Source organism: Martinezella dioscoreae (assembly GCF_009176305.1).
Lineage (GTDB): Bacteria > Pseudomonadota > Alphaproteobacteria > Rhizobiales > Rhizobiaceae > Rhizobium > Rhizobium dioscoreae.
The window spans coordinates 1-57671 of sequence record NZ_BLAJ01000002.1; the positions used below are offsets into that span (position 1 = coordinate 1).

The window sequence follows — 57671 nt, forward strand, 5'->3', positions numbered from 1 at the left end:
TTCTTCACTCTCTCTATGCGGCAAGCTGGTCAGAATTATAGCGGTGAGGGGTGAGCCGTCTGGGTTCGATTTAATCGCGGTTTGTGACAGTCCCGGAAATGGTCCGCCAAAATTCTCGACGGGAATTGAGGTATTGGTGACATTATATCCTGCTGGCCAGGTAATAGGCATATTGCTGGCATTTGCTGCCTCCGAATTCGCAGCGGTAGACGTCTTCGTCAATTGGCCGATTTGCGCTGCCAATACAAGCAAGGCCAGCCCCCACAAGCTCAAAAGGAAAGCAGTTCGCGATCGCCGAGCCAAACGTCCAATAAGATAGGCGAGGCCGTAGGGGATTATGATCGCGCCAATAAGGGTACCTAGCAAAGCGCCGCCTTGTTGCGCGGCGAGCTCCGGCGACGTGGCGTCCACAACCGATAGGCTGTGCAACACCGTGCTGACGATGGCCATGAGAGCCAGTAGAAGCCACTGCCACCAACTCAATTTCTTAAAGCCTGGTCGCTCCTTGTCGACGGTATCCATATTTCGGCAAGCCCAAATGCGTAAGGTGGAAGTCTGGCATATAAAACGATTCACATGCGGCTACCATTGAGTCCGTAATGAATCAACAAGGCCACGATGTCATGAACCACTTAAGCTCCTTCGGATGACAGGATCTGGCAGTAATGATCGCTGCGTGCCATGTAATTTTGGCCATCGACTGCTTTACCAAGCGATGCTAAGAGCTGCCACTTGTGATCGTTCGTACCATTCCAGTGGTTGGATATTACCGATGCGAAGTCCTTTCGCACAGGCGTTCGTTTGTGCCGGCATAGCATTCACGCTCTTCTTGGCAGGCCTCCTGGCTGTTTTCGGGTTAGCCGGACCTTACGCCGGTGAAGCACTTGGCCGACTGCTTTTTACGGTCGCTGTACCTGCACTTTGCACCGGCTTTTGGGCAAGCAAGTCTGCGACAACCTGGCCATTTTTACGCATTGCAATCACGTTCACGATGATCTTTTTGGCTGTACTTGCCTTGCAGGCTATCGGCGCGAGATCCCAGATCGGTCCCGCGGAGCGAAACATGCAGAGCGATCAATTAGCTTTCGGGCCAATGACGGGTACTAAGGAGGCTGAGAAACAGCAAAGATCGCCTGCTTCACCCGACATCCAGACCATCATCCGGAAAAATCTGATGGCCAATATCGCGAGTTGCTGGATTCGGCCCGACGCCGTTCCCTCCGAAAAGCCGAGGTTGAAACTCGTCCTCGGCCGCGACGGTTCGCTCCTATTGAATCCCGTTGTCATCAATTCTTCCGACGATCCCCGTTTCGCCCCCTTTGCAACAAGTGCTGTCAAGGCAGTTCAACGCTGTGCGCCGTTCAAGGATTTAGCCCCCTATCAGGATCTTTACGATCAGTGGCGCGAAGTATTGATCGATTTTCAGGCCGGGTGAGGCAAACATAAGAAACTGTGTCTCTTCAGAAATATCTGTGACCGGTCTCATGAGTCGGTTCTATGCCAGGAACGCCATCCACAATGGCTTCCAAACATTGGTGAAGCCTCGAAGGTAACGTCCTTGAGCGAGCTTTACGGACAGGCGTCGACGAAATGTGCATCGGCCCGACAATAACCGTTGCCTGAGCAAGGCTGCGCGCTCGTCGTCGATCCCTAATCCAGCGGCAAGACCACGATACGATATCGAGCGGAATCACCTTAGGCGATCCCACCCGTTTTTTGGAGGCTGATGACATTTGAGAGGCAGCTAGCTGCCAAGAGGCGCGAGGCAGCCAACGCTCGATACACACTCGGTTTCAGCCTTCAGACCAAAGCCGTTCTTAACGGGCGTTGTACTTCGCATCGACCTCGTTGATGGCCTTGACGTTGCCGGCAGAGCGGCCGTTCTCATCGAAGGTCTGGGCGAGGAAGGCGTCTGCAATTGCCTTGGCGAGTTCGGTACCGATGACCCGGGCGCCCATGGTGATGATCTGGGCGTTGTTCGACAGAGCGGCGCGCTCCGCCGAATAGGTGTCATGCGTTAGTGCCGCACGGATGCCCGGCACCTTGTTGGCCGAGATGCAGACGCCGATGCCGGTGCCGCAAACAAGGATCGCCTTGTCATAGGTGCCGTCGATGACGCCGGAGGCGACGCGGTCGGCGAGATTGGCGTAAAACGCATCGGGGCCTTCATCGGTGCGCGAGACTTCGCTCACCTCGAAACGGTCCTTCAGATGGTCGGCAAGAACCTTGGCGAGGCCTTCGCCGGCGCTGTCTCCAGCAATAGCAAGCTTCATTGTATGCTCCTCAGAGTTTGGCGGCGCACTTGGCGAGGATGTCGAGATAGCCTTCGACGTTCCAGGCCGAGCGGCCAATGAAAAGCCCGTCTACGTTCGGGCAGGATATGAGTTCTTCACAGTTTTGCGGATTGACCGATCCGCCGTAGAGGCACGGAATCTTTCGGCCGAGCACGTCTTGCGCGACCGCAATGATCTCGGCCTGGCGTGCATCGGCATAGGAGGGCTCGGCGGGAATCCCCTTTTCGCCGATCGCCCAGACCGGCTCGTAGGCCAGCAGGATTTCAGCCTGCTTCTGGGCGTCGGAGAGCTTCGATAGCGCACCGATGACCTGCTCGCTCAGAATCTCGGTTGCACGCCCGCTCTCGCGATCTTGCAGCGTTTCGCCGATGCAGATAAGCGGGATCAAGCCATGACGGACGGCTGCCGCGGTCTTCAATCCGACGGTTTCGTTGGTCTCGCCAAAGTGTTCGCGACGCTCCGAATGGCCAAGCTCGACGATGTCGAGATTGCAATCCTTCAGCATCAACGGGGAGATTTCCCCTGTCCAGGCACCCTGGTCGGCCCAATGCATGTTCTGGGCACCGACCCTGACGGAGCTTTCCGACAGGATCGACTTGACCTCGCGCACGGCCGTGAACGGCGGAATGATGAAACGCTGAATACGGTCGTCACGCAGGGTATCGGCGGCGCGCAGGGCCTCGGCGAAAGCGCGCGCCTCCGCGAGCGTCTTGTTCATCTTCCAGCTCGTGCCGATCCAATAGCGAGGCTTTTCAGTCATGTCATATCCTGGTTCGAGGCGATGGTAAGGGCGATGCCGTCGCGACGAAATTGCGCGACAATGGCGGCATCAGGCGCGTGATCGGTAATCACGGCATCAAAATCGGTAAGATCGGCCATCACATGCAGAGCCGTATGGCCGATGCGCTGATGGCTGACGAGCAGGCAGCTCCTGGCCGCCGACGCAATCATCGCCCGCTTCGTGCGCACGACGTTATCGTCCATATGATAGGCGAGCCTGCCGGAAACAGCCGGCGTCGACAGGAAGGCAATATCAGCCCGCAGGCGCGATAGTGCTTCCTCGGTAACGACGCCCAGAAAGGCGTTGAACTTGGCGGAATAGACGCCACCGAGCGCGATCAGTGTAATGCCGCTTTCGTTCCTCATGCGGTCTATGATTGCGGCATTGTTGGTGATCAGCGTCAGCGGCCGCTTCTGCAGCAGCATCTCGCCTAAAACGGCGGCCATGGACCCGTCATTGATCATGACGGTCATGCCGGGCTCGACCAGATCGAGTGCTGCGCGCGCCATCGCCAGCTTCTCGTCATGGCCCTGACGCTCGCGGAAACGAAAATCGCTTTCAAACTGGGTGCCGGCATCGATGGTCGCGCCGCCGCGAACCTTGCGCAGCACGCCGGCCTGCTCGAGATCATCGAGATCGCGGTGGATCGTCATCTTGGACACAACGAAACGATCCGCCAGATCGTCGAGATCGACGGTTTTATGCTCGATGAGCAGATTGATGATCGATTGCTGGCGCTCTTCCCGTTTCACCTTTTACTCCGGCCATCGGCCCGAAATGGAACTTCGAGAAATATAACACCAAAATCTCACAATTCAACATTACTGTTGTTACATTGAGATAAATTCGTGTTTCGCCGCCAGCATCATTCCTAGCTCTTCAACAGTGCCTGCGCTGTTTTCTCATCCGTGATCAGCCCATAGAGACAGCGGCTCTTGAGGACCGCGCGGATGGCTTCGACCTTCGGCAATCCGCCTGACAGTGCCACCAGCCGCTCGCCCTTCATGCGCGGCAGGGAGGCAGACAATGTGCGAGAGGTCAGCGTGGTCTCAAGGATATTGCCGTCGGCATCGAAGAAATGGCCGAGAATTTCGCCGACGCCACCGGCTGCGGTGATTTCCTTGATCTCTTTAGGCTCCACCATCCCCGACAAGACAAGCTGCGCGTCGGTATCGACCGTGCCGAGACCGACCAGCTTGAGATCGGCGCCGTTTGCAAGATCGAAGACTTCTTTCACGCCGCGCTGGGCAAGCAGCACGTCGCGATCTTCGCGCGTATTGGCGAAGAACGGCACCGGCATCACATGCGATTGCATGCCGGTCTTTTCGGCAATGCGATGCATGACGTCATAGGGATTGGCAGCATAATTTCTCGTCAGGCCACCGAGCAGCGAAACGAAGCGCAAATCCTTGGCGCTGACGCGCGACAGGTGATGGACGGCGGAAGAAAGCGTTCGCCCGTGGCCGAGACCGATGACCTTATTGTTGCCGCTCTCGATTTCTCGCCTCAGGAAACCCGCGCCCGCCTGGCCGAGCGCGCGAAACTCGAAGCCGTCTTCGCCGAGATCGGGCGCGACCTCACAATATTGCAGGCCGAAGCGTGCCGAAAGCTGCATCTCAAGCTCGACGCATTCGACGATATCGCCGTCGATCGTCACCTTGACGACGCCTTCGGCGACCGCGCGCGCAATCAGGCGATGCGCCTTCACCGAGGGAACGCCAAGACGTTTTGCCACTTCGGATTGCGTAAACCCGCCGGCATAGTGCAACCAGGCCGCCCGCACGGCGAGCGAAGCATCTGCATCCGTCATCGTCCGTTCCCTTTCATTTTGCTCTGCATCGTCCTCGCCTGTTCTCTCCGGCCATAACGTCCCGATCCGGCTACCTCCTCGAAAGGATTTGGCGTTCAGGGAATCGGGACTCGTCCGCCCCACCGGCTAGATATGCAAGTCGCCAGCGCCCGTGTCGATATGGGGCGCCCAGAAGGCGATGCTTTCGGCAATCTGCGCGATGACCTGACGATCGTTCGGTTCGCGCTCCTTGAACGACAGTTCCAGGCAGATTTCGTTGTCCTTGGCGCCTCCTTCGGCAAAAGCCTTGAGCAAAGGTTCGGGCTGGATACGGCCCTTGGCATTGAACTCCGCCGTGAAGGGGCGATGCCCACCCTTATCCATCAGGCTCTGCTTGATGTGAATGATCGGAGACACCCTCGGCACGGCACGCGCCCACGCATATGGATCATAATCGTCGGGATTGGACGAGGTGACATCGCCATGATCGATATCGGCCATCATCCACATCGGAATGGCGAAGGGCGCCTTCGTCAGTCTGTCCTGCAGGGAAAGGCAGGCATCGATCGTCTCGCCGAATTCGCGGCCGATGCTCATCGGCTCCCAGAAGATGTAGGAGAGGCCGGCAGCCCGAGCATGTTCGGCCACCTCGCCCCAGCACTCGATCGCAATCTCAATCAATTCCTCGCGCCGGGCCGGATCGTCATAATCCTTGTAAGTGAAGATCGCAAACTGCGTTCCGACGGAATGACCACCGAGATCCGCGGTGATATCGGCAAAGGTCTTGAACCAGTCAACGTAATAGCGGCGGACATCCTTGTCGGGATGTCCGAAATGGTTGAGACGGCCATAGGGACCGGTCATTCCTGAGGTTACGCGAACGCCGGTGCGCTTCAATGCCTCCTGCATGTCGCGCGTCAGGCGGCGAATGACCGGCGCCTGCCAGCTCGGATTGATGAATTCGTGCGTCAGCTGCAGATCGCGGATACGCAGATCGCGCGCCACCGTTTCGATCAGGTCGGCCGGCTCGGCAAAGCGATTGACAAGCGGATTGGTGTTGAGTGAAAGCGTCAAGGGCATTTTAGGTCTCCCGGCAAGGTCTGTTGGTTCAGGCGGCGAGCGCCAGCTCGGCGTCGAACCAGGCCGCGAAATCCGCCTTCTCTTCAGCGGTCATACGCAGACCTTCCTTGGTGCGTCGCATCAGCACGTCTTCGGCCGCCTGCGCCCATTCGGAAGCCACGAGATAGCGAACCTCGGCCTCATAGAGATTGCCGCCGAAATGGCGGCCGAGTTCAGCAAGCGACATCGCATTGCCGACGATCTGTCTGGTGCGGGCGCCATAGAGATGGCCGTAGTGATTGACGAGCGCACGCGGCATCCAGGGATAGGCCGCTCGCAGGGTATCGGCAAAGGCAACGTAGTCGGCATTCGGAATCTCGCCGCCCGGAAGCGTGGCGCCCCGCGTCCAGTCGCCGCCCATCTTCGGGAAGAATTTTGCAAGCCGCTGCATGGCGTGTTCGGAAAGCTTGCGGAAGGTCGTGATCTTGCCACCGAAGACGCTCAGGAGCGGCACACCACCGGTCTCGTCGAGATCGAAGACATAGTCGCGCGTGACGGCCGAGGGATTGCCCTTGCCGTCGTCGAACAGCGGGCGGACGCCGGAGAAACTCTCGAGCACGTCGGATCTGCGCAGCTTCTCCTTGAAGTAGCGATTGACCGCCGTGATCAGATAATCGATTTCCTTCTCGTCGGCCTTCACCTCCTCCGGCTTGCCCTCGTAGGGAATGTCGGTCGTGCCGATCAGCGCCTTGTCGCCTTCATAAGGGTTGATGAAGATCACGCGCTTGTCGTGGTTCTGGACGAGATAGGCCTGCTGGCCTGCCCAGAATTTCGGAACGATGATATGGCTACCTTTGACGAGCCGGACGCTGCGCTGGCTGTTCGAGCCGACGACACGGCCGATAATGTCGTTGACCCAGGGGCCGGCGGCATTGACCAGCACGCGGGCGCGCACGGTCCGCACCTCGCCGGAACGCTCGTCGCGCATCTGGACAACCCAGCTCCCCTGATCGCGGCGCGCGCTGACACAGGCCGTGCGCGTCAGGATCTGCGCGCCCTTGGCGGAAGCATCGAGAGCGTTGAGGACAACGAGCCGGGCGTCGTCAACCCAACAGTCGGAATATTCGAAACCTTTCGAATATTGGTCGAGGATCGGCGCCCCTTCCGGATCGCGATGAAGATCAAGCGAGCGCGTGCCCGGCAGCTTCTTGCGGCCACCGAGATGATCGTAGAGGAAGAGGCCGAGACGCACCAACCATGCGGGACGATCGGTCGGACTGTGCGGCAGTACGAAGCGCATAGGCCAGATGATGTGGCTTGCCGAATTCAGCAGCACTTCACGCTCGATCAGGGCTTCACGTACCAGGCGGAACTCGTAGTATTCAAGATAGCGCAGGCCGCCATGCACCAGCTTGCCGGAGCGCGAGGACGTACCCTCCGCGAGATCGCCCTTCTCGCACATGATAACCGAAAGGCCGCGGCCGGCTGCATCGCGCGCAATGCCGGCACCATTGATGCCTCCGCCGATCACGAAAAGATCATAGATTTCCGGTTCCATCATGTCATGCTCCTAAGGATGCCCGTGGCATCATCAATTCAATCTTCTAAGGCCAAGCTCCTCGCCGGCTTCGTCATTGGCTAGTGCTGGGCCAATTTGTCCCAAGCCGGCGCAATCGCCTGACGCACGTCCTTGTAGGCATCGAACAGACGATCATAGCGCTCGATATTTGCCGGATCGGGCGCCTCGGCCTCGCCAAGCAAGGGCGTCACCCAGTCGGCAATGCAGCTGTCCATGTCCTGATAGGCGCCGATCGCGACGGCAGCCATCATCGCGACACCGGCAGCCCCCGCCTCTTCGCGATCCGAAATCCGCACCGGCGCCTTGACGGCGGCAGATAGCGAACCTCGTAGAGCGCGCGAACGGGCGGCCCCTCCGGTGATGCGCAGCTCCGAAGGCATGTCGCCCATGGCCGCGTAGCAATCCCGCGTTGCCATGCCCAGCCCTTCGACCACGGCCCTCAGCATGTCGGCAAAGCCATGCCGCGTCGAAAGTCCGGTAAAGCCGGCACGCGCATGTGCGTTGACGAAGGGACCGCGCTCGCCGGCCTCGGAAATATAGGGGTGATAGAGAAGGTTCGTCGGACGCGCTTCGGCAAACCACGCATCGATGCGCGGAATAAGGTCGGAATAGGAAATCTCGCTACCGCCAGCTGACATCAGATCCGCCGCAACCTTGAGAATCCAATCGATATTGATGGTCGCGCCCATATTGGTCTGGACCTGCGTGACGATACCGGGGATCGGCAGTGCGATAACATATCCCGTCCCCTCTTCGTTGAGCTGGACATCGGGCACGGCCTTGGCTCGCATATGCACGCCCGTCGATCCGATCGTCGAGCAGGCGGCGTTCCGACCGCCAGTGCGGACGCCTGCACCAAGCGCGGTCATGACCATATCGACGTAACCCAGGCAGACTGGCGTTCCCGCACGTAAGCCGGCGGCCTTGGCGGCGGCCTCCGTCAGGGGATGGCTGATCTCCGTTCCGTCGACAATCTCGGGCAGAAGCGAGCGCCGGCGGGCAAGGCCGAGCGCATCGATGACAACCGGATCATATTGGCGGTTGCGGAAATTGCCGAAGGTGAAGCTCGCCTCCGATGGATCGGTCGCCCGTATGCCGGTGAGGTTCAGGTAGAGCCAGTCCTTGCAATGCAGCGCTGTCTCCGCCCGATCGAGAATCTCGGGCATGAAGCGGTCCATATGGGCGAGCTGAGCACCCTGCTGGCAGGTGTTGAGCCCTGTACCCGTCGCCTCGAACCGGGCGCGGTTGTCGGCCGAGGCGCTCAGGCGCGTGACGGTGGATGCCGCGCGGGCGTCAAGCCACAGCCAGGCATCACCGACCGGAGCATTGCCGGAGCCGACAAGCCAGGTGCCGTCGCCTTGTCCGGTAACCGCGATCGCCGCCGTTCGGGCGGCAAGGTTGCCCACCCTCTCCCCAAGGCCGCGCAATGCACTGAGGCAATCCGACCACGTCTGGCCGAGCGATTGAGTGACCGACCCATCCTCTCCCGTCTCATAGCGATTGCGCGCTGAAGCCGAAGCGATCTGCCGTCCGGATAGCTCGAAGGCAACTGCCTTCAAAACCGAGGTACCCGCATCGATCCCGATGATGATCCCGTCGCTTTTAGACATTGCAAGCCAGCTCCACCACGCGACACTCTCCGGCAAGAGCATCGGCAACCATCACAAACATTTTCATTCCTCCCCACACGGCCAAGGGCATAATCTACGCCAGGTCGCATCTATCGTCGCCATCGTACTCTCCACTCCAAAGGGAGGATCGCGAACGAAGCACCAGCGCACACCCGATACCAGCCACGCAATGGATCCGACGCACAGCCGCGACCCATCAAGCAGCTCGCGGCTTTATAACATAATCATATCGTTGTTACAGTAATATTTTTCTGGCGTTGTAATTTTTTTCATATAAAATGGATGTAGTTAATAGGCAAGCCGCAGCAGGGAAAGACTGCAGCAACGCTTTGGAGGAACACGGATCAACGACCTGAATCTCTTGGATCAAATCAGGGAGGCCGGTGAAAAGCGCCAGGCGACCATCTTATAATTTTGAGTTATATCAAATTATTATCGAGAAACTTTTATATCAGGTCGGCCAAAACGACGCCGATCGGCGAACCTCGGAAGAAGGCCGACAAAGCGAGAGCTTCGAATGTGAAAAGGCGGGAAGCACTGAGAACCAAAGATACCGGCCGGATACCGGATCTGTTAAATCTCGGTTGACACGCCCAAAGATTTATAACATATGAAATGCAGAACTTAACATACTTATATCACAATTGTCGCATAGATGCGGCGATTGCGAACCCAAGGTGGGCGACTGGAGGAGACAGCCGTCCGCACGCTGAGGAGGCTTCCTGATGTTGAATTTCCTTTCCGGTGACGGCGCCGCCCGAAGCCAAGCGGAGCGCTCCACGGTGCGAACGCGCGAGCCGTGCTTCCGTTAAGCCGGAACCATCGGACTTTTCTCCCTTTCTCCATCAGGTAATCCGGCTGACATGCCCAAGGTCGTTCGAACATGAATACGCAAGCTCAATATGCAACTGCCAAGCCGACTGGCTCCAAGCTCAAGATCGTCGCCGGCATCGCCGCGGTGGTGATCGTAATCGGCGCCATCGCTGCCGATACCAAGGTGGTCAAGATCGGCTCGGAACACGACGTGCGCGAGCAGGGCTTCCAGCCGGAGACCTTTGGCGCTACCGAATTCCCGAAAGTCCAAGCCGATGTCGAAAAGCGCGCCGTCGATGCAGTAACGCTCGCCAGTGCGGTTATGGCCGACAAGAAGGCGGCCGGCGAGAAATATGGCGTCGCCACCACAACCGGCCCAGTCCTCCCTGTCTCTTTGGCGGGCACGTTCGGCGAGCGCAAGGCCAACCTCAACGAATTCAAGGTCGACGGCATACCTGAAGGCATCACCATCCGCGTCCAAACAGGTCCAGCAATCAACGGTACAGATCTTCGCGATGCCACGGGTAAGATCGAATTCGGCCAGTTCACCAACCAGATCGAATATCAGGACGCGGGCTCCGCCATCAACAATGAGATGAAGAAGGCGACGCTTGGCAGTCTGGATCCGGAGAAGCTGACGGGCAAGACGGCGACGGTCGTCGGCGTTTTCAAGCTCATTAATCCGAAGAACTGGCTCGTCACCCCGGTAAAGGTCGATGTGAAATGAGCCAGGTTCAGCACAATGGCGCCACCACGGGCGAAGTTGTTCTCGCCGCGCGCAATGTTGCCAAATCCTATGGCAGCGTCCATGCGCTGAAGGGCGTCAATTTCGATATTCGTCGCGGCGAAGTCACCACCCTCTTCGGCGAGAACGGTGCCGGCAAATCGACGCTGATGAAGATCCTCTCCGGCGTCATCCAGCCGACATCGGGTGAGATCATTCTCGATGGCGCTCCGATCTCCTTTGCCTCCTCCACGCATGCGCGCGCCTGCGGCATTTCCATCATCCACCAGGAATTGAGCCTGGCACCGAATCTCAGCGTCCGCGACAACATCTTCATGGGTCGCGAGATCATGAAGGGTGGCGTAGTCGATTTTGCCGAGGAAGAGCGCCAGACCCGTGCGCTGATGGAAGAGCTCGAGGAAAATATCGATCCGCTCACACCCGTCGAAGATCTTCGCCTCGGCCAGCAGCAGATCGTCGAGATCGCTCGCGCGCTTTCCGTTAATTCCCGCATCCTGATCATGGACGAGCCGACTTCGGCGCTCAGCGCCAGCGAAGTCGAAGTTCTCTTCAAGGTCATTCGCGATCTGACGAACCGCGGCGTGTCGATCGTCTATATCTCGCATCATCTGGAAGAGGCGCTGCAAATCACCCATCACGCCGTCGTTCTGCGCGACGGCAACATGACCGCCTATGCCGAACGCAAGGACATCGATCTCGAATGGATCGTGCGCAACATGGTCGGCGACAATTTCGACCTCGGCAGCCCGCCGGCAGGCCATAAAATGGGCGATGTGGCGCTGACGATCGATAATCTCACCGTCCCCGGCCCGTCGGGCGCCGCCTATAACGCGGTCGACCGCCTGTCGCTTCAAGTCCGCGCCGGCGAGATCGTCTGCATCTACGGCCTGATGGGCGCCGGTCGTACTGAGCTGCTCGAATGTGTGGCGGGGCGGCTTCGGTCGAGCGGCGGCCGCGTGCTCCTAGGCAACACCGAGGTCGGCGGTCTTTCCATTGCCGGCCGGATCGCGCAGGGGCTGGTGCTGGTGCCGGAAGATCGTCAGCGCGACGGTCTCGTTCAGACGATGACCGTCGGCTCGAACCTGTCGCTTGCGAGCATCGGTGCCTTTACCAAGGGTCTTTTCACATCGAGCGGCCGTGAGCGGTCGTTGGTGAACGACTCGATCCGCAAAGTTCACATCAAGACCGATGGCGGCGAGGCCGCAATCGGCTCTCTGTCCGGCGGCAATCAGCAGAAGGTCGTTATCGGCAAAATGCTGGCAACGGCGCCTCGCGTGATCCTGCTCGACGAACCAAGCCGCGGTATCGACATCGGCGCGAAGGCTGAAGTCTTCAAGCTGCTCGCCGAGCGCGCCAAAGAGGGTCTGGCGGTGATCTATTCGACCTCGGAAGTCGCCGAATGCCTGAGCATCGCCCATCGCATCATCGTCATGCACCGCGGCAAGATTTCTGCCGAATTCGGTCCTGATGTCACCAAGGAAAAGATCATGGCCGCCTCGGGCGAAGCAGTGGTCGCGCACTAGCCGCATTCATGGAGCACTGATTATGTCAGTCACGAACATTACAGATAAGAAACCAGTATCCAACGGACAGCGGCGGAATTTCAGTCTCGTGCGGCTGATCCTGGAAGGACGCGCCTTCTTTGCGCTGATCGTCATCATCGCGGTCTTCTCCTTCCTGTCGCCCTACTACTTCTCGCTCAGCAACTTCCTGACTATGGCCTCGCATGTTGCGATCTTCGGCATCCTCGCCATCGGCATGTTGCTCGTCATCTTGAATGGCGGCATTGACCTGTCGGTCGGTTCGACGCTTGGCCTCGCCGGCTGCATTGCCGGCTTCCTGATGCAGGGCGTCACGCTGTCGAGCTTCGGCGTCATCCTCTATCCGCCGGTCTGGGCTGTCGTCGTGCTGACCTGCATCCTCGGTGGCGTGGTCGGTGCGGTCAACGGCGTGCTCATTGCCTATCTGCGCGTTCCGGCCTTCGTCGCTTCGTTGGGCGTCCTCTATGTTGCCCGCGGTATTGCCTTGCTGATGACGAACGGCCTGACCTACAACAATCTCGGTGGCCGCCCCGAACTCGGCAATACCGGCTTCAACTGGCTGGGCTTCAACCGCCTCGCCGGCGTCCCGATCGGCGTCATCGTCCTTGCGGTGCTTGCGATCATCTGCGGTATCGTTCTCAGCCGCACCGCCTTCGGCCGCTGGCTCTACGCCTCGGGCGGCAACGAGCGCGCTGCCGATCTTTCCGGCGTTCCGGTCAAGCAGGTCAAGATCGCTGTCTACGTGCTTTCAGGCATTTGCGCCGCCATTGCCGGCCTCGTCCTGTCCTCGCAGCTGACCTCGGCCGGTCCGAATGCCGGCACCAGCTATGAGCTGACCGCAATTGCCGCCGTCGTCATCGGCGGCGCCGCGTTGACGGGCGGCCGCGGTACGGTGCGCGGCACCATGCTGGGCGCCTTCGTCATCGGCTTCCTGGCGGACGGCCTCGTCATCATCGGCGTCTCGGCTTATTGGCAGACGGTTTTTACCGGCGCGGTCATCGTGCTCGCCGTGCTCATGAACAGCATCCAGTACGGGCGCCGGACCAAATCCGGCTGACACTGCATCAAGACTTGTCCCCGGTCGGTGAGATGCCGATCGGAGAAAGGACCGCCGGTTCGCCGGCATTACCAGAGCTCATCAAAGGGAGAGAGACTAATGTTCAAAAAAGGTTTGCGCATCGTCATGGCAGCAGTTGCTGTGGCACCGCTTCTAACGGGGGCCGCCTGGGCCGCCGGTCAGATCACCGTCATTGTCAACGATCCGTCCAACCCCTATTGGCTGACGGAAGGCAATATCGCCAAGGCAACCGCCGAGAAGCTCGGCTATACCGCCACAGTCGGTGCGCATAAGGGCGATACCAACACCGAAAGCAACCTGATCGATACGGCGATCACCAACAAGTCGGTCGCAATTATCCTCGATCCGGCCAATGCTGACGGCTCGGTCGGTGCAGTCAAGAAAGCCGTTGCAGCCGGAATCCCGGTTTTCCTCGTCAACGCTGAAATCAACCAGGAAGGCCTTGCCAAGGCTCAGCTCGTTTCCAACAACGCCCAGGGTGCGGCGATCGGCGCTCAGCAGTGGGTCGAAGCCGTTGGCGACAAGGGCAATTATGCCGAACTCTTCGGCTCGCCTTCGGACAACAATGCCGCTACGCGCTCGAACGGCTACGAAACCGTGCTGACGCAATATCCCGACCTGAAGAAGGTTGCCAAGGAAGTTGCCAACTGGGACCGCACCCAGGGCCACAACAAGATGCAGTCGATCCTGCAGGCGCATCCGGACATCACTGGCGTGATCTCCGGCAATGACGAAATGGCGCTTGGCGCGATTGCCGCTCTCAAGGAAGCCGGCAAGCTCGCCAACGTCAAGGTCGGCGGCTTCGACGGTTCGCCGGACGCTGTTGCTGCCATCAAGGCCGGTGAGCTTCAGTACACCGTCCTGCAGCCGGTTGCCGTCTTCTCCGAAGAAGCCGTCAAGCAGGCCGACAGCTTCATCAAGACCGGCAAGACCGGTGCCAAGAGCGAAAAGCAGCTTTTCGATTGCATCCTGATCACAAAGGATAATGTCGACAAGTACACGGCACCTTTCGTTCTGTCCGAGTAATGATATCGGGGGCGCCGGAACTCGGCGCCCCTATCCCTAGACCGCGGCGGGCGGCACCCTGGCTCAACATTAGACAGAACTTGCAGAAACTCTGATAGCGAACTGTTCTTTATATCTTTTTCTATAACGTGAAGTTCGCTGCGGCAAGTTAATCTCCGCAAGGTTCAGCGTCAGAGGCCAAAGTGACAGACAAGACAAGCCCCGTATCATTCCTGCAAGACGAGCTGCCGAGCGACAGCCGGCATTCGCGCCAGATTGCCAGGCGCCAGATGATCGCCGAAGCCGTCATGGCGGAAGGCTCGATGCGCATCGAGGATCTGACTGAGCGCTTCGGCATCAGCCTGATGACGGCTCATCGCGATGTCGACGAACTGGTCAGCCGAGGCCTGTTCCGCAAGACGCGCGGCATCGTATCGGCCGCAGCGACCAGCCTGATCGAATCGAGCGACGTCTATCGCGCCAACCGGCAGGCAAGCGAAAAGAAGATGATCGCCGCGGCTGCCATGCAGTTCATCGAGCCTGGCCAGGCAATTTTCCTCGACGATTCCACCACTGTCCTGCAGATGGCTTCGCAGCTGCCGGCCAAGGTTCCTCTGACGGCGATCACCAATTCGCTGACGCTGATGAATGCGCTGAAGGATATGCATGACGTGACGCTTCTGGCGCTCGGCGGGCAATATTATAACTGGTGCAACGCCTTCATGGGGCGGATGACGATCAACGAAATCAATCGTTTACGCGCAGATGTAACCTTCATCTCGATGTCGGCCATCATCGACGACGTCGTTTTCCATCAGTCGCCCGAGATCGTCGATATCAAGCGCGCGATGTTCGATAGTGCCGCCAAGCGCATCTTGCTGATGGATCATACGAAGTTCGAACGGCGGGCGCTGCATAGTTTCGCGCATCTCAGTGAATTCGATGTCGTCATCGTCGACGAGAAGACACCCGCCGCCCATCTGGAGCGTATGCGCAACAAGAATATCAACGTGGTCGTCGCCAAAGGCGACAAGGAGCGATCGTGAGGCTGAAGCCCGCAACGGCCACCTCTTTTCGTTCATGATCAGGAGTCACGGGAATGCCGAGTCTGCTCGGAATTGACAGCGGTTTGACCGTCACCAAAGCCGTCATCTTCGACATTGACGGAACGCCGCTTGCCGTTACGCGCCGTCGGGTGACCCAGTTCATGCCGAAGGCACGCCATGTCGAGCGGGACATGGACGAACTCTGGAACCAGACGGCCGACGCCATTGCCGAGGCGATCAGGCTCAGCAACCGCCCGGCAAGCGATATCCAGGCGATTGCCGCAACCGCGCACGGCGACGGCATCTATCTGCTCGACAAGGCAAAGAAGCCGCTCGGACGCGCCATTCTTTCGCTCGACAGCCGCGCCGGATCGATTGTCGAACAATGGTTGAAGACTCCTGTTGCCCAAGCGTCTTTGAAGCTGACCGGTCAATTGCCGCATGTCTCGGCCCCATCGGCGCTCCTTGCCTGGATCAAGGTCAATGAGCCCGAGCGCTTTGCTGAAATCGGCCACATTTTGAGCTGCAAGGACTGGCTGCGGTTCTGCCTGACTGGCGTTGCCGGTACCGACCGTACCGAAGCAAGCACCTCCTTCACCAATGTTTCGACGCAGGATTATTCTGCAGATGCCCTGGAGCTTTTCGGCATTGCCGAGGTGACGGGTGCCTTGCCACCTGTCTCGCGATCCGACGAAATCGTAGGATACGTGACAGAAGCCGTCGCGAAGCGAACCGGCCTTGCCGAAGATACGCCCGTCGTTGCCGGCCTGCACGACGTGACCGCCTCAGCCCTCGGAGCCGGCGGCTATGCGTCCGGCGTCGTCGCCGTTATTGCCGGCACCTATTCGATCAACGAGACGCTCTCCTCGGAACCGCGCGTCGACGGCCGCTGGTTCTGCCGCAATGCCATTGCACCGGGCCAATGGAACAACATGTCAATCTCGCCGGCGTCGTCGGCGAACTACGAATGGTTCCTCGACAAGCTCTGCGCCAGAGAAATTGCAAGCGCGGAAGCAGCGGGCAAGTCGATCCATGCCGTGCTCGGCCCCGAGATCGAGGCGGCGTTCAACCGGCCATCGAGCGCGCTCTTCCACCCCTATCTGTTCGGCTCCCCCTATGGCGCTGAGGCAAGCGCCAGCTTTTTCGGGCTTGGCGGCTGGCATGATCGCGGCGATATGCTGCGCGCCGTCCTCGAAGGCATCGCCTTCAACCATAAGATTCACGTCGATGCCCTAAGCGACGGTTTTTCTTTCGATCAGGCAAGGCTGGCAGGCGGCGTCTCGCGCAGTCCGATCGTCGTGCAGATGTTTGCCGACGTGCTCGGCATGCCGGTCACCGTCACCGAAACCGACGAAGCCGCGGCCTGGGGGGCCGCGCTTTGCGCCGGTGTCGGGATCGGTGTCTATGCCAGCCCGCAAAGCGATCCGCGCGATGTCGGCAAGATCGCCAGAACCTATCATCCGGATTCCGCCCGCAGCGCCGATTATCGCGTCCGCTACGACCTCTTCCGCGACATCGCTGAAGCAATGACGCCGCTCTGGCCGCGGATCGGCAATCTCGCGACCCAGCACTCCCAAGCCTAAACCAAAATTGCGCCGCGCGAGAAGACTCTGTCGCGGCAGTTCACCAGGACAATGATGTTATGACCGATAGGACCACCGATCTGAAACAACGCTTCTCGCAGCTTCAAGACGGAGATGTCGATGTTGTCATCCTCGGCGCAGGCGTCAATGGCGCGGGGCTGTTTCGCGATCTGTCGCTGCAGGGCATCAACTGCCTGATCGTCGATAAATCAGATTTCGGCTCGGGAACGAGTGCTGCGCCATCCAGGCTGATCCATGGTGGCCTGAAATATCTGGAAACAGGCGAATTCGGCCTGGTCGCGCAATCGGCGCTTGAGCGAAACCTTCTGCTCAGGAACGCGCCGCATTGCGTCGAAGCACTGCCGACCTTCGTGCCGATCTTCTCATGGACACGCGGCATCTGGGCAGCCCTACGCACGCTGACGGGTTCGACCACCGCCCCGCGCAGCCGTGGCGCCTTGCTTATCAAGATCGGGCTCGCGCTCTACGACTTCTTCGGTTCGCGCAACCGTGTCATGCCGCGCCACCGGTTCCTTTTGAAGCGCCGGGCGCTGAAGGAAATGCCGCATGTCACGCCTGAGATCGTCGCCGGCGGTATCTATTACGATGCCAAGATCAGCCGGCCGGAGCGACTGGTCTACGAGCTCGTCAATGACGGGCTAGAGGCAAACAAGGGCTCGCTTGCCGCAAATGCGACAAGGCTTGTTTCGTCAGCCGACGGCCTGCTGACCTTCCAGCGCGCGGACGGCTATGCCTTTTCGGCCAAGCCGAAGCTCGTGATCAATGCCGCCGGTCCATGGATCGATCATGTCAACGCGGCTCTTGGAGCACCCGCCCATCTGATCGGCGGCACCAAGGGATCGCATATCTTGCTCGATCATCCCGAACTGGTGCGCAGCCTCAACGGCCACATGATCTATTTCGAAGCCGATGACGGGCGCATCTGCCTGGTCTACGGCTATCTCGGCCAGGCGCTTGTAGGATCGACCGATATCCCTTGCGACGATCCAGACAATGTTCGCTGCGAAGAGCCGGAGATCGACTATTTTCTCGACAGCCTCAGGTCGCTCCTTCCGAGCCTGCGCTTCGACCGCGATCAGGTGACCTACAGCTATAGCGGCATCCGCCCCCTGCCCGCCTCGGACGCCTCGTCACCGGGCCTGATCAGCCGCGATCACTCCGCACCCGTCTTCGAGCCGCAGGTCGGACGTCCCTTTCCGATCATTTCTCTGGTCGGCGGCAAATGGACCACGTTCCGCGGCTTTGCCGAAGAGGTTGCCGATACCGTGCTGGCGCGTCTTCAACGCAGCCGCAAGACGTCCACGGAGCGGCTTGCGATCGGCGGCGGCCGGGATTTCCCGGTCAATTTCGATGAGCGGGCGAGCTGGAGCAAGTCAGTGGCGGCAAAGGCCGGCGTCGAAGCCAGCAGAGCGGACGAGCTGCTCAGCCGATACGGTACGACTGCCGCAGCTATTCTCACTCGCCCTTCGGACTATAAAGACGGCCAACGCATCAGCGGCGCACCCCGCCACAGCGCGCTCGAGATCGATTGGATCGCGCGGCAGGAGATGGTCGTACATCTCTCCGACATCGTCTTCCGGCGTACGACCATGGCGATCGAGGGCCTGCTGACGATCCAGGGATTACGCGAAATCGGTGCAATCGCTGCAGCAGCCCTGCAGTGGGACGCACAGCGACTGGCCAAGGAGATCGACGATGTCGTTGTATCGCTGTCGAAATTTCACGGCCAGACGCTGAGCGAAGAAAGCGTGCGCCAGGCGGCAGGCCCGGCGGCACGCTGATCATCTGGCTCAGGAGAAAACCGGGTCGAGCGAACCGGATTTGTAACGCCTGGCCATTTCGGCAACGGAAAGCGGCTGGAGACGCGAAGCGTGGCCGGCCGTGCCGAACTGTTCGAAGCGCTCCTTGCAGAGCTTCGTCAGTGCAGCCATAGCGGGCTTCATATATTTACGAGGATCGAACTCGCTCGGATCCTCCTGCAGCACGCGGCGGATCTGGCCCGTCATCGCCATCCGGCCATCGGTATCGATGTTGATCTTGCGTACGCCGTTCTTGATGCCGCGCTGGATCTCTTCGACCGGCACGCCCCAAGTCGGCTTCATCTTGCCGCCGTATCTGTTGATGATCTCCTGCAACTCCTCGGGCACCGAGGAGGAGCCATGCATGACAAGGTGGGTATTGGGCAGCTTGCGATGGATCTCCTCGATCACGCTCATCGCCAGCACCGAACCATCCGGTTTGCGCGTGAACTTATAGGCGCCATGCGAGGTGCCCATGGCAATCGCCAGCGCGTCGACCTTGGTCTCGCGCACGAATTTAACCGCCTCGTCCGGATTGGTGAGCAACTGATCATGAGACAGCTTGCCTTCCGCCCCATGACCATCCTCAGCTTCGCCCATGCCGGTTTCCAGCGAGCCGAGCACGCCAAGCTCACCCTCGACGGAAATGCCGCCGAGATGTGCCATGTCGGTCACCGTCTTGGTCACGCCGACATTGTAGTCCCAATCTGCCGGCGTCTTGGCATCCGCCTTCAGAGATCCATCCATCATGACCGAGGTGAAGCCGGCCTGGATCGCCGTCATGCAGCTCGAGGGATCGTTGCCATGATCCAGATGCACGCAGACGGGAATATGCGGGTAGATTTCCACGACTGCGTCCATCATGTGTTTCAGCATGATGTCGTTGGCATAAGCCCTGGCCCCCCTCGACGCCTGCATGATCACGGGCGCGTTGACCGCATCGGCCGCTTCCATGATGGCGAGCGCCTGTTCCATATTGTTGATATTGAAAGCTGGAACGCCGTAGCCGTTTTCAGCGGCGTGATCGAGCAATTGCCTTAAGGTGATACGTGCCATTCAACTCTCCCCTGGGTCATGATGGGCGGCTAAGATCGCGTGGATGTTGCTATTTGCCCGACCTCGTTATGGAGATGTGCGCCGTCAGTATGTGACTACGCTACAATCCGGCAAACAGGGCATGCAGACATCCTCCCGTACAAACATAACAGCAAAATATGACAAAATCACAGTTTTTGTGAGATTTTCTTCGATTTTCACAAGGAGATCAGTCTCGAATGTGGGGAATAGAGGTTACTGTAGCTGCGGGAGAGATCCGATCGCGCCGCGGCTCCATTATTGATCGTCATTTTGCCGGCAACGGCGAGGCATGACGGGTCACTGAATAAACAATCGAAGAATACGCGATCGAGTCCGTGCTCCTCGAGCTGCTGCGGCAGCCCAACCTGCATTCACTTCCATAAAAACATTGACTGCTCATGGTTTCGCTGTTTTCTATAGATAAAAAACAGAAGCCGGCCGGACTGCATGAAAGTTGCATGTTGCCTCAGCCGGACGGTCCTATTCATCAACATCGAATATGGGAGGAAAGTGGCGTGAGCTCGCGGATCATCCAGCTCGGCACCAGCCGGTTCTTGCAGGCGCATGCGGCATTCTTCGTGCACGAGGCACGACAATCCGGCCAGGATGCTGGTCCCATTGCTGTCGTTCAGGTTTCAGGCGCCAGCAGCCGCAGCGGGCGCGTCGCTGCCTTCGGCAATCCGGCTGGCTATCCCGTCATCATACGCGGCATGTCGGATGGGCAACCCGTCGATCGCAGCGTCCAGGTCATGAGCGTCGATCGCGGCCTCTCTGCAGTCGAACACTGGGGGGAGCTGTCAAGGCTCTTTGCCGAGGATGCGGAATTCGTCATCTCCAACACCGGCGAAACCGGCTACCAGACATGGCCGGAGGAAGACCGCTTCGTCACAAACGGCCAGGTTCCGCGATCTTTCCCCGCCAAGCTTGCCGCGCTCCTCGTCAGACGCTGGCAGGCCTCCGGGCGCCCCCTGGTCATCCTTCCTTGCGAACTGATGACGGGCAACGGCCGCGTTCTGAAACAGACGGTCATCGATTGCGCCCGGCTCAACGATGTGCCGGCTGAATTCTATACCTGGCTCGACGGCCACGCTGCCTTCGCCGACACCCTGGTCGATCGCATCGTTTCCGAGCCGATCGAGCCGATCGGCGCTGTTGCCGAACCCTATGCCCTGTGGGCGATCAAACGCGCGCCCGGTGTCCGCGCGCCATGCCACCATCCAAGCATCGTACTGACCGACGATCTCGCCCCTTATGAGCGCCTGAAACTGCATATCCTCAATCTCGGCCACACCTTCCTTGCCGAAATCTGGCAGCGCGAAAGTCGTCCGGCGGACGAAACCGTGCGCGCCATACTGGCCGACAAGGGCGTAAGGGCGAGACTCGATACTCTCTACGAAAACGAAGTGCTGCCCGGCTTTGCCGCAAACGGCATGGGCGACGAGGCGAAGGCCTATGTCGCTACGACACTCGACCGCTTCCTCAATCCTTTTCTAGACCATCGCATCGCCGACATCAGCCAGCACCACCCCGAAAAGGTGGCCCGCCGCATCCATGCTTTTCTGGATTGGGCGGATAAGGCCGGCAGTAAATCGGGAATGCCCGAGCTGCGACAGATCGCGGCGCGCTATTCTTGAGTGCGCCGATGAGAGGTCTGCTTGAGCCTAAACGAAGATCTGGGGGTGAAGTGGTAATAGGGTTGGACAAGTTAAGCCTTCCATCGGCCCTTAAGGCAGCGCAGGCCTGATCTGGGCCGCTTTCCAATTCAATTGCTCAGCCAAAAGTTTCGGAGTTCACTAAAGTGTCAGCGGGTGGAGGCGCGTTCCCGATCCACCGGCGCGTAGGCTACCTGCGAAATATGGAGATTGATTCACTACTCTCAGTTACAGCCGATTATCGACAAAATACCATTGCTCCATGTGCGAGCGCACTATGGGTTCTACTACCGTATTCAAATGTGCGACATCATGAACAAGATATTTCCTAACGTCTGATCCTTCAGGGAGCACGAAAGGCTTCAGGGCCGTCAGCGCAAATCGCACCCCCGTCTCCCGGACGATATAAATCGGATAGATCAGTGCATTCGTCCTTCGAGCCATTCGCGCGATGAGCGCATAATTGCCCTCAAGATGCACGGGCCTTCCGAAGAACGGCGCTCGGATATGCCCGTTGAAGCCCTCGTCACAGAACATCAGCAAATTGCCGCCGTTCTCCAGGATTCTCAGGGCCGGGCGCACGAAGCTGCGCCCGGGTTTCAAAATTCCAAGACCCGCCCTCTTGCGCAAGCGGTTGACGATATAGTGGCGTGAGCGGCGTTTGGGCGGGTCGTAATTCATGGTGACGTCGAGTCCCATGTCGAGAAGGCAATGCCAGAGTACCTCCCAGTTACTGATATGGGGCGCGATGAAGATCACCGGCCCTTTACTGCAACGCTCGACCAGTCCTTCGATGCCAATCATGCGAACGTGCCGCCGTGCCAGTCTCGGCACCACTGAATATTCCGCCATCTGCCGCCCTTGAGAATCGGCATAAGCCCTGAGGAGCTTATCGAGCTCTGCATCGCCAAGCTCGGGCCTGATCATCTTGAGATTGGCTGCGGCGCGCGCATAAGCGCCCTTATGGAATCGCGGAGCCAGAACCCGCCCGAGCCAACCGCCAAGGTCGGAGCAGACGCTCGCCGGCAATAGCATGAAGGCAAAATAGAGGAAGAGATCTATCGCGTTGTCGATATTCTCATAAAGCCAATAGCGCAGAAATGCCTTGCGCCGGTCGCCGCCAGCCACGAAATCGGCAAGGCGTGGAGCTTTCGGCGGCTCATAGGTCCAGGCCTTGCGCTTTCCGACGGCAACTTTCTTGTCCGTCTCGGTCGTCATCCCCGGCGCCTATGCAGTGTCACGGGCATGCCGTCACGCGGACGCAGCGTCAGACGGCATTGTGGCTGAACCTTATGTCCATCCCTGACCCGAACGCGAAAACGTTGAGCCAAGATCGCCAGGCAGAGGATCGCCTCGGTGAGGCCGAATTGCAGGCCCGGACATACACGCGGGCCGGCCGCAAAGGGAATATAGCTGTAAGGCGCTGGCCGCGCCTCGCCGAGGAAACGCTCCGGATAAAAGCGATGCGGCTCGGGAAACAGAGAATCCGTGCGATGCAGGATCCATGGCACGATCAGCACCAGTGCCGCCTTGCGTATCTTCACGTCGCCGATCTGGTCGGGCTCGGCCGCCTGCCGTGCCAGGATCGGTACCGGGGGATAGAGGCGCAGCGTCTCCTCGATCACCGCGCGGCACCAGTCGAGCTTCGCGACATCGTCGATCGAGGGGACCCGATCACCGCAGACAGCCTCGATTTCCGCATGAACCGCCTCCTCCACCCAGGGTGCCCCTGCGAGCAGATACCAGGCCCAGGTCAGGGTTGCCGCCGTGGTTTCGTGGCCTGCCATGAAGATGGTGGCGGCCTCGTTGCGAAGCGCCACGACATCGAGTTTCAGCTCGGGATTGCGCTGCTGCCGGCGGATCAGCAGTTCGACCATCGAGCTGTTATCACCCTTGCCTGCTAAATGATCTTCGATCACCTGATCGATGATGCGGTGAATGCGTTTCACCGACCGGTTCAAGCTCGGCGTCCTGATGATCGGCAGCCCCTCATCGAAGCCGAGAAAATAGCCGAAATTGACAGAATCGACCAGCGACTGGTAGCTCGCAAAGCCTTCGGTGACCGCATTGGCGCTCTCCTCGCCGAGATCATTGCCGAAGACGCTGCGGGAGATGATCTCCGCCGTCAGCCCGGCCATCTCGAACAAGGCATTGACCTCAGCGCCCTCGCCCAAGCTTTGCCAGCGGTCGGCAAGCTCACTTGCCGTGCTCTGCATGATCGAACCGAAGGCCGGGACGCGGTTTTTATGCACGATATCGGAGACCAGCGGCCGGCGCTGCTTCCAGGTCTCTTTGTCGGAAATGAACAAGCCGTCACCCAGCAGATATTCCAGCGCGCGTCGCATCTGCGGCGTCTTGCGCTCGAAGTTCTCATGGCGCTTGGCAACCACATAGCGGATAGCCTCGGGCGAATTGACGATGACGAGCTGCCGGCCCAGAAGCTTGAACTCCGCCACATGCTCGCGATAATCCGCGCGACGCCAGATCGACAGAAAGTCGCTGCGCGCCTGCAGCATAAGCTTCAGCGGCTGGCCGGGCTTGCCGCCATAATAGGCGGCGTGGGCCGGCTCGAAATATTGCGCGGATTGATCGGCGTGTTCGACGATTTCGGTTTTCTGATCGAGCCAGGCCAGCATAGCGGTGCAGAACTTTCGCGCCTTGCGGCCGGTAACGATGTGAGAACGGCCGAGCGCCACGACGCACGGTCGTGGTCACTATATTCATTTCGCAACCGCAGAAAAGCCCTCGCTTGGCCAAAGTAGAGGCTCTTCTTTCGCCTTGCGATCGACCGTGCCTAAAGCGCCTCCAGCATAAGCAGCTCATCCAAAGTCTGGCGCCTGCGGATCAAGCGATGGGTTTCGCCGTCGATCAGGACCTCCGGTGCATAAAGACGGCTGTTATAATTCGACGACATGGTTGCCCCGTAAGCGCCGGCGCCATGAAACACGAGATAGTCGCCGACATGGGTTTCGGGCAAATCGCGCGTTTCTACGGTGCCATTGTCCGTCTGCGTGAAAACATCGCCCGATTCGCAGAGGGGGCCTGCCACCACTGACGGGAAGGTTGTTCCGGCGGTATCGCGAGGCGCTGTGCCTGGAATGACTGAGATATGGTGATAACTGCCGTACATAGCCGGTCTGGCGAGATCGCTGAAGCCGGCATCGACGAGCACGAAGCGGTTGCGGCCCATCATCTTGACGGCTCTGACTTCAGCAAGCAATACACCGGAATCGGCGGTCAGGAAGCGGCCCGGTTCGATCTCCAGCCGGATTGGATGGCCAAAGTACGCCTCGATCTCGCGCCGGGCCTTGTCCCAGAGCGAAAAGTAATGGGCAGGATCGATCTCTTCTTCACCCTCCCTATAGGGCACAGACAGGCCGCCGCCAGCCGAGATGGCCTCGATATCGACATCCAGCGCGCGGCAGAAGCCGATCATCGCTCCGCAGACACGCTGCAGATGCCCATAATCGACGCCGGAGCCGATATGCATGTGCAGCCCGACAAGCTTCAGCGAATACCGGCGCGTCAGCGCCACGGCCTCCTGTAACTGCTCGAACCAGATGCCATGCTTGCTGGTCTCGCCGCCGGTATTGGTCTTCTTGCTATGGCCGTGTCCGAAGCCGGGGTTGATGCGCAGCCATACCCGATGGTCCAGCGAGCGCTCACCCAATTGATGCAGCATATCGATGGAACCGATATTCACCTCGACCTTGTCGGCAATGACACGTTCCAATGTCGGCCGGTCGAAGACGTCGGCAGTGAACACGATTTCAGTAGCTCCCGACACAGTGCCTGCAGAATAGCCCGCCCGCATCGCCCGCTCGATCTCACCGAGCGAGACGGCATCGACCCGCACGCCCGCTTTGCGCATCTCTTTCAGAATATGAATGTTCGAAGAAGCCTTCTGCGCATAGCGAATGACGTCGAAAGCCGAGAGTTGCGCGATGCGGCGGCGGATCGCGGCAGCATCATAGATCCAAAGCGGCGTTCCATATTCGGCGGCAAGCGCGCTCAACGTTTCATTGGAAGGGATGGTCATCTTGTCTCGATCGGGTCAGGGCGGGAATGGATCAACAATGAATAATAGTATGGGCGGAGCGACCGTGTCACTCCACCCCTTTCTGGATACAAGAGTGCTGCAGCCAGTTAGCGCCTGGCGGCGGCAAGTGCCTGCTCGAGATCGGCAATGATCTCCTTGGCAGCGTGCAGCCCGACGTTCAGGCGGATCGTGCGGTCACTGACACCAAAGCGCGCGAAGACATTAGTCTCCGGCGAAATGCTGAGCGCTGCCTTGGCCGGTACCACCAGGCTTTCCGGCCCGCCCCAGCTCACCCCGATGCGAATGAGGCGCAAAGCATCGACGAAATCGGCCACATCGATGCGGTCCGAAACCTCGAAGGAAAACAGCCCGCCAAAGCCGCTGAAGGTGCTCTTTCCGGCATGGTCGCCAAGTGCGGGATGCATGACGTTGGTCACATCCGCATGGGCATCGAGCCAGGACGCCACTTCGAGCCCGGCTTCGTGATGATGGCGCATGCGAAATGGCAGTGTCTCTAAATTACGCAGGACGAGCCATGCTTCGAACGGCGCGAGCTTTGCACCCGTATAGGGGTAGATTTCGCTGTTGATCCGGTCGATATACGCCTTCGAGCCGGTAACAAGTCCCGCCACCGTGTCGCTCTGTCCACCAAGATATTTCGAGGCGGCGTGAATGACGATATCGATACCGACGGAGAGCGGCTTCTGAAAGAGCGGCGTTGCCCAGGAATTGTCGACCATCGTTACCACGCCATGGCGGCGAGCGGCCTCGGCGATCGCGGTCAGATCCTGCAGCTCGAAAACCATCGAGGTCGGGTTTTCGAGATAGGCAAGCTTGGCACCCGGAAGCGCGGCAAGCATGGCTTGCGTATCGGTGCCGTCGATATAGTCGACGACGACGCCGAAGCGTTTCAGGACTTTTTCGAAGAAGCGGAAGGCATCGCTATAGACGTGCCGGACGGTGACGATACGATCGCCGGGTCCGACGAAGGCGAGAACTGCAGCAGCAATCGCGCCCATGCCGCTCGAAAAGGCACGCGCCTCTTCCGCACCCTCCATTTCGGCGATCTTGCGCTCCAGAAGCCGCACGGTCGGGTTGTCACCACGCGAATAGATCGGCTTCTTCGAGCGGCCGGCGAAGACGTCCTCCAGTTCCTTGTAGCTATCGAACAGGAAGAGCGATGTCTGGTAGATCGGCGGCACGGCCGCGTCGAACGGATCGTCGCGCGGCGGCATCAGCGCATCTGGAATAGCGTGGCGGTAGGCATCGAATCTCGGCGTCTCGTTCATGGCGTTCCTCTTGGGTCAGGAGTGAAGTGTCGATTGGCCAACCAGGCGGCCCGGTGCATCGGTCGGCAGAATGGCGAGCCATTCCCTCCATCCGACAAAGCCGCCGAGGACGGCAGCGAGAATGGCTGCGGCAGCGGCAGCAGCAGAGATGCCGGCAAAGCCCATCCAAAGCGGCAGCAGGAGCAGAAGCGGGATCAGCAGATATCCCTGCGGTGCAAGCCCCACGAGCGCGGACAGGCCGGCCCGGCCCCGCGATTGCAGCATGACAAGCAGGACGGATTGAAAAGCTGCAAGCGGAAAGATCGGAAAGAGGTGCCGCAACCAGGCGACTGCCTCATCCACGACGTCCTGGTTATCCGTGAACAGGCGTGCGATCGGCTCGGCAGCCAGGAACAGCAAGATGGAATAGAGCAATGCGACCGGCATCGTCACAGCGAGCATGAACCGGATCACGGCTTTCAGACGCTCGGCATCGCCAGCGCCGAAGGCATGACTGACGACGCTCTGGGCGCCAAGGCAAAAACCGAACACCGGAAGCTGTCCCAAAGTCATTAGCCGGATGGCAATCGCCGTTGCGGCGACCCCGGTATCGCCGCCATGGACCGCGGCCTCCCGCATCAGGAGCAGAAAGCCGAGACCCGTGACAATGCTTGCTGCGGCAGCGGGAAGGCCGATCCGCGCGATCGGCCAAAGCAGTTGCCAGCAAATCGCCCCGCCGGTCACGCTCACTGTTCCCCATCGGCGCAGGAAGTAGACGGCATAGCATGCAAGGGCTGCAAGGGACGACACAATGGTCGCCAGTGCCGCGCCGGACGCACCGAGCTTGAAGAGAAAGATGAAGACGGGGTCGAGAACCGCGTTCAAGGCGAAGCTCGCGATCAGCACGATCATCGAGAAACGTGAATTGCCTTCGGCGATCGCGATGAAATCGCAGATAGCCTGCAAAAGCCCGAGCGTCACCCCGAAAGCAAGCAGCCGCCCATAATCGAGCCCTGGGGCAAGGAGATTGTCGCTGGCGCCAAGCGCGCCGACAAAATCCGGCAGGCTGAGATAGATCAGGATTGACAAGAGGATGCCGAGCGGGATCGTCGCCGCGAGCGCTGTCGTGGCGACCGACGCCGCGGCTCTGAGATCCGCTTCGCCAAGGTAACGCGCAAGCAGCGTCGCGAGCCCGATACCCAGCCCCTGACCGGCGGCCGCGACAAGCAGAAACAGCGGCATGACCAGACTGATGCCTGCCAGCATGTCCGGGCCGAGCGTTCCCAGGAAGATCGCATTGATCGCATGATGGCCGGCACTTGCGGCAAGTCCCGCCACGGCCGGAAGGGCGACAGCCAGAACGAGCCGCCTGATGCGCGGATCGTTCATATCGACGGCTGCTTTCATCAGGCGCCTCGCGCCAGCGAGCCAAGGAGAGGCTGCCCATCCTCTGTGGACAAGCCGGTGAGATCCGGCAGCAGCAGCCGATCCATGAAGAAGCGCTCGCGCAGGAGCATGACCAGCAGCGCCTTCTTGTGCGGGAAGTGAATATGCTTGACCTTGGCGAAGCCGGAACGGTCGAGATTGCGGATCTGCTGGGCGTGATGATGGATCGGTTCGCCGACGATACGGCAGGTGCGCGGATCGGCCAGGAACATGTAGTGCATCAGCGACGGCAACCAGGCGCTGACGAAGGCTTTCCCGCGGAAATCATCCTCACCGATCGCCACATGCCAGCCGCGATCATAACCGTCGGCGTCGTAATGCGGTCCGATCCTGTCTTCCTTTGCCCAATAGAGTTCGAAGTAACCGAAGGGCACACCGCCGAAGGTTCCGATCAGCGGCAGCGTGCGCGGATCGGCAAGGCGGCCTGCGATGAAATCACGATGATAGGAAAGATCGCCGCTGTCTTCCCATATAGCGGCAACCCTCGGATCGTTCATCCAGCGATGGAAATGCGGAAGATCGGCCTCGATATCGGCGACATGGAAGCCAAGCTGCGTATTCAGCCAGGGAATGAAACGGCTGTATACGCGGCCGGCGGGCTTCGGAGGCCGCTGCGGATGAAGGGCGCCATTCGTCAGGATCGGCAATTCCGGATAAGCCTTGGGCGCACTTCCGAGCCAGGATCCTGCCTGCTGGAAAAAGGATTCGGGCCGCACGATGAGGCGCTCGCCGCTACGTTCAATCGCGCCGGTCTCCAGCAGTCGCCTTGCAAGATCATCATCCGCAAGCGCGATCTCGAAGCAAATTAGATGCGGATTGCATGCCAGAATGGCTTCCGACACGGCGTTGACGATATCCTCGCCAGAAAGCGGCGGAACCGCCGTCGAGATTGTATCGAAGACCAGGAGATTGGTGGCCGGTCCCGATAGATGACCTGAGGCCACCTCCACTCCGTGATACTCGACGCGGAAACTCCCTGGTGCAGGCCCTGTCGATATGATGAGCGGCTGGCCGCAGGCAAGCGCACTGCTCTCAAAGCCCGAAGCCGGCAGTCGCAGATCAAAGGATCTCTCCGCCGCCCTATCGCTCCTGATCGCCAGGGAAGCATCCATATTTCATCTCCATATCTTCAGAAACACGCCGGCTGAGATCGGCAGGCCAAGCACAGCGCTAATTCTGCGGTGACGAACGACATCGGCAGAAATTCAAAATATTTTCCGAAAATATTTTTTGAAAATCTCCTGAATTTTCCAAAACTCCATTCGTCATGCAGCTGCATCGATGTAATTTTCGGAGTAACCGAGTTTATCGACGCCAGAAGTCAGAGATATCAATCGATTAAACTTAATATCTACAATAGATATTGAGATGTATACGCTATTGTATTTCGATTGATTAGATATGTATTTCAGTACACCCGGGGAGAATGGCGAAGAAATGACTGTCCACGATCGGAACGCCAAGGCAGCAAACGATACGGATTACCTCGCCAAATGCTCGCTATCGCCAGCACAGTCACGTATCTGGCTCCTATCGGAGACGGGTAACGAAGTCGTGTACGGGCGACAAATACTCGGGATCGTCTTCTCTTCGATCTCTCTTGACCTCGCGCGCGAGGGCCTATCAGAACTTTCTCGACAACATCCCCTCATCACCTCGGAATTCGAGACGCGGGCGGGCGGCGCCGTCCAGCAGATCCTGAAGAACGACCGTTTCGTCGAGATCATCGAGACGACGCTGACTGCAGGCGAAAACCCGGACGAGGCGTTGACCGCGGCGGCTACGGCGGAACAGGCCCGCCCGATCGACCTTACCGATGGCAATCCGGCCCGTTTCATTCTCCTGGCGCAAGAAGGGCGGGCGGTGGGTGCCCTATTTTCCCTCCACGCCATCCTCGCCGACGCTGCGGCGCTCGACCTGCTTGCAACGGATTTCCTTCGCAACATCGACGGTCATGACCCAGCGGATATCGTAGAGACGGCGTTGCCCGACGCCGCTTCGTGGATGATTGCCAATGGTGCACCACGCCTTGCGGCACCGGAGCTAATCGACTTCTGGTTCCAGCGGCTGACGGGTCAGGAGAATATTGCGTCGCTCCTGCCGCAAACATCGGCGGGAAAGAACACGGCCGACGAGGCATGGTTCGAGCATACGCTCGACGTGCCGATACAATCGTCCGCTGACATCTCCGAGGACATGCTTGCCTCCCTCGGGATCGCCCTGCGGCGCCATACCGGATACGGCACTCAGAGGATCGGCCTGGTCACGCGTTCGAAAAGGCAAAGAGTTGCCGCCCGCAACGAGGACGTGTTGATCCTGACGCCGGAACTCGACGGTGCCATGACGCTCAAGGACGTTCGCAATGCATTCGTCAAGGAAATCGAGACCGTAAATCGGCAATTCCTGCCCTTCGAGGCCCTTGCCGACGCGTTGATAAGACGGGACGAATCCTTCGACACCACCGGCCTCGTCAAGACGCTCCTCGATGTGCGTCCGCCCCTGCGTCTCCTGGAAGCAACCTCGAGCGACGTCGCGTTGCGCAGCCCCATCGAACCGCAGCCGCGCCGCGATGCCGATCTGGTCGTTACCGTTTCCCCGGCATCCGCAGGCAAACTGCGCATCAGCATCGGCTTCGACCCGCAGAAGCATGATCGAAAGCAGATCATCCGCTTCGCCGATGATCTTGCCATTGCGCTTGCGCAATTGAATGCCAATCCCGTTGCACAGGTCAAACACATCCCCTTCGTGTCGCCAGAGGAATTGGAGAGACTTTCCGCACCCTATCCCGACGCACCGGAAGCGGACGACGGCACACCGATCCACGAGGTCATCTCCGCGCAGGCGAAAAGGCGGCCGAACGCCTTTGCCGTCGCACAGGGCGAGAAATCCGTGACACATGGCGAACTCGAAGCTGCCGCCAACCGGCTGGCCCATCGGCTGATCGCGATGGGGATCGGCCCGGAAAAACGCGTGGCTATCGCCCTTGAGAAATCGATCGACGCGATCATCGCCATTCTTGCTGTATTGAAGGCCGGCGGCGCATTCACGCCGGTGGAACCGGATCATCCTGAGGCCCGCAATCGTCACATCCTGACCGCTCCGGGCCTCTCGCTCGTCATCTCCCGGGCAAAGCATATCGCCAACCTGCCGAGCAATATCGCAACACCCTATCTTAATCTCGATGCCATCGACCTGTCCGCGGAGAGCGTCGACGCACCGGCAACGATCATTGCCCCGCAGCAACTTGCCTATGTGATCTACACGTCAGGCTCGACGGGCGTGCCGAAAGGCGTCGCCGTCGAGCACGGCCCGCTCGCCCACCATTGCAAGGCGACCCTGCGCATCTATGAAATGAGCGAGGAGTCCTGCGAATATCCGGTACTGCCCTTCACTTCGGACGGCGGCCATGAGCGCTGGATGGTGCCACTGATGGCAGGCGGCGGTGTGGTGCTGACGCAAGACAAGCTTGCCACGCCTGAAGATGCCTTTGCAGCCATGAAGCGGCACGGCGTCAACAATGCCAGCCTGCCCACAAGCTATGTGCGCGGCCTTGCCGAATATGCGGGCGAGAACAACGAAATCCCGCGGCTGCGGCTCTATTCCTTCGGCGGCGAGGCGCTGTCGCAGGCGGTGTTTGACATGATCACCGAGAACCTGAAGGCGCAGCTGCTGATCAACGGCTATGGTCCGACCGAAACGATCATGACGCCGATGATCTGGAAGATCCCGGCGGGAACTCGCTTCGAAGGGACCGTCGCGCCGATCGGCCGCGGAGTTGGCGATCGACGCATCTATGTGCTCGATGCCGACCTCGCGCCCGTCCCGGTCGGTGTAATCGGCGAAATCTATATCGGCGGCAGCGGGCTGGCTCGCGGCTATCTCGGCCAGCCGGAGCTGACGGCTGATCGCTTCATTCCGGATCCTTTCACACCGGGCGGACGACTGTACAAGTCGGGCGATCTCGGCCGCTGGCGCGAAGACGGGATCGTCGAATTCGCCGGCCGCGTCGATCACCAGATCAAATTGCGCGGTTTCCGCATCGAGCCAGGCGAAATCGAAGCTGTGCTGCGCTCGGACCAGCGTATCGCCGAGGCTGTCATCCTCCTGCACAATGACGGCGGACGGAGCTCGCTCGTCGCCTATGTTGTGCCGCGCGAGGGCGAAAGCTTGAGCGTGACAGAACTGCGCCGCACCGCCATGACCGCCCTGCCCGATTACATGGTGCCGCAAACGATCATGCTGATCGACGAGCTGCCGATGGGGCCGAACAGCAAGCTGGACCGCGCCGCCCTGCCGGCACCGCGTATCGAGCGCGAAATGGCGGCGCCCGCCAATGACAAGGAAAAAGCAATCCTGGAGGTCTGGAAAGACATCCTCGACATCGGCGATATCGGTGTTACCGAGAATTTCTTCGATATTGGCGGACAGTCGCTGATGGCCGTGCGCATCGTCTCGCGCCTGAAGATGCGCCATCCCGAATGGCCGCTGTCGATCGCCGACATGTTCAACCATCCAACGGTGCGCGATCTGGCACTGGCGATTGACGGCAGTCGCGACGAAACCGGCGTCGATGTCGTCTACCTCAGACGCAATGGCGACCGGCCGGTGCTCTATTGCTTCCCGGGCCTGCTCGTCAGCACGCGCGAATATATGCGGCTTGTCGACTATCTCGGGCCGGAACAGCCGGCGACCGGCTTCATCTGCTATTCACTGACCGAGACCAAGACGCTGAGTACCCGCGTCGAAGATATCACGGCGCGCTATGCGGAAGCCGTACGCAGACAAGCCAAGGGCCGGCCTTGCGCCTTCCTTGGCTGGTCGTGGGGCGGGCTGCTCGCCTATGAGGCGGCCCGTCAGCTCGGCGATGACATCGATCTGCGCATGATCGGCATGGTCGATGTCTGCGACATGGACGAGGAATTTACCGTCGGCATCATGCCGCGCTTCGAAGACGGCATCCGAGATCGCACCCATGCTGCCGTGCAGAGCTGGCTTGCCACCACGCCGATGCGCGAGGATTGGAAGAGGCTGTTCGCCGCCATGAACGAGGAGGTTTACGAACAGTTCCTCCACCATGTCGTCAAGCATAATGTCAAATTGCCAACGGATGGTCCCGATATCGGCTCGGAAGAACATACGTTCTGGATCCTCATCGATAATGCGATGATCTTCCGAAACTACCGCCTGGAGCAATCCGATTTTCGCATCCATGCCTTTGCGGCCGAGGATTCTCTGACGCGCGCCCTCAACGTCATCGACTGGCGGCGCTATTCCCCTAACGCCACGGCATCGGAGATCGTCACCGGCACCAACCATCTGACGATCATCGGCAAGACGCCCTTCCACCAGCGTTTCGCCCGGCGGCTCGATCATGCCTTTGCGCCGGCGCCGCTGTCCAAAGACACCGTCAAGTAACCCCCTCTTCGACATTATTCTGGAGCTGCATCATGACATCGCACGTGCTCGACCTCGCCGGGGCCGGTATCGGTCCCTTCAACCTCAGCCTTGCCGCTCAGCTCGATTCCATACCGCAACTTTCCGTCCGCTTCTTCGAGCGGCGCCCATCCTTCGCATGGCATCCAGGAATGATGCTGCCGGGCGCAGAGATGCAGACCTCCATTCTAAAAGATCTGGTAACCGCCACCAACCCGACAAGTCCGTGGAGCTTCCTCTCCTATCTTGTTGCGCATAAACGCTTTTATCAGTTTCTCAATGCGGAATATGAAGCCGTTCCGCGCAAAGAATTCGCCGACTATCTCGGATGGGTCGCGCGCGGCCTGACGTCGCTCCGCTTCGGCGCCAGCGTCCGGGACGTCCATGCCAATGACGGCTTCTTCTCTGTTGCCACCGACGATGGCGCGATCAGCGCCCGCAATCTCTCCGTCGGCGTCGGCAAGATCGCGTCTCGTCCAGCCTGGGCCGAACAACTGCCCAAATCCATGACCTTCCACAGCAGCGAAGCGGCGCAACGTATCGGTGATGTCAAAGCACCACGTATTGCCGTCATTGGCGGCGGCCAAAGTGGCGCCGAGATCGTCGATGCCCTACTGGACCTGAACGCGGTTTCGACCATTCACTGGATCAGCCGTCGTCCGAATTTCGAGCCGCTCGATGCGACGCCATTCACCAACGAGCTCTTCACGCCAGGCTATATGGAGCGTTTCCACGGACTTCCGGAGGAGCTACGGCTCACGCACACGCGCCGGCAGGTGCTGGCGAGCGACGGCGTTTCCGCATCCACCTTGAAAAAGCTCTATCGCCGCCTCTACGAGCGAAAGCTCGATGCAGGCGGCCGCCCCGATCACGGCATATCGCTGCGCCCGTTCCGCAATGTCATCGCAGCCGAGCAGGATGGTCCCGAAATCACGCTGACCATGCGCAACGGTTTCGATGACAGCGTCGAAACGCTTGTTGTCGACATGGTCGTCTTTGCAACCGGCTATCGCTTTGTCCTTCCGCAATTCCTGCATTCGCTTGAAAATCGCATCGAACTCAACTCCATCGGTGAACCGGTGCTGGAAAGTGACTTCTCGCTGGCCTGGGACGGGCCGCGTGAGAACCGCATCTTCGTTCTCAATGCCGGACGCCATAGCCACGGCATCGCCGAACCGCAGCTCAGCCTCGCCGCATGGCGCAGCGCCGTGATTGCCAATGCATTGCTCGGTCGCCCGCATTTCGATCTCGATCAGCTCGATCCCATCGTACAGTGGGAAACGCACGGGCAGCCGTCGAACCTTCCCTCTCACATGGGACAGGCAGCGGAATAGGTGAAGACGGCTCAACCGGGGGAAGAGACAGCGCAGGTAGAGCTTCATAGCCTGTACCTGTCTGACGCGCTTCCCGTACCGGACTCGATTTTGAGCGAGGCAGAAAAAAGCCGTGCCGCAGCATTCAGATCATGCCCGGCGCGGCGCCTTTTCGTTGCCGGACGGGTGCTGTGCCGAAGCATTATCGCCAATCTGCTTGGCTGCGCCCCGCAAGCACTTTGTCTCGCGATTACCCCTTCCGGCAGGCCCTACCTGCGTGATTTCCCCGACATCGACTTCAATCTCTCGCACACCAAAGACCACATAGCGCTCGCGATCTGTCGCGGCGGCCGCATCGGTATCGATATCGAGCGCCTCGACGCATTTTCGGAGAAGGAAGCCTCCGAGATCATGCCGATGATCCTTTCCGAACAAGAGCTCAATCAGGTGCATCAATTGGATGAGCGATATCGCCACGATGTTTTTCTCGCCTGCTGGGTTCAGAAAGAGGCTGCGTTGAAATGCTTCGGCCAGGGTTTTCTGGCCGACCCGCAAGGCGTGATGCTGGCGCCGGGAAATACAACCTTTGAAAGCAAAAGCCAGATATCGGACGAAGCGATTTTCATCCATTCCGGCAGGATCAGCAATGGAGAAAGCGGGGATTTTCAATGGGCTATCGCGACCTCAAGAGCTGTGGCACGGCCGCAATGGCAGCATCACAAAAGCGGGATTTTCTTCTAGATTGCTAAAAAAATTAAAATAAAATCAGGTGGATAAACCTTGATTTAGGAGATGCTTCACTTTTCGACTCCACTATCTTGACTATCATTGTCATGTTTTATAGGTTCCCTCTCAAAAAGAGGGGCACACAGAAATGCAACTTTGGATTTCAGCGAGAGCCCGACATGATTGCCAACCATTCGCAGTCGACTTCCAATGAGCAACTCCAAACAGCACTTCACGCCTATCCGAAGCTCCTCTCCGTCGCACGCAGGATCACCGGCTGCATGAGCTTGGCCGAGGATGTCGTGCAGGAAGTTCTCCTGCAACTGGTCTCCAAGCCGCTGAAGGAGGATATAGCGGCTCCCACGCCCTATGTGATGCGCATGGTGCGCAATCTGGCAACCGATCATATGCGGCGCCGGCAATATGAGCGCGGCCTGTTCGTCGAAGAGGAAGTCGGCGGCAATACCTCGGCCTATGGAAGTCCCGAGGAGCATCTTCACGAGGCCGAGGCCTACAAAGCCTTCCGCTGCACGGTCGAATCCATGCCCGCCAGAACCCGGAAGTTCTACGAAGAGCACTATTTCGACGATATCCCCCAGAACATCATTGCCAAGGAGGCGGGCGTATCGTGCGCCCTTGTTTGCGGCCTCCTGCGGGAAGCGCATTCGCGATGCCTCGCCGCCATTTCGCTCGAGGCCGACCATGCTTGCGCTGCCGGCGGCAGTCACAAACGAAACCGAACAACACGGGTGCGCGAGATGCGGGTCTAGTGGTGGTTCGCCACCATTGCCTGCGAACCACGCTCCACCGCCAGGAAAGGGAAGAACAGATGCAGGAAGCCATTGAGATAACCAAATCCAAAGGCGCCATCTGTCGTGACATCATGTCGGAATTGACCGACTGGTTTACCGACCCCGATGTCATCGAAGCCTGTGCGTGTGTCGTGGAGACCCTGCCGATGTTCGGCTGCGTCGAGGCGGATACCGTTGCCGGCTTCGTTGCGCTGCGCGCCCATCCGCCAGCCGCCATGGAGATTCTCGTGATAGCAACCAGGCGCCGACACCATCGCAGCGGCGTCGGCAAGCGATTGCTGGCCGCAGCCGAAACCTTCGCCCGCTCTTCCGATTGCAAGCTCCTGACGGTCAAGACGCTCGCGCCGCGCGGCAGGGACGAACCGCAATATGAAAAGACCCGCGCCTTCTACGATAGAAACGGCTTCATCCGCGCCGAGATATTCCCGACCCTCTGGCGTGAAAGCGATCCGTGCCTCTTCTTCGTCAAGCCATTGACCTCGATAAACTAAGCCGGCCACCCGCCGGCCATCGGAATTTCACGAAGCCAGCGCGCTTCAGCAGGAATGATAATGACCATGAACGACAAAACGATCACCGGATACGATCAGAATCACGCAACCCTCTTCACGACGGAGGGCCTGCGTTTCGAGGTCGACGGCAAGACCATTCTGCACCCGCTCGATATCAGCTTCAAGGCGGGCGAGATTTCCGGTCTGATCGGCCATAACGGCTCCGGCAAATCCACGCTGATCAAACTGCTGGCTCGACAGATTCAGCCGACCGGCGGGCGCATCCTGTTCGATGGCGTAGCCGCCAGCTCCTATGACATGCGCGCCTTTGCCCGCGCCGTCGCCTATCTGCCGCAGGATACCAGTTCGGCCGCTGGCATGACCGTCGAGGAGCTTGTCGCCTGCGGGCGTTATCCCTGGCACGGCGCGCTCGGGCGGTTCACCGATATCGACCGGGAAAAAGTCGAGACCGCGATGAAGCTCACGCACGTCGATACGCTGGCAGGCCGGATGGTGGATACGCTCTCCGGCGGCGAACGCCAGCGTGCCTGGATCGCGATGCTGGTTGCCCAGGACAGCCGCTGCCTGTTGCTCGACGAGCCGACATCGGCACTCGACATCGCCCACCAGATGGAAATCCTCGGGCTCGTGCGCGAGCTTTGCCGGACGAAGGATCTGAGCGTCATTCTCGTCCTGCACGATATCAATGTCGCGGCACATTTCTGCGATCATCTGCATGCGCTGAAGCAAGGGCGCCTCATTGCAGCAGGCCCGTCGCCGAGCCTCATGAAGGCCGAAACGCTCAATACGATCTACGGCACCAACATGGGCGTCACCGCCCATCCCGTGCATGGAACGCCGCTTGCCTATGTCATTTGAAAGCAGTTTCGAGAACCTGATGCTCTCCCGCCGCACGCTGCTTGCCGCTGCGGCACTTTTTGCCGTTCCGCAAGCGGATGTGGCTGCAGAAACCATGTCCGGCCCGATCGTTTCCCTCGATTACGGCCTGGCGTCGACACTGCTGGCGCTCGGCGTCACGCCCGCCGCCATCGCCTCGCTTGCCGATTGGGACACATGGGTCGTCGAACCGAAAATGCCTGGAGGTGTCATCGATCTCGGCACCACCAGCGAGATCAATTTCGAGGTCCTGGCAAGCGTCAAGCCGGCCCTGATCTTGACGACGCCCTATCTTGCGCCTTTGAAGCCGCAACTGGAGGTAATTTCGCCGGTCCTGGAACTGACGATCTATGCCGAAGGCGGCGAAGCTTTGCCACGCTCCATCGAGGCGACGCGTCAGTTGGCCGACGCCATCGGCCGGCGGCAACAGGCGGAAGAATTCCTTGCCCGGTCGGAACAATTCTTCGACGACTGCGCAAACCGCGTCAAAAAGCTCAACCCTCCACCATTGGCGCTCATCAATTTTGTCGACCCGCGCCATGCCCGCATCTATTGCGGCGCTGGCCTCTACCAGAACGTCATGACCAGGATCGGGCTCAAAAACGCCTGGATCAGGCCGGGCGATTACTGGGGCTTCGAGACGATCGGGCTGGAGCAATTGGCGACGCTCGATCAAAGCCTGCGCCTCATCGCATTCGAACCATTGCTGCCGCCGAACGTCCTCGACAATCTGCAGGATAGTCCGCTGTGGACCAGCCTTCCTTTCGTTAGAGACGGGCGCGTCTCCGTGCTGCCGGGCACATTGATGTTCGGCATGGTGCAGGAAGCGGAGCGCTTCGCGCGCATATTGCTTGACCATTTGGAAACAGTCGCATGATCCGCACCGAAGCAAATAACGTCCTCGGTGCTCCAACCGTGGCGCTGACGCTGTTCGTGCTCGCCAGCCTGCTTGCCTGGCATCAACTGGCGCCTGACCTTTCACGCTTGTTCGAGCAGGAAGCAGGTTACGATCCGCAGCGCTTGCTGCTCGTCTATTCAACCCTGCCGAGGATCGTTACCGCATTGCTGGCCGGCGCCGCACTTTCGCTCTCTGGAAGCCTGCTGCAGCAAGCACTGCGCAATCCGCTCGCCTCGCCATCCACACTTGGTATTTCCGCAGGCGCCAATCTTGCGCTCGTCGCCGTCATGCTCGCCTTTCCGGCCCTTCAGGGCCTCAGCCGCGACGCCGTTGCCCTGTTCGGCAGCGCCGCCGCTGCGGCAGTCGTTTTCCTGATCGGTGCAAGGCGGGGCTTCTCGCCCTTGGCACTCGTGCTTGCCGGCCTGATCGTCGGCGTCTGGAGCGGAGCGCTTGCCGCCATTCTCGTCCTAATGAACGATCGCTATCTCTCCGGCCTCTTCATCTGGGGGGCTGGATCGCTGGCGCAGCAAAGCTGGACCATTCCGCTTTCCCTTCTTCCGAAAATCCTCATCCTGTCTTCCGCGGCCTTGCTCATGGCGCGGCCTTTGGGACTCATGGAGTTAGGCGATAACGGCGCGAGCGGACTTGGTCTGTCGGTCAAGCGCACGCGCATTGCTGCCGTTTGCATCGCGCTTGCGCTTGCCGCGATCGTCACCAGCGCGGTCGGCGTCATCGGCTTCATCGGTCTCATCGCGCCACGCATCGCTCAGCTTGCCGGCGCCCGACAGATGAAAAGCCAGCTCGTCTGGTCGCCCCTCATCGGCGCAGGATTGCTGCTGCTGACCGATGAGGCCGTGATGCTGCTTTCTGGGGCCTCTTCGACCTTCCTGCCGACGGGTGCCATCACCGCTTTGCTGGGCGCGCCATTGCTGCTCCTGATGCTGCCGCGCCTGAAGGCCGTGCAACGCAGCACGCCGTCTCCCTCTCGGAATGCGAACAGCGCCTTACATACGCCGCGCGTACTCTTGCTTGCATCAGTTCCGGCACTCGTGCTTCTGCTGGCCGGCGCGGTCTTCTTCGGGCGCGCACCGGATGGAACATGGACGCTGCTTGCCTATCCCCATTGGCCCGACGTGCTGCCTTATCGCCTTCCACGCGTCGCCGGTGCCTTTGCTGCGGGCGCGATGCTTGGCGTCGTCGGCGCCATCCTGCAACGGCTCAGCGGCAACGAAATGGCAAGTCCGGAGGTTCTAGGCATTTCGGCAGGCGCTACCCTTGGCGTCACCGTCGCACTTTTCCTTCTGCCCGCTCCCGGCATGGCCGCCCAACTAAGCTTCGGTGGTATTGGTGCCTTCGCCGTCCTCATCGCCATCTTCCTGTTCGGCATCCGGTCCGGCTTCGCGCCGGAACGGGTACTTCTGACCGGCATTGCGCTCGGAGCCATGCTGGATGCCTTCATCAGCGTGCTGGCCGCGAGCGGCGATCCGCGTGCAATGATCGTGATGCAATGGATGAGCGGATCAGCCTATCTCGTTGATACAACGAAGGCAATCTCTGCAACGACAGCAGCAACGACAGGCCTTGCGCTTGCCTTTCTGACCCGTCGCTGGCTCGATCTGCTGCCGCTTGGGACCCAGGCGGCCCAGGCAATCGGCGTTCGCGTCAACTTTGCCCGGGCCTGCCTCTTTGCTCTTGCCGCAGCCATGACCGCAGCCGCCACCCTCGTTGTCGGCCCCTTAAGCTTCATCGGCCTCATGGGGCCGCATCTGGCACGCGAGCTCGGCCTGCGTCGCGCCGCACCCCAGCTTACTGGCGCGGCACTCGCCGGCGGCGGCCTCATGGTGCTCGCGGACTGGTTCGGCCGAATGATCGCCTTTCCCTACCAGATGCCCGCCGGCCTGGTTTCCGCCCTCGTCGGCGCTCCGCTGCTGCTGATATTGCTGATGAAGCGGCGCAGAGCGGCATAGTCTGACGTAGCAGACGCTCCCCGAGCGCGCATATATGCAAACGGGATGCCTGCTAGCCGAAGACGGGCAGTGTGCGTGTGTTGCTACACTGGCTTCGATCAGACACGATCCAGGAACTCAAGCACTCGGCTCGTCAGTAGTGCGGTTGCATCCGCATCATACGACGGGAGGGAACTGTCGGCGAAATAGTGCTGATTGCCGGGATAAAGAAAAAGCTTCGCGTCCTCGGCCCTTGCCACGATCTCACGGGCGGCATCGATATCACCTTCGCTTACGAAGATTGGGTCGTTTTCCATCCCATGAATCTGGACCGGGACGCCATGCGGCCAAGGTCCGAAGGCCCATTCGCCACTGATCGGCAGGCAGGAATGGAAGAAGAGAGCTCCTCGGGCTCCGGGCCGTGTCTGGGCCAGATTCTGGGCAGGTAGCACACCGAACGAGAACCCGGCGTAGACAAGTGCAGCAGGCAGCTCGTCGGCGACGCGGGCACCGCGCTCCCGCATATGGTCGAATCCAATCCCCTCGATATAAGCGAGCCCGTCTTCGATGCTCTGGAAAGTGCGCCCGTCGAATAGGTCAGGCGTGTGCACGATGTGACCGGCGCCCCGCAACACATCAGCGAACGCGCACACACCCGGGGTCAATCCTTGTGCGTGGTGGAACAAAAGGACCTCCGCCATACGGAACCTCCCCCTGGAATGGTCGGGCACATTTTCTGCCAGGCTACAGCCTCATCGCCGCATCGCCAAGAATGCGGATATCTTGCGCGATAGGCTCAGGCGGGAAGGTAGCCTTGCTTACAATAAGGTCGAGTTCGGCCGACGAGGAGACTTCAGGGCGGAGCGGGCGCCGCACAGAATACGGCGCCCCGATTAATTTACCAGCGATACTTCAATGAAGCCGTGACGTTGCGGCCCTGTCCGAGGTAGCAATAGCCCTCGTTGCAGACCGTCAGGCGGCGGTTGGCAATGTTGCGGACGTCAATAGAAGCGATGAGGCCCTTGTATTTCTGGTCGATCGCGCCGAAGTCGTAAGAAAGCGCAGCGTCGAGATAGAAGCTCGCGTCGTTCTTGGCGGTATTGGCCGTGCTGGTGTAGGTCTCGCCAGTATAGCGAATGCCGGCGCCGACGGTCAGACCCTTGGCAGCCGAATCCTCCTGGAAGGTATAATTCGACCATAGGCTGACGATGTTCTTTGGCGTCACCGCAGGCGCGTTGCCTTGATCGTCGCCCCGCGTAATTTCGGAATGGTTGTAAGAGTAGGCGGCAATCACGTCCCAGCCATCGGTGACATTAGCCCTGGCTTCCAGCTCAATCCCCTTGTTGGTGACCTCACCCAGCGACTCATAGACGAGCGTCAGCGGGTCGACCAGGACCGGCTTGTTCTTCTCGACGAGGTGATAGGCAACGGCTGAGAGCAGGATGTCGGTGCCCGGCGGCTGATATTTCACGCCAAGCTCATACTGCTCGCCTTTAGCCGGATCGAGGATGCTGCCGGATGCAGACCGCTCCGTGACCGGATTGAAGGAGGTCGAATAGCTGGTGAAAGGCGCAATGCCATTGTCGAAAAGATAGACTGCACCGAGCTGGTAGGAAAACGCATTCTTGTTGAGGCTGTCGTTCGTGGTCGTATCGGTGGAGACAATGGTGGTGTCAGTCGACTGCTTCACCCAGGTCTGACGGCCGCCAAGCGTGAAGCGCCACTTGTCGAGTTCGATCTGATCCATGGCATAGGCGCCGAACTGCTGCAGGCGGCCATCAACCCGGCTGACATTATAGGCGGGCGTCGGACCCGATACTCCGTAGGTCGGGTTGTCGATATCGAAGTCATAAGCGGTGCTGGTCGTTGCATCCATCCCATAGGCGAATGAATCGCTCATACGGGTATAGTCGAGACCGAACAGCATGGTATGGGCTGCCGGGCCGGTATCAAATTTGGATTCTAGCTGGTTGTCGACCTGGAAGACATTCATCCTGTCGCCGATCGCAGTCGCACCGCGCTGGGCGACGTCTCCGACCCAGCTGTAGGTGCTAAGATAGCGTGCTTTCAGATCAAGATGCGAAAAGCGAAGGTTCTGACGGAAGGTGAAGCCGCCGTCGAACTCGTGTTCGAACTGATAGCCGACCTGCTGCTGCTTGGTCCTCTGATAATCGTAATCCGGGTCGCTGTCGCGATAATCGAGAACATTGCCATCGGGGCCGATCATTGCGCCGGGATTTGCGTCCGTCTCGGTGGATTGCGCCGAGCCATAGATGGTGATTTTCGTCGTGTCGTCCGGCTTCCAGGTGAAGGACGGCTGGATCAGATAACGATCGTCGGCGATATCGAAATTGGTGTCGCCCTTTCGCGCAAGGCCAACGATGCGATACAGCATGCTGTCATCGTCTTGATTGACCCGGCCGCCGAAATCGAACATCGTCTGGGCACGGTCCGATGTCCCGTAGAGAACACCGACCTCCCTGATCGTCTCGTCTGTCGGCAGCTTCGATATCTTGTTGACGATGCCGCCCGGAGAACCGGCACCGTAAAGAACGGAAACAGGCCCCTTGATGATCTCGACGCGATCGAGTGCATAGGGATCAGTCCGGAACATGGCGTAGTTCATATAGGGCTGACGCAACCCATCGCGATAGTCGCCGTCGGTGGTGATATCATTACCGCGAACATAGATCTGGTCGAAGCGCGGATCGAAGCCATAGGAGCCGGTCTGGACGCCGGCAGAATAACGCACAGCCTCGACGATGTCCTGCGCGCCGCGCTCTTCCATTTCCTTCTTCGTGATGACCGAGACGGAGCGAGGGGTTTCGACCAGGGGCGTATTGATCTTAGTGGCGCCCCTACTCTTCTTTGCCGCTACGGTCGTATTATCGCTTGCGTCGCCCGACTGTCCGCTGACGACGATCGGCGCGAGTTGGGTGGCACCTCCATCATTCGCATTGACCGCAGCGTCCTGCGCAAAGGCATTTCCACTGAAAGCAAATAGTGTTGCAAGTGCGGTGGCGCTGCTTGCAAGCTGGAATCTCTTACGTGCCAAATTACTGATATAATTATGGGATTTCTGCCTCATAAGCCCTTTGCGCCTGCCCGTTTCTGAAAAAGATGGCGCAAATTAGTTCGCAGGCACCGCCGGCGTCAAGAATACATGAGTACAAGAGTCATATTTTTTATTGGTTTCCACCCTCATGTTGCAGAATGGCTCCGGCGGCCGAATACCGGATTGCGGAAGACACCTGAAAATTACGCTTAGCGAAGCATTTGGCCCGCTTGCCAGATCGCACCACTCATAATATGAGAAATTTCATCATCTTTCAAACATCGGCGCCTGTTGCTCCTGCGCCTTACATGATCGGTCAGCCGGAGAGGCCATGTCCCATACCTCGTCACATAATGCCGCTGCCATTCTGGCGCCGGTCACCCTTCCCGGCTGCACATTCATTGACCTGAAGTTCGACAATGCCGATCATCCGCACAGGATCTTTTTTTATCGCCCGGACAAGCCGGCACCGCGGGAGGGTTGGCCGATCCTATACCTGACCGACGGGAACGCCTGTTTTGCGACCGCTGTCGACGCAGTCAAAGTACAGGCGAGCTATCCGAACGGAACCAATGTCGCGGAAGGTGTCATCGTTGCCATCGGCTATCCCACGGACGAGCCATATGACCCGTTGCGCCGCTCCTGGGATTTGAGCCCACCGCCCGGACGCGTCTATCCGCCATTCTTCCCCGATACGCCGGATGTGAAGACCGGCGGCGGCGAACGTTTTCTGGCGCTCATCGAGGATGAGCTTAAGCCTTGGATAGAGCAGCAGGTCCCGGTCGACCGTTCACGCCAGACACTTTTCGGCCATTCGTTCGGCGGCCTGTTCACGCTCTACGCGCTGTTTTGTAAACCCGATGCCTTCAGTCGCTGGATTTCTGCAAGCCCGGCGATCTACTGGGAAGATGCCGCTATTCTTTCGATGGAGAGAGAATTCCTCGACAGGCACAAAGAGCCGCTCGATATGGAACTGCATCTTTCCGCCGGTCAGTATGAAGGCGAGACCTTGGCGCCCTTCCATAAAGGCACCGCCGAGGAGCAAAAACGACAAGAACGGGCAAGAGAAACACGCACGATAGAACTCGCCCGCGACATGGCTGAGAGATGGGCCAAACTGGCGTCATCCACAGAAACGATTACCTTTGAGGAATATGCGGGAGAGAACCATATGTCGGTCCTCCCGGTCGCGCTGAACCGAGCCGTCCAGATCGCATTTCAAAGAAAGAAATCGACCTGAAATTCATAGGCTTGCGGCCTAAAGTTGCAGCTTAATCTCCGACTCTGCATCGCTCTTCGTGCATTCGGCGCGAGAGGGCGCATTCGGCGTGCATTTCAGGCCTCTTGCGGTACACCAATCGGCTAAAATTAACCCTTGGTTAACCATAATCACCTTTATTTGCTATAGTGAATACAAGCACTTGATTCCAAAGACCGTCGCGCAATTTGCCGATGAATGTGATCACACAGGATTGCCGCGATCTAAGAGATGCATTTTTCAAAGACGATAGCGTTGATGATACTGGCCTGCATCGGCGCTGGTTGCACCACAACCGGCCAGGTTCGTCAGTCGATCGGCGTGGAAACGGTCTCGAGTGACAAGGCACTGGCATTTCCGCCGCCAGGCGGACCGGCGATCATAAACGTGGTCGAGCGCAGGCATGGCAAGGATGTCGAGCAGACGATCGCGCTTTCCACCTCATCTTCCGTCTCAGGCCAGAATTTCCTGAAGGTTCAGTTTCTTGGGCTGACAGGCTCCAATCCGGGACTCGGAAGCCGGCCTTACAATACGATCAGCGACGGCGCGATTGCACGTGAGATGGCGGCTGCCGTGCCCGGCGTTCGGCTCGCCCGCTCAGCAACCTTCGTTCAAAACAACTATGGCCCCTTCGGTTACGCCTCCGGCCAGAGCCGCGCCGGCGATACCTGTCTTTATGCCTGGCAGCAGGTGAAGGCCGGCTTTGCGCCGCCCCAGGAGCAACACAATTTCGGCATGGTACAGGTGCGCATCCGGCTCTGCGACGCCCATGCGAGCGAAGGCCAGCTGTTGAGCACGGTCTATGGTTATACGATCGCAGGCCATTTTGCCGGCGCCGCACTCAACCCTTTCGGCGCGCCCCGCGGCGCGGATGCCGTTCTGGGCAAGCCCGGCGAACCGGTCTATCCCGATGCCACCCCTTATCGCACGGCACCTATCAGCATCGGCTACCAGAACCGCCCCGCCGCACCGCGTCCTACGATCGTGCGCCGACCGATCATGATGAAGCCCCAGCCGCAGGCGGCGCCGGCTCTGCCGCCGATGATCGGCCCGCGCGTACCGCTGCCGGATGGGCAGAACGATCAACCGCAGACGAATGGCGCGAATGGTGCAAGTTCGATGGCGGCGCCGCCACCTGCAAATACTGCAAGCAATATCGTCGTGCCTTTACCGGACTGTAACGGGGCAACTGGCATATCTCAGGGGTGCCGCTAGCAGGCGGCGCTGCTTGGGGGCGCCAGGATGGCGTCTGGCAATACCTTTGAAGGGACACCGATGCAGACTGCACGCAGCATCTTGATATGGGCCGTGATAGCACTATGCGGAATCGTGCTGATCACGTTGCCGGTCAACCTTCAAACGCAGCTGATTGCCAGCACCGTGGTTGTCACCCTGATGGCGATCATCAAGATCCTCAAGCGTCAGGGAACATGGCGGCTCGTGGCGCTCGCTTTCGGCACGGCCATCGTTCTGCGCTATGTCTATTGGCGTACGTCCTATACGATACCGCCCGTAAACCAGCTGGAAAACTTCATTCCCGGGCTGCTGCTCTATCTCGCCGAAATGTACAACGTGGCGATGCTGATGCTCAGCCTCTTCATCGTTGCTACTCCGCTGCCGCCACGAACCAAGCGCGCTTCCGAAACCAAGAATTTCCCGAGCGTCGATGTTTTCGTTCCGTCCTATAATGAAGATACCAATCTTCTGGCCAACACGCTCGCCTCCGCCAAGGCGATGGATTATCCGGCCGACAAGCTCAAAGTGTGGCTGCTCGACGATGGCGGCACATTGCAGAAGCGCAATTCGACCAAAATCCTGGAATCGCAGGCCGCAATCGCGCGCCATGACGAGCTCAAGCGGCTCTGCGCCGATCTGGATGTCGAATATCTGACGCGCGACCGCAACGAACATGCCAAAGCCGGCAACCTCAACAACGGGCTGAAGCATTCGAACGGCGACCTGATCGCCGTTTTCGATGCCGACCATGCTCCTGCGCGTGATTTCCTGCGCGAAACCGTCGGCTACTTCGAGGACGACCCGAAGCTTTTTCTCGTTCAGACCCCTCATTTCTTCATCAATCCGGACCCGCTGGAGCGCAATCTGCGCACCTTCGACAGCATGCCGAGCGAGAACGAGATGTTCTACGGCATCATCCAGCGCGGCCTCGATAAATGGAATGCCGCCTTCTTCTGCGGTTCGGCCGCCGTGCTCAGCCGCAAGGCGCTGCAATCGCAAAATGGCTTTAGCGGCATCAGCATCACGGAAGACTGCGAAACCGCGCTTGCTCTTCATGGCGCCGGCTGGAATAGCATCTATGTCGACAAACCGCTGATTGCCGGCCTGCAGCCGGCGACCTTCGCAAGCTTCATCGGTCAGCGTAGCCGCTGGGCGCAAGGCATGATGCAGATCCTGCGTTTCCGCTTCCCGCTCTTGAAGCGCGGCCTGACGCTGCCGCAACGGCTCTGCTACATGTCGTCGACGCTGTTCTGGCTGTTTCCGTTTCCGCGCGTCATCTTCCTGTTTGCGCCACTCTTCTATCTCTTCTTCGATCTCGAGATCTTCACGGCATCGGGCAGCGAGTTCCTCGCCTATACCCTTGCCTATATGCTCGTGAACCTGATGATGCAGAACTATCTCTACGGGTCGTTCCGGTGGCCGTGGATTTCCGAACTCTATGAATATGTACAGACGGTGCACCTGTTGCCGGCCGTCGTCTCGGTCATGCTCAATCCCCGCAAGCCGACTTTCAAGGTCACGGCCAAGGACGAATCGATCGCCGTCAGCCGGCTTTCGGAAATCAGCCGCCCGTTCTTCGTTATTTTCGCCGTTCAGATCATCGCACTGGCGGTCACAATCTACCGCGTCTATGCGGAGCCCTATAAGGCCGACGTTACGCTTGTCGTCGGCGGCTGGAACATCATCAACCTCGTCCTTTCCGGCTGCGCTCTCGGCGTCGTCTCCGAACGTGGCGAGCGTGCATCTTCGCGGCGCGTCAGAGTCGACCGCCGCAGCGAGTTCGGGATCGACGGCCGCTGGAATTCCGCTTCCATCGAGGACGTCTCCGTCCATGGCGCCAGGTTGAACGTCTTCAACAAGGATCTGGAACCGGTCGCGGTCGGCTCGGAAGCCATCATCCGCTTCCAGCCCTATAGTGGCGCCGACATGGTGACCCTGTCGGTCGTCGTTCGTAATATCGAGCAGATGGGCGATATTACCGCCATCGGCTGCCAATATATTCCGAGGGGTGCTGCCGACCATCGCCTGATTGCCGACCTCGTCTTTGCCAATTCCGATCAATGGACGAAGTTCCAGCAGGCGCGGCGGCGCAATCCGGGCATCATCCGCGGAACCTTCTGGTTTCTGAGCATGTCGCTCTATCAGACCAGCCGGGGTCTGATCTACCTGTTCAGGGGTGTTGGCTCGGATCGCACACAGCAGCGGCAGGATGCGAAGGCCAGAAGCTGATGAACCGCGCCCTCCCCGCTCTCTTGCTTATCCTTGGCGCCGTTACGGCGCAGGCCCAGACGATGCCTTTCGACATGTCCGGCGAGCGGCCGAAAGGCGAAGCGCCGACAGTGCCTCAGATCATAACTCCGCAAACTGCCGTGCCGCAGACAGAGCCACCGAAGGCAGCGGTGCCTCCGGTCACGGTTCCTCAGACCGTAGCACCGCAGACCGTAGCTCCTCAAGCTGTTACGCCCCTGGTCATGACGCCGCCGACCGTTACTCCACAGACGGCAACGCCGCAGGTCACAACCCCTGTCACTCCCGCCCAGACGACACCGCAAGTGGCGCCAAAGGCGAAACAGGCAACCGCCAGCACCGACCCGTCGGCATTCCGCCGCTATGTCGTTCCCTACGCAAAGCTGCGATTGGAGGGTGAAGCCGACCGCAAATCCTGGTCGATCTATCTGACGCCGGAGCAGGCGGCGGCGCCCGCGAAACTTACCTTTGCCTACCAGAACGCGGTGGTCGTCGCCCCGGAGGCATCGCAGCTTACGGTCCTCGTGAATGACCGTGCCGTCCATCAGCAGCAGATCGGCTCCTCGGACAACGAGTCGGATATCAGCTTCGATATCCCGCGCGGGCTGCTGCAGCCCGGCGCCAATCTGTTGACCTTCGAGGCGACGCAGCGCCACCGCGTCGACTGCGACATTCCGTCGACGTACGAGCTCTGGTCCGATATCGATCCCGCAAGAACTTATCTCAGCTTCGCCAGTCGCGAAGCGGAGAAACTCACCACCACCGACGCCATCCGCGCGATCGGTGTCGACGGTACCGGCAAGACACAGTTCAATCTGGTCGTGCCGGCATTGGCTCAACCGGGAACGACCAAGCCGATCCTGCGTCTGGCACAGGGACTGGCGCTTTTGAGCGGAATGCCGAACGAAGCCTTTTCGTTCGGCACGGATGCCCTACCTCCAGCAGGCCCCGGCAAGATGACCGTCGTCGTCGGCACGCCGGCGGAGCTGCAGCCCGTCTTTGCCGTTCCAGCCGCGGCCCAAAATGGGGCCTTGGCGACCTTTGCGACGGACCCACGCAGCGGTCAGCAGCTTCTCCTTATCAGCGGCCCGTCCTGGCAGGCGATCGCATCCGCGATCGACATGGTTGTTTCGCCGACTGACCGCGACCCCAATACCCGCCGCGATCTGCTGTTAACGCAACGATGGTCCGCACCTGATGCGCCGCTGATCTATTCCGGCACCAGTCTTTCCTTCGAGCAGTTGGGCGTCAGGACGACAGAATTCTCCGGCCGGCGTTTCCATACCAGCTTCAACGTGGCGATCCCGTCCGATTTCTATGCGAATGCCTATGGCGAGGCCACCATCCTGCTGGATGCAGCCTATGCGAAGGATGTGCGACCTGGCAGCCATATCGATGTTTATGTCAATGGCAGCATCGCCACGACTAAGCCGATCACGGCAACCGGGGGCGGCATTTTCCGGCAATTGCCCATCCGTATCACCATGCGCCATTTCAAGCCGGGTCTGAACACGATCACGCTAGAAGCCATGTTGCTGGCAGAAGAGGATACCGCCTGCGCGCCCGCAGCGACCTCAAGCACGACGCCCCGCTTCGCGTTGTTCGATACCAGCCAGTTCACCGTCCCGGATTTTGCAAGGATCGCTCAGCGGCCGAACCTTGCAGCCCTTGCCGGCACTGGCTATCCCTACAACCGCCAAACCGAGCCAACCGCGCTTTTCATCGACCGCGCAGACACCGACACGCTGTCTGCGACCGCGACGCTCCTCGGCCAGATGGCGCTTGTCGCCGGCCATCCCATCGCGCTCGAACCGACCGCCTCGCCGAGTACGGTCGGGAGCCGCAATGCGCTGTTCATCGGTTCCGTCTCGCAGCTGCCGTCGACGATCCTCACACAAATGAATATCTCCGCCTCGAGCCAGGTGGCCTGGCGCCCGCCTGCCCCGGGCCAAGGCAGCATACCTGAAGCGTCCGTGACGATCGCCGATTGGCGCTCCCGCATCAGCGGCGGGTTGCTGCAGGGGCAGATGCAGAGCTTCCAGCAATGGATGCACCGCAATTTCGATATCACCTTGAGCTCGCTTCGCTTCATCCCCAGTTCAGAGCAGGTGTTCACCCCATCGAATGCCAACAGCTTCCTGATCGCTCAGGAGGCCAATCCAACCAATGACGCGACCTGGACCGTTGTCACCGCGCCCAGTGCCGGAGACCTGCGAGCGGGTGCCGAGGCGATGAGTGCGCAGCATACCTGGTCGCAGATCAGCGGCCGCATCACCGTCTATTCCGGCAAGACGGGAAAGATCGATACCGTGCCGGTCAGCCGGTTCACCTTTGTCGTCTCCCAACCCTGGTCGCTGACGAATTATCGGCTGATCGCCGCAAATTGGCTTTCCAGCAACATATTGTCCTACGCCTTCCTGTTCGTGGTGGGTTCCTTCCTGCTCGGGGTGAGCACGGCAAGCGTTCTTTCCAAGATCGGCAGGCGCGAATGAAACTCCGGCACCTTGTTCTTGCCATCTGCAGCGCGGCCATGATGACAGCAGCGCAACCGGCTGCCGCCCAGCGGCTGGCAATCGATCCGCAGGCCTGGACTGCCTACAAAGCGAAATTTCTCGATGTGAACGGACGCATCATCGACAACGGCAATGGCGGCATCAGCCACAGCGAGGGCCAAGGCTACGGCATGCTGCTTGCCTATCTCGCCAACAATCCCGCCGATTTCGAACAGATCTGGTATTTTACCCGCACGGAGCTACTGCTGCGCGACGACGGCCTTGCCGTCTGGAAATGGGATCCGACTGCTGTTCCACATGTGGCGGACACGAACAACGCTTCGGATGGCGATCTGCTGATTGCCTACGCACTGGCCCTGGCGGGTTCGGCCTGGAACAACAGGGATTATCTGCAGGCGGCTGCGAGCATGGCCAAGTCCATCCTGTCCCATGTCGTCATCAGTTCCGCAGGGCGGACACTGCTCATTCCCGGCGTAGAGGGCTATCGGCCGCCCGGGCGCAAGGATGGACCCGTCATCAATCCATCCTATTGGGTCTTCGAGGCAATTCCCGTCATGGCACTGCTGGTGCCTTCCGATCGCTGGCAGAAGCTCAGCGATGATGGCCTTGCCCTGCTGCGCGCCCTGCAATTTGGTCCGCGCAAGCTTCCCGCCGATTGGGTTAGCGTGAAGGCGAAGCCGGAACCGGCAGACGGCTTCGAGGCGGAATTCGGTTATAATGGCGTCAGGATCCCGCTTTACCTGGCGCGCGCAGGCATCGGCGACAAGGCGCTGCTTTCGCGTCTGCAGCAGGGCATGACCGTCGAGGAGGACGAACCTGCAACGATCGATCTGACGACCGGCAAGCCGAAGGACCTGCTTCCAGATCCGGGTTATAGAATTGTTAACGATGTTGTGGCGTGTGTGGTGAGCGGAGCGAAACTGCCTGCTTCGGTTCGGCAGTTCACCCCATCGCTTTACTATCCGGCCACCTTGCAGCTGTTGAGCCTGGCTTTCGTCACGGAGAGACATCCGGAGTGTTTATAAAGTCCACCTTGATCATGGCTTTCCTGGCCGTCGCCGTGGCGGGATTTACGCTCGCGACGAAGGATCACGATTCGCCGGAAGACAAGATCAAGCTGGCAAAGTCGGCACGCCTTGAGCCGCAGACGATGCTTACTGCCGACAACAGCTCGGCCGGCAGCTCCGGACAACCCGCCGACTTGCAGGTACTTGCCGACCATATACAGGCGGCTGCGCCGTCGGCTGTTCTCCCCGACAATGCCTCGTCGGCAAATACGACCGCTGCCGATTCGATCGCCCAGGCCGCCCCACAGCAGGCGCAGCCGCAATCAAAGCAATCGCCTCAGCAAACCAACCCTGCACAAGCTGCGGATAATCAGCCGAAGGTCGACGAAAGCGCGTTGCGCTATTTTGCAAGCCGTGGCGACAAGGCGCGGCTCCAGGCAGAAATATCCCGATTGCAGACGCTCTACCCGAACTGGACGCCGCCTGCCGATCCGCTGGCCATTCCGCAAAACAGCGACAAGCAGCTCGAGGCCATGTGGCAGTTCTATTCAGAGGGCCGATATGCCGAGGTGCGCAAGGCCATTGCCGACCGCCAGACAACCGAATCCGGATGGCAACCGCCCGCCGATCTGCTGGAGCGTCTGGATATCGCGGAGGCACGCACGCGGCTCGTCAACGCCTCCGATCTGAAGCAATATCAGACTGTAATCGACATCGGCGCCAGGACGCCGAGCCTGCTGACCTGCAGCGATATAGACGTTCTCTGGCGCGTCGCCGAAGCCTTCATCCGCACCGATCGTGCAGCCCGCGGCCAGGACGCCTACAAATATATTCTGAAGACCTGCACCAATCCGCAGGAAAGACTTGCGACCATCCAGAAGGCGGCGGCCCTGCTGCCCTATCAGCCGATGCAGGATCTCCTGTCTCTGGAAAAACCAGACGGCAATGGCGGGCGCGAATTCGATAGCATAAGGACCGATCTGGCTCGCCGCTTCGTTGCCCAGGGCAATGACGATCCCAAACTGACTGTATCGCAAGACTATCTGTCTCAAGTGGAGCGTGTCGCGCACAGTCAGGGCCTTGCATCCGATGATGCGCTTCTCGGCTGGTATTATTTGCGCCGCGGCAATTATCCCGACGCCGAGCAATGGTTCAAAGCCGCGCATGAGAAGGAAGATTCGGCCACAATCTCGCAGGGGCTGGCTCTGGTGCTGATTGCCGACCGCAAACCGCAGGAAGCCGAAGACGCCATGTATAAATGGCGCAATGAATCCAAGGACGCGATGGCGACCTACCTTGCGGCAACCGCCAATCTGATGGCGCTCCAACCGCCGGCCAGCCTTAGCGAAGATGTTCTCGGCCGTATCGCCGCGGAGGTCGTGAAGCAGAAATATGTCCCGACGGCTCAGCAGTTCGGGTGGTTTGCTCGCTCGATGAACCAGCCGCAGGCTGCTGCTCGCTGGTTCGAGACGGCTTTGCGCTGGAAACCCGACGATGAGCCTTCCGCCTACGGCCTTGCGATTACGCGCAACCAGTTGAACGATCGTGTGGGCGTCGCTGAAGTCCAGAGACTGTGGGCCGGTCGCTCCCAACGTATCGCCGTACTCGGCGAGCCGGCGCCGCGCACGCCGACGTCAGAACCGCTGCCGTCTCCCAATCAGACACTGCAGCCTGCCCCACAAACCTTGCCCCAGACAACGATGCAGCAAGGCGAACCGCAGAACCTGCAACCGATGGCCTCTCAGGTCGCGCCCCAGCCTCCTGTAACGCAGCCCTACGTCAACGCTGAGCCCCCGGTGCAACGAGTAGCCCCTCTGCGCCGTGCGCCGTCTCCGAATTATGCCGAACCGGAGACGCGTGCCCGGGTGGCGACCCGCTCGACACGGCACGCGGCGGGATGCAATACCACCGTCAATGCGCGGCTGCTGACGCCTGCCAGTGCTCTTTCTCGCGGCTGGTGCCTGATGAACCTCAATCGGCCAATGGAAGCGGTAGAAGCCTTTGATGTTGCCTTGAGCAACACGGATCCGAAATCGCGCGAAGAAGCAGCCTACGGACAGAGCCTTGCCTATCTGCGGGCCGGCCTTGCCAATAATGCCGCCGTCGCTGCGACCAAGGCGCCGATGAACCACCAGCGCGCTGCCGAATTGCAGGTCGCCATACTGGCCGACCGCGCACTCTCGGCCTTCGAGGGCAAGCGCTATCACGAGACATTGCTCTATCTCGACCAGCGCGCGCAGTTGCAGCAGGAGCGCGTCGATCTGATGGTGCTGCGCGGATACTGCTACCTCAATCTGAAAATGTACGACGACGCCGAACGCATCTTCACCGCCGTCGCCGCAACCGGCAGCCGCGACGGCAGCCGTGGCTTGCGCGACCTCCAGCTTACGCTACATCCGCCGCGGGGAGAGTATTGAGGTCGTCGCCTCAACTGTGGCCACTGGAGGATTGGTCGCCAACAACTTCAGCAAATACTTCGTAAAAATGATCGTTGCCCGCATCGTTATAGTATGATGCAAAATCTTTGCTGCTCAACGAAGCTGCGAGAGGATTCTTTATCGCAAGATGCAGATCGTTAACGGAAATCGGCTTGCATAATTCATAGTGAAGCCTGTTTCCGGTATCGTACTGGATGCAACGGCGACCCAACACAGCACCGTCAAGCAACAAGGTCGAAAGAGAAGACACAACTGTTGCAATTCCGCCCAACAGCCTCGACACCGATAAATCGAGACAGCCCAGTAGGATGTCGTCCAGTACAAGTGTATTATCTGCTCTCAATTCAGCATATTCAGAATGCCGTTCAGACGGATGGGGTTTTACGATGAATAACTTTTCCGGATTACTTTGAATCATCCGGCGTATGCCCGCTAAAATATGCGACCTCTCATCCTGATGTTGAGGCCATTTCAAATTAATTCCTAGAAGAACGTGTTCGCTGTAGTTCGATATATTGATACCCAACCGCCATCGGAGGACATCCGAGTTCGTTTGCAGCAACGAGTCATGAAATTTCGGCGAGCCTGCCGCTTTAAAGCGACCATTGTTCAACGAGCTATAAGATCTGGAAATCCCGGCTGCAGAATGCTTACCGCTGCTAAACCGCTCATGTTCCGCGCCCCATGCTAAAATAGTGTCGGAGGCAAAATTGATTTCGCGATCTTGCATGGGTTCAATCCATATCCCATGCTGTAACAACACCGTTTTGACGCCCCACAACTTTGCAGCTTCGATAACCTGCGCGTTTAATGCATGACTGACTGCCGCCGTTGATTCGGAGCCGGAAACAAGGGTGCGGACGGACAGTCCTCGCCAATCGATCTCGGCAACTGTCCGATAGATTATTATCGGAATCCCATTGCGCTCGAAGTGGCCCACGATCATTGACATTTCGTCGGATTGAAGCCCGTCGCGCCGAATTAGCGCGGAGCACTGCCCCCTTGGAATAATGTCTAACAGAGGACGAAGAGTCAGAAAGTCCTGAAAATGACTGATATTGAAAGCAATAGCTTGTAAACGTCGCTCATGAAAAGCAAGTCGTTTTTCCTTTCTATAGGCAATATCGAGCACTGCGTCTATTTTTATCAGGCGGCTTTCTTTGTCGGTTGGTCGCTTTGCTTTCCGCAATAGAAGATAGGTCGGCTCTCCATCAAGCCGATCCTTGAAAATATCAGCCTGGGCCCAATGAGAGACAAGTCCCAGCAGCGGATCATTGCTAATGGGCGGCAGAATTCTGCGACCTTCGGAACAAAAATGCGGATCGGCAATCTCAAACCCCGAAAGCTCGAACAAATACTTCCACGTTGATAGAGGCAAAACTGTCGAGTGATACTTATTTCCGCGGCTGCTTGGTCGTGTGGACACGGATACGACAGCCAGGTTTCCTATTATCGTGTGCAGGTTCCAGAGAGCGTTACTGACATCCTCGATGTCAATATGCTCTAAAACGTCGAGACATGTAGTAATATACTCTGCTGAACCAACCCGATCGCCTATTTGATTATATAGTGTGGCTGCGGCGCCTGCATCTTCAAGCGAGAGATCAAAATGAAAAGCATCTTTATCTACGGGGTCAAAATCGCATGAGAAGACCGTCATCCCCGCTGATACGGCCGACTGCTTAAGCTTTCCACTTCCAGAACCAACATCGACCAATGAATCAATATTATTGGCCTTGCAGAGATTGAAAAAAACGCGTTCAAAATCACTGCCATTGTAGCTGGCACTCCCGGACGACTTTCCAAAGTACTCAGGCGAGTAAAGTTTGGCATAGTCCGTTTTAGAAGCCCACATACTTTTATCCATCTACCTGGCCGAAAATCAGCCCATCATTAATTATTTTAATAGAACCGTTCAAGCTTCAGAATATGCACAGGCAAACAGGTGAGCGGAACCTTAAGCTGCGCGATCTATTCCGAAGTTTATTTATTTCTGCAAGACGCGCCACCAGTATCCAATAGTAGCAACCGCTTTCTCCCAAGCCAGGCATCTAAAGCCGCCTGCACTACATGGTCAAGAACCGTTGATTGTGCACTGAGGGAGCCGGTTCCTTGGACATCTTTGCCTGCCCTCAATCCATTGTGCAGCATCAAATAGTGACAATAGTCCTCCGCCCTGCGCAAGGCCTCGACGTAACACAAGGCACCAGGAGTTAGAGTTTCAAGGCATCTGCGCCCCAGTTGCAGTAGTAAAGACCCGATAAAGCGACCGCGTTGCCGCAACAAAAAGCTGGTTCCGCTTCGGACCACCAAATGTAAGATTAGCGACCGTCTGTGGTATCTTGATCTTGCCAATCAAAGTCCCATCAGCTGCAAAACAATGAACGCCGTCGCCAGCGCTGGTCCAGATATTGCCGTCGATGTCGGCTCGGAAGCCGTCCGGAATGCCGGTGTCGATGTTGCAGAAGACTTGGCCGTTTGCGAGTTTCTTACCGTCCACGACGTCGAAGACGCGAATGTGGCGGGGGGCGCTGATGTCATGGCTTGCGGCGGAATCAGCGACATAAAGCTTCGTCTCGTCCGGCGAGAAAGCCAAGCCATTCGGCTGGCGGAAATCATCCGCCACGACATCTAACTCCCCTGTCGACGGATCGAGGCGGTAGACATTGCGGGTCGGCTGCTCCGGCTCCGCCTTATAACCCTCGTAATTCGAGAGAATGCCGTAGGTCGGGTCGGTAAACCAGACCGTTCCGTCTGAGCGGACGATCACGTCGTTAGGCGAGTTCAAGCGCTTGCCCTTATAGCTGTCGGCAAGCACGGTAATCGAGCCGTCGATCTCCGTGCGCGTCACACGGCGGCCGCCATGTTCGCAGGATATCAACCGCCCTTGGCGATCGCGCGTATTGCCGTTGGCGAAATTCGAGGGCGAGCGAAAGATCGAGACATTGCCGCCCGGCACCCAACGCAGCATGCGCTCGTTGGGAATGTCGCTCCAGATCAGGCATCCGGCATCAGCAAACCAGACCGGCCCCTCCGCCCAGCGGCAATCGGAATAAAGCTCCTCCAGGCCGGCGCTCGGGACAATCAGATGGCGGAAGCGCGTGTCGTAGATTTCGTAAATGGAAGGAGCGTCGTTGGACATCACAGTTTTCCTG

Annotated in this window: 42 protein-coding genes; 23 read left to right on the forward strand and 19 right to left on the reverse strand. The window is 59.2% G+C overall.

All coding sequences use genetic code 11. The features are described 5' to 3' along the window. Positions 1 to 522, reverse strand: a 522-nt coding sequence (locus GDN47_RS06570) for a hypothetical protein (protein WP_152092859.1), incomplete at its 3' end; no start/stop codon positions are given. A gap of 250 nt (positions 523 to 772) precedes the next feature. Between GDN47_RS06570 and tolA the strand changes: the two genes are divergently transcribed. Beyond that, positions 773 to 1435 carry a cell envelope integrity protein TolA gene (gene tolA / locus GDN47_RS06575; RefSeq protein ID WP_152092860.1) on the forward strand — a complete coding sequence of 221 codons (663 nt, stop codon included), beginning with the start codon at positions 773 to 775 and terminating at the stop codon, positions 1433 to 1435. 382 nt (positions 1436 to 1817) lie between these two features. On the opposite strand, the gene derI is transcribed toward tolA, so the two are convergent. The 7 genes from derI to GDN47_RS06610 form a co-directional block, all read right to left on the reverse strand. Next, complete coding sequence (gene derI / locus GDN47_RS06580; protein WP_069615612.1) at positions 1818 to 2273, reverse strand: D-erythrulose-4-phosphate isomerase; 456 nt, start codon at positions 2271 to 2273, stop codon at positions 1818 to 1820. 10 nt (positions 2274 to 2283) lie between these two features. Next, entirely contained in the window at positions 2284 to 3054 is a 771-nt protein-coding gene (locus tag GDN47_RS06585) for a triose-phosphate isomerase (protein WP_113332808.1), read from the reverse strand. Further along, the gene (locus GDN47_RS06590) at positions 3051 to 3827 is read right to left on the reverse strand and encodes a DeoR/GlpR family DNA-binding transcription regulator (RefSeq protein ID WP_152092861.1); all 777 of its coding nucleotides are present in this window, start codon (positions 3825 to 3827) and stop codon (positions 3051 to 3053) included. The genes GDN47_RS06585 and GDN47_RS06590 overlap by 4 nt, the downstream gene beginning before the upstream one ends. Before the next feature lie 119 nt (positions 3828 to 3946). Continuing rightward, positions 3947 to 4885 carry a sugar-binding transcriptional regulator gene (locus GDN47_RS06595; protein WP_152092862.1) on the reverse strand — a complete coding sequence of 313 codons (939 nt, stop codon included), beginning with the start codon at positions 4883 to 4885 and terminating at the stop codon, positions 3947 to 3949. Between the two features lie 126 nt (positions 4886 to 5011). Further along, positions 5012 to 5944 (reverse strand): sugar phosphate isomerase/epimerase family protein, encoded by a 933-nt coding sequence (locus tag GDN47_RS06600; RefSeq protein WP_152092863.1) that lies wholly within the window; start codon positions 5942 to 5944, stop codon positions 5012 to 5014. A 28-nt stretch (positions 5945 to 5972) separates the two neighbouring features. Further along, positions 5973 to 7484 carry a glycerol-3-phosphate dehydrogenase gene (locus tag GDN47_RS06605; RefSeq protein WP_113332812.1) on the reverse strand — a complete coding sequence of 504 codons (1512 nt, stop codon included), beginning with the start codon at positions 7482 to 7484 and terminating at the stop codon, positions 5973 to 5975. 77 nt (positions 7485 to 7561) lie between these two features. After that, the gene (locus tag GDN47_RS06610) at positions 7562 to 9112 is read right to left on the reverse strand and encodes an FGGY-family carbohydrate kinase (RefSeq protein ID WP_152092864.1); all 1551 of its coding nucleotides are present in this window, start codon (positions 9110 to 9112) and stop codon (positions 7562 to 7564) included. Positions 9113 to 10016: 904 nt separating this feature from the next. Between GDN47_RS06610 and GDN47_RS06615 the strand changes: the two genes are divergently transcribed. From GDN47_RS06615 to GDN47_RS06645, 7 genes are all read left to right on the forward strand, one after another. Beyond that, positions 10017 to 10673 carry a DUF2291 domain-containing protein gene (locus GDN47_RS06615; protein ID WP_152092865.1) on the forward strand — a complete coding sequence of 219 codons (657 nt, stop codon included), beginning with the start codon at positions 10017 to 10019 and terminating at the stop codon, positions 10671 to 10673. After that, positions 10670 to 12214, forward strand: coding sequence for a sugar ABC transporter ATP-binding protein (locus tag GDN47_RS06620; RefSeq protein ID WP_152092866.1), 1545 nt, complete (start codon positions 10670 to 10672; stop codon positions 12212 to 12214). The genes GDN47_RS06615 and GDN47_RS06620 overlap by 4 nt, the downstream gene beginning before the upstream one ends. A 22-nt stretch (positions 12215 to 12236) precedes the next feature. After that, positions 12237 to 13289, forward strand: a complete 1053-nt coding sequence (locus GDN47_RS06625) for an ABC transporter permease (RefSeq protein WP_041678207.1) — start codon at positions 12237 to 12239, stop codon at positions 13287 to 13289. Positions 13290 to 13388: 99 nt separating this feature from the next. Then, complete coding sequence (locus GDN47_RS06630; RefSeq protein ID WP_069615621.1) at positions 13389 to 14336, forward strand: D-ribose ABC transporter substrate-binding protein; 948 nt, start codon at positions 13389 to 13391, stop codon at positions 14334 to 14336. A gap of 269 nt (positions 14337 to 14605) precedes the next feature. Continuing rightward, positions 14606 to 15361 carry a DeoR/GlpR family DNA-binding transcription regulator gene (locus GDN47_RS06635; protein ID WP_350223831.1) on the forward strand — a complete coding sequence of 252 codons (756 nt, stop codon included), beginning with the start codon at positions 14606 to 14608 and terminating at the stop codon, positions 15359 to 15361. A gap of 53 nt (positions 15362 to 15414) precedes the next feature. Beyond that, positions 15415 to 16944: an FGGY-family carbohydrate kinase gene (locus tag GDN47_RS06640; RefSeq protein WP_152092867.1), complete on the forward strand. Its 1530-nt coding sequence runs from the start codon at positions 15415 to 15417 to the stop codon at positions 16942 to 16944. Positions 16945 to 17003: 59 nt separating this feature from the next. After that, positions 17004 to 18746 (forward strand): glycerol-3-phosphate dehydrogenase/oxidase, encoded by a 1743-nt coding sequence (locus GDN47_RS06645; protein ID WP_152092868.1) that lies wholly within the window; start codon positions 17004 to 17006, stop codon positions 18744 to 18746. Between the two features lie 9 nt (positions 18747 to 18755). Here GDN47_RS06645 and fba read toward each other — a convergent pair whose 3' ends face one another. Continuing rightward, the gene (fba, locus tag GDN47_RS06650) at positions 18756 to 19820 is read right to left on the reverse strand and encodes a class II fructose-bisphosphate aldolase (RefSeq protein WP_113352441.1); all 1065 of its coding nucleotides are present in this window, start codon (positions 19818 to 19820) and stop codon (positions 18756 to 18758) included. A gap of 536 nt (positions 19821 to 20356) precedes the next feature. On the opposite strand from fba, the gene GDN47_RS06655 reads away from it, so the two are divergent. Then, positions 20357 to 21475 (forward strand): mannitol dehydrogenase family protein, encoded by a 1119-nt coding sequence (locus GDN47_RS06655; RefSeq protein ID WP_113352443.1) that lies wholly within the window; start codon positions 20357 to 20359, stop codon positions 21473 to 21475. Positions 21476 to 21721: 246 nt separating this feature from the next. Here the strand turns inward: GDN47_RS06655 and GDN47_RS06660 are convergent, their stop codons facing one another. From GDN47_RS06660 to GDN47_RS06685, 6 genes are all read right to left on the reverse strand, one after another. After that, positions 21722 to 22621 (reverse strand): lysophospholipid acyltransferase family protein, encoded by a 900-nt coding sequence (locus GDN47_RS06660; RefSeq protein ID WP_233789785.1) that lies wholly within the window; start codon positions 22619 to 22621, stop codon positions 21722 to 21724. Between the two features lie 86 nt (positions 22622 to 22707). After that, positions 22708 to 24189, reverse strand: a complete 1482-nt coding sequence (locus GDN47_RS06665) for a cytochrome P450 (protein ID WP_233789787.1) — start codon at positions 24187 to 24189, stop codon at positions 22708 to 22710. A 98-nt stretch (positions 24190 to 24287) separates the two neighbouring features. Beyond that, the gene (lysA, locus tag GDN47_RS06670) at positions 24288 to 25532 is read right to left on the reverse strand and encodes a diaminopimelate decarboxylase (protein ID WP_152092870.1); all 1245 of its coding nucleotides are present in this window, start codon (positions 25530 to 25532) and stop codon (positions 24288 to 24290) included. A 107-nt stretch (positions 25533 to 25639) separates the two neighbouring features. Next, a complete protein-coding gene (locus GDN47_RS06675) occupies positions 25640 to 26821 on the reverse strand; it encodes a PLP-dependent transferase (RefSeq protein ID WP_152092871.1) in 1182 nt (393 codons plus the stop codon). Between the two features lie 15 nt (positions 26822 to 26836). Further along, positions 26837 to 28207, reverse strand: a complete 1371-nt coding sequence (locus GDN47_RS06680; protein ID WP_152092872.1) for an MATE family efflux transporter — start codon at positions 28205 to 28207, stop codon at positions 26837 to 26839. Beyond that, positions 28207 to 29358, reverse strand: coding sequence for a GNAT family N-acetyltransferase (locus GDN47_RS06685; RefSeq protein WP_152092873.1), 1152 nt, complete (start codon positions 29356 to 29358; stop codon positions 28207 to 28209). Before GDN47_RS06685 ends, GDN47_RS06680 begins: the two co-directional genes overlap by 1 nt. A gap of 325 nt (positions 29359 to 29683) precedes the next feature. Between GDN47_RS06685 and GDN47_RS06690 the strand changes: the two genes are divergently transcribed. The 8 genes from GDN47_RS06690 (at position 29684) to fhuB (ending at position 40783) form a co-directional block, all read left to right on the forward strand. Beyond that, complete coding sequence (locus GDN47_RS06690; protein ID WP_173002456.1) at positions 29684 to 33661, forward strand: non-ribosomal peptide synthetase; 3978 nt, start codon at positions 29684 to 29686, stop codon at positions 33659 to 33661. Between the two features lie 32 nt (positions 33662 to 33693). Then, entirely contained in the window at positions 33694 to 35013 is a 1320-nt protein-coding gene (locus GDN47_RS06695; protein WP_113333897.1) for a lysine N(6)-hydroxylase/L-ornithine N(5)-oxygenase family protein, read from the forward strand. Next, positions 35014 to 35733: a 4'-phosphopantetheinyl transferase family protein gene (locus tag GDN47_RS32570; RefSeq protein ID WP_113333898.1), complete on the forward strand. Its 720-nt coding sequence runs from the start codon at positions 35014 to 35016 to the stop codon at positions 35731 to 35733. A 164-nt stretch (positions 35734 to 35897) separates the two neighbouring features. Beyond that, on the forward strand, positions 35898 to 36488 hold the full coding sequence (locus GDN47_RS06705; protein ID WP_113333899.1) for a sigma-70 family RNA polymerase sigma factor: 591 nt from the start codon (positions 35898 to 35900) through the stop codon (positions 36486 to 36488). Positions 36489 to 36547: 59 nt separating this feature from the next. Further along, positions 36548 to 37021 (forward strand): GNAT family N-acetyltransferase, encoded by a 474-nt coding sequence (locus GDN47_RS06710; RefSeq protein WP_113333900.1) that lies wholly within the window; start codon positions 36548 to 36550, stop codon positions 37019 to 37021. A gap of 66 nt (positions 37022 to 37087) precedes the next feature. Beyond that, on the forward strand, positions 37088 to 37900 hold the full coding sequence (locus GDN47_RS06715) for an ATP-binding cassette domain-containing protein (protein ID WP_173002457.1): 813 nt from the start codon (positions 37088 to 37090) through the stop codon (positions 37898 to 37900). A 19-nt stretch (positions 37901 to 37919) separates the two neighbouring features. Next, the gene (locus GDN47_RS06720; RefSeq protein ID WP_173002482.1) at positions 37920 to 38795 is read left to right on the forward strand and encodes an iron-siderophore ABC transporter substrate-binding protein; all 876 of its coding nucleotides are present in this window, start codon (positions 37920 to 37922) and stop codon (positions 38793 to 38795) included. Then, positions 38792 to 40783, forward strand: a complete 1992-nt coding sequence (gene fhuB, locus GDN47_RS06725; protein WP_173002458.1) for a Fe(3+)-hydroxamate ABC transporter permease FhuB — start codon at positions 38792 to 38794, stop codon at positions 40781 to 40783. The genes GDN47_RS06720 and fhuB overlap by 4 nt, the downstream gene beginning before the upstream one ends. 98 nt (positions 40784 to 40881) lie before the next feature. Here the strand turns inward: fhuB and GDN47_RS06730 are convergent, their stop codons facing one another. Together GDN47_RS06730 and GDN47_RS06735 are read right to left on the reverse strand one after the other, a co-directional pair. Next, complete coding sequence (locus tag GDN47_RS06730) at positions 40882 to 41463, reverse strand: dienelactone hydrolase family protein (protein WP_113352451.1); 582 nt, start codon at positions 41461 to 41463, stop codon at positions 40882 to 40884. Between the two features lie 197 nt (positions 41464 to 41660). After that, positions 41661 to 43850: a TonB-dependent siderophore receptor gene (locus GDN47_RS06735; protein ID WP_152092874.1), complete on the reverse strand. Its 2190-nt coding sequence runs from the start codon at positions 43848 to 43850 to the stop codon at positions 41661 to 41663. Positions 43851 to 44148: 298 nt separating this feature from the next. Here GDN47_RS06735 and GDN47_RS06740 point away from each other — a divergent pair, with 298 nt between their 5' ends. The 6 genes from GDN47_RS06740 to GDN47_RS06765 all read left to right on the forward strand — a co-directional run bounded on the left by GDN47_RS06740 (position 44149) and on the right by GDN47_RS06765 (position 54495). Next, the gene (locus GDN47_RS06740) at positions 44149 to 45057 is read left to right on the forward strand and encodes an alpha/beta hydrolase (RefSeq protein ID WP_152092875.1); all 909 of its coding nucleotides are present in this window, start codon (positions 44149 to 44151) and stop codon (positions 45055 to 45057) included. Between the two features lie 276 nt (positions 45058 to 45333). Next, positions 45334 to 46290: a cellulose biosynthesis protein BcsN gene (gene bcsN / locus GDN47_RS06745; RefSeq protein ID WP_233789789.1), complete on the forward strand. Its 957-nt coding sequence runs from the start codon at positions 45334 to 45336 to the stop codon at positions 46288 to 46290. Between the two features lie 60 nt (positions 46291 to 46350). Next, positions 46351 to 48540: a UDP-forming cellulose synthase catalytic subunit gene (gene bcsA / locus GDN47_RS06750; protein ID WP_152092877.1), complete on the forward strand. Its 2190-nt coding sequence runs from the start codon at positions 46351 to 46353 to the stop codon at positions 48538 to 48540. Continuing rightward, entirely contained in the window at positions 48540 to 51050 is a 2511-nt protein-coding gene (locus GDN47_RS06755) for a cellulose biosynthesis cyclic di-GMP-binding regulatory protein BcsB (RefSeq protein ID WP_152092878.1), read from the forward strand. The genes bcsA and GDN47_RS06755 overlap by 1 nt, the downstream gene beginning before the upstream one ends. Continuing rightward, a complete protein-coding gene (locus GDN47_RS06760; protein WP_152092879.1) occupies positions 51047 to 52096 on the forward strand; it encodes a family 8 glycosyl hydrolase in 1050 nt (349 codons plus the stop codon). Before GDN47_RS06755 ends, GDN47_RS06760 begins: the two co-directional genes overlap by 4 nt. Next, positions 52087 to 54495, forward strand: coding sequence for a tetratricopeptide repeat protein (locus GDN47_RS06765; protein ID WP_443096538.1), 2409 nt, complete (start codon positions 52087 to 52089; stop codon positions 54493 to 54495). The genes GDN47_RS06760 and GDN47_RS06765 overlap by 10 nt, the downstream gene beginning before the upstream one ends. Positions 54496 to 54505: 10 nt before the next feature. On the opposite strand, the gene GDN47_RS06770 is transcribed toward GDN47_RS06765, so the two are convergent. Next, positions 54506 to 56383 carry a glycosyltransferase family protein gene (locus GDN47_RS06770; protein ID WP_152092880.1) on the reverse strand — a complete coding sequence of 626 codons (1878 nt, stop codon included), beginning with the start codon at positions 56381 to 56383 and terminating at the stop codon, positions 54506 to 54508. Positions 56384 to 56737: 354 nt separating this feature from the next. After that, positions 56738 to 57658, reverse strand: coding sequence for an SMP-30/gluconolactonase/LRE family protein (locus GDN47_RS06775; protein WP_113390129.1), 921 nt, complete (start codon positions 57656 to 57658; stop codon positions 56738 to 56740). Between the last annotated feature and the right edge of the window lie 13 nt (positions 57659 to 57671).

What these genes read in the sequence shown, in the direction of transcription:
- tolA (WP_152092860.1), top strand. Translation starts at nt 773, where the DNA reads ATGCGAAGTCCTTTCGCACAGGCGTTCGTTTGTGCCGGCATAGCATTC.
- derI (WP_069615612.1), bottom strand. Translation starts at nt 2,273, where the DNA reads ATGAAGCTTGCTATTGCTGGAGACAGCGCCGGCGAAGGCCTCGCCAAG.
- GDN47_RS06585 (WP_113332808.1), bottom strand. Translation starts at nt 3,054, where the DNA reads ATGACTGAAAAGCCTCGCTATTGGATCGGCACGAGCTGGAAGATGAAC.
- GDN47_RS06595 (WP_152092862.1), bottom strand. Translation starts at nt 4,885, where the DNA reads ATGACGGATGCAGATGCTTCGCTCGCCGTGCGGGCGGCCTGGTTGCAC.
- GDN47_RS06600 (WP_152092863.1), bottom strand. Translation starts at nt 5,944, where the DNA reads ATGCCCTTGACGCTTTCACTCAACACCAATCCGCTTGTCAATCGCTTT.
- GDN47_RS06605 (WP_113332812.1), bottom strand. Translation starts at nt 7,484, where the DNA reads ATGATGGAACCGGAAATCTATGATCTTTTCGTGATCGGCGGAGGCATC.
- GDN47_RS06610 (WP_152092864.1), bottom strand. Translation starts at nt 9,112, where the DNA reads ATGTCTAAAAGCGACGGGATCATCATCGGGATCGATGCGGGTACCTCG.
- GDN47_RS06615 (WP_152092865.1), top strand. Translation starts at nt 10,017, where the DNA reads ATGAATACGCAAGCTCAATATGCAACTGCCAAGCCGACTGGCTCCAAG.
- GDN47_RS06620 (WP_152092866.1), top strand. Translation starts at nt 10,670, where the DNA reads ATGAGCCAGGTTCAGCACAATGGCGCCACCACGGGCGAAGTTGTTCTC.
- GDN47_RS06625 (WP_041678207.1), top strand. Translation starts at nt 12,237, where the DNA reads ATGTCAGTCACGAACATTACAGATAAGAAACCAGTATCCAACGGACAG.
- GDN47_RS06630 (WP_069615621.1), top strand. Translation starts at nt 13,389, where the DNA reads ATGTTCAAAAAAGGTTTGCGCATCGTCATGGCAGCAGTTGCTGTGGCA.
- GDN47_RS06635 (WP_350223831.1), top strand. Translation starts at nt 14,606, where the DNA reads ATGATCGCCGAAGCCGTCATGGCGGAAGGCTCGATGCGCATCGAGGAT.
- GDN47_RS06640 (WP_152092867.1), top strand. Translation starts at nt 15,415, where the DNA reads ATGCCGAGTCTGCTCGGAATTGACAGCGGTTTGACCGTCACCAAAGCC.
- GDN47_RS06645 (WP_152092868.1), top strand. Translation starts at nt 17,004, where the DNA reads ATGACCGATAGGACCACCGATCTGAAACAACGCTTCTCGCAGCTTCAA.
- fba (WP_113352441.1), bottom strand. Translation starts at nt 19,820, where the DNA reads ATGGCACGTATCACCTTAAGGCAATTGCTCGATCACGCCGCTGAAAAC.
- lysA (WP_152092870.1), bottom strand. Translation starts at nt 25,532, where the DNA reads ATGACCATCCCTTCCAATGAAACGTTGAGCGCGCTTGCCGCCGAATAT.
- GDN47_RS06675 (WP_152092871.1), bottom strand. Translation starts at nt 26,821, where the DNA reads ATGAACGAGACGCCGAGATTCGATGCCTACCGCCACGCTATTCCAGAT.
- GDN47_RS06680 (WP_152092872.1), bottom strand. Translation starts at nt 28,207, where the DNA reads ATGAAAGCAGCCGTCGATATGAACGATCCGCGCATCAGGCGGCTCGTT.
- GDN47_RS06685 (WP_152092873.1), bottom strand. Translation starts at nt 29,358, where the DNA reads ATGGATGCTTCCCTGGCGATCAGGAGCGATAGGGCGGCGGAGAGATCC.
- GDN47_RS06690 (WP_173002456.1), top strand. Translation starts at nt 29,684, where the DNA reads ATGACTGTCCACGATCGGAACGCCAAGGCAGCAAACGATACGGATTAC.
- GDN47_RS06695 (WP_113333897.1), top strand. Translation starts at nt 33,694, where the DNA reads ATGACATCGCACGTGCTCGACCTCGCCGGGGCCGGTATCGGTCCCTTC.
- GDN47_RS06705 (WP_113333899.1), top strand. Translation starts at nt 35,898, where the DNA reads ATGATTGCCAACCATTCGCAGTCGACTTCCAATGAGCAACTCCAAACA.
- GDN47_RS06710 (WP_113333900.1), top strand. Translation starts at nt 36,548, where the DNA reads ATGCAGGAAGCCATTGAGATAACCAAATCCAAAGGCGCCATCTGTCGT.
- GDN47_RS06715 (WP_173002457.1), top strand. Translation starts at nt 37,088, where the DNA reads ATGAACGACAAAACGATCACCGGATACGATCAGAATCACGCAACCCTC.
- GDN47_RS06720 (WP_173002482.1), top strand. Translation starts at nt 37,920, where the DNA reads ATGCTCTCCCGCCGCACGCTGCTTGCCGCTGCGGCACTTTTTGCCGTT.
- fhuB (WP_173002458.1), top strand. Translation starts at nt 38,792, where the DNA reads ATGATCCGCACCGAAGCAAATAACGTCCTCGGTGCTCCAACCGTGGCG.
- GDN47_RS06730 (WP_113352451.1), bottom strand. Translation starts at nt 41,463, where the DNA reads ATGGCGGAGGTCCTTTTGTTCCACCACGCACAAGGATTGACCCCGGGT.
- GDN47_RS06735 (WP_152092874.1), bottom strand. Translation starts at nt 43,850, where the DNA reads ATGAGGCAGAAATCCCATAATTATATCAGTAATTTGGCACGTAAGAGA.
- GDN47_RS06740 (WP_152092875.1), top strand. Translation starts at nt 44,149, where the DNA reads ATGTCCCATACCTCGTCACATAATGCCGCTGCCATTCTGGCGCCGGTC.
- bcsN (WP_233789789.1), top strand. Translation starts at nt 45,334, where the DNA reads ATGATACTGGCCTGCATCGGCGCTGGTTGCACCACAACCGGCCAGGTT.
- bcsA (WP_152092877.1), top strand. Translation starts at nt 46,351, where the DNA reads ATGCAGACTGCACGCAGCATCTTGATATGGGCCGTGATAGCACTATGC.
- GDN47_RS06755 (WP_152092878.1), top strand. Translation starts at nt 48,540, where the DNA reads ATGAACCGCGCCCTCCCCGCTCTCTTGCTTATCCTTGGCGCCGTTACG.
- GDN47_RS06760 (WP_152092879.1), top strand. Translation starts at nt 51,047, where the DNA reads ATGAAACTCCGGCACCTTGTTCTTGCCATCTGCAGCGCGGCCATGATG.
- GDN47_RS06770 (WP_152092880.1), bottom strand. Translation starts at nt 56,383, where the DNA reads ATGGATAAAAGTATGTGGGCTTCTAAAACGGACTATGCCAAACTTTAC.
- GDN47_RS06775 (WP_113390129.1), bottom strand. Translation starts at nt 57,658, where the DNA reads ATGTCCAACGACGCTCCTTCCATTTACGAAATCTACGACACGCGCTTC.